The sequence below is a fragment of the Sulfuricurvum sp. genome, from assembly GCF_031427015.1.
Taxonomy (GTDB): domain Bacteria; phylum Campylobacterota; class Campylobacteria; order Campylobacterales; family Sulfurimonadaceae; genus Sulfuricurvum.
Genome location: NZ_JASJOW010000003.1, coordinates 1 through 57,671, shown reverse-complemented (window position 1 = coordinate 57,671; position 57,671 = coordinate 1). Strand labels below are relative to the sequence as shown.

The 57,671-nt window shown below is 42.3% G+C and carries 62 protein-coding genes (1 of these 62 running past the window's edge); 36 read left to right on the top strand and 26 right to left on the bottom strand.

Annotation, left to right across the window (positions count from 1 at the left end; genetic code table 11):
- The 8 genes from acs to RMO68_RS05540 form a co-directional block, all read right to left on the bottom strand.
- On the bottom strand, window positions 1-832 hold the 5' end (the start) of the coding sequence (acs, locus tag RMO68_RS05575) for an acetate--CoA ligase (RefSeq protein WP_310439733.1). Its footprint begins 1,127 nt before the window's first position; 832 of the gene's 1,959 nt are visible here — the first part of the coding sequence; it begins with the start codon at window positions 830-832; its stop codon lies beyond the left edge, outside the window.
- A 12-nt stretch (window positions 833-844) separates the two neighbouring features.
- Window positions 845-1,459, bottom strand: coding sequence for a 3'-5' exonuclease (locus RMO68_RS05570; protein ID WP_310439732.1), 615 nt, complete (start codon window positions 1,457-1,459; stop codon window positions 845-847).
- Window positions 1,459-3,282, bottom strand: a complete 1,824-nt coding sequence (locus RMO68_RS05565) for a putative nucleotidyltransferase substrate binding domain-containing protein (protein ID WP_310439730.1) — start codon at window positions 3,280-3,282, stop codon at window positions 1,459-1,461. The genes RMO68_RS05570 and RMO68_RS05565 overlap by 1 nt, the downstream gene beginning before the upstream one ends.
- A gap of 108 nt (window positions 3,283-3,390) precedes the next feature.
- A complete protein-coding gene (locus RMO68_RS05560) occupies window positions 3,391-5,055 on the bottom strand; it encodes a cation acetate symporter (RefSeq protein WP_310439729.1) in 1,665 nt (554 codons plus the stop codon).
- Entirely contained in the window at window positions 5,055-5,369 is a 315-nt protein-coding gene (locus tag RMO68_RS05555; RefSeq protein ID WP_310439727.1) for a DUF485 domain-containing protein, read from the bottom strand. Before RMO68_RS05555 ends, RMO68_RS05560 begins: the two co-directional genes overlap by 1 nt.
- A 12-nt stretch (window positions 5,370-5,381) precedes the next feature.
- A complete protein-coding gene (locus RMO68_RS05550) occupies window positions 5,382-6,743 on the bottom strand; it encodes an OprD family outer membrane porin (protein ID WP_310439726.1) in 1,362 nt (453 codons plus the stop codon).
- 132 nt (window positions 6,744-6,875) lie between these two features.
- Window positions 6,876-7,541, bottom strand: coding sequence for a response regulator transcription factor (locus RMO68_RS05545; RefSeq protein WP_310439724.1), 666 nt, complete (start codon window positions 7,539-7,541; stop codon window positions 6,876-6,878).
- Window positions 7,522-8,730, bottom strand: coding sequence for a HAMP domain-containing sensor histidine kinase (locus RMO68_RS05540; protein ID WP_310439723.1), 1,209 nt, complete (start codon window positions 8,728-8,730; stop codon window positions 7,522-7,524). The genes RMO68_RS05545 and RMO68_RS05540 overlap by 20 nt, the downstream gene beginning before the upstream one ends.
- 105 nt (window positions 8,731-8,835) lie before the next feature.
- On the opposite strand from RMO68_RS05540, the gene RMO68_RS05535 reads away from it, so the two are divergent.
- The 3 genes from RMO68_RS05535 (at window position 8,836) to RMO68_RS05525 (ending at window position 11,373) form a co-directional block, all read left to right on the top strand.
- A complete protein-coding gene (locus tag RMO68_RS05535) occupies window positions 8,836-9,342 on the top strand; it encodes a peptidylprolyl isomerase (protein ID WP_294896178.1) in 507 nt (168 codons plus the stop codon).
- A 3-nt stretch (window positions 9,343-9,345) separates the two neighbouring features.
- Window positions 9,346-10,428, top strand: a complete 1,083-nt coding sequence (locus RMO68_RS05530; protein ID WP_310439721.1) for an epoxyqueuosine reductase QueH — start codon at window positions 9,346-9,348, stop codon at window positions 10,426-10,428.
- A 183-nt stretch (window positions 10,429-10,611) separates the two neighbouring features.
- A complete protein-coding gene (locus tag RMO68_RS05525; RefSeq protein ID WP_310439719.1) occupies window positions 10,612-11,373 on the top strand; it encodes a hypothetical protein in 762 nt (253 codons plus the stop codon).
- Window positions 11,374-11,525: 152 nt separating this feature from the next.
- Here RMO68_RS05525 and RMO68_RS05520 read toward each other — a convergent pair whose 3' ends face one another.
- Window positions 11,526-12,104: a class I SAM-dependent methyltransferase gene (locus RMO68_RS05520; protein WP_310439718.1), complete on the bottom strand. Its 579-nt coding sequence runs from the start codon at window positions 12,102-12,104 to the stop codon at window positions 11,526-11,528.
- A gap of 140 nt (window positions 12,105-12,244) precedes the next feature.
- On the opposite strand from RMO68_RS05520, the gene RMO68_RS05515 reads away from it, so the two are divergent.
- From RMO68_RS05515 to RMO68_RS05455, 13 genes are all read left to right on the top strand, one after another.
- A complete protein-coding gene (locus tag RMO68_RS05515) occupies window positions 12,245-13,843 on the top strand; it encodes a cation:proton antiporter (RefSeq protein ID WP_310439717.1) in 1,599 nt (532 codons plus the stop codon).
- A gap of 87 nt (window positions 13,844-13,930) precedes the next feature.
- A complete protein-coding gene (gene fabZ, locus RMO68_RS05510) occupies window positions 13,931-14,374 on the top strand; it encodes a 3-hydroxyacyl-ACP dehydratase FabZ (RefSeq protein WP_310439716.1) in 444 nt (147 codons plus the stop codon).
- A gap of 5 nt (window positions 14,375-14,379) precedes the next feature.
- Window positions 14,380-15,165, top strand: a complete 786-nt coding sequence (gene lpxA, locus RMO68_RS05505) for an acyl-ACP--UDP-N-acetylglucosamine O-acyltransferase (protein ID WP_310439715.1) — start codon at window positions 14,380-14,382, stop codon at window positions 15,163-15,165.
- Window positions 15,162-16,394, top strand: a complete 1,233-nt coding sequence (gene clpX / locus RMO68_RS05500) for an ATP-dependent Clp protease ATP-binding subunit ClpX (protein ID WP_310439714.1) — start codon at window positions 15,162-15,164, stop codon at window positions 16,392-16,394. The genes lpxA and clpX overlap by 4 nt, the downstream gene beginning before the upstream one ends.
- A gap of 8 nt (window positions 16,395-16,402) precedes the next feature.
- Entirely contained in the window at window positions 16,403-17,440 is a 1,038-nt protein-coding gene (locus RMO68_RS05495; RefSeq protein ID WP_310439713.1) for a rod shape-determining protein, read from the top strand.
- A complete protein-coding gene (mreC, locus tag RMO68_RS05490; protein WP_310439712.1) occupies window positions 17,433-18,194 on the top strand; it encodes a rod shape-determining protein MreC in 762 nt (253 codons plus the stop codon). The genes RMO68_RS05495 and mreC overlap by 8 nt, the downstream gene beginning before the upstream one ends.
- A gap of 66 nt (window positions 18,195-18,260) precedes the next feature.
- Window positions 18,261-21,518, top strand: coding sequence for a carbamoyl-phosphate synthase large subunit (gene carB, locus RMO68_RS05485; protein ID WP_310439711.1), 3,258 nt, complete (start codon window positions 18,261-18,263; stop codon window positions 21,516-21,518).
- Window positions 21,519-21,521: 3 nt separating this feature from the next.
- Window positions 21,522-21,953, top strand: a complete 432-nt coding sequence (locus RMO68_RS05480; RefSeq protein ID WP_310439710.1) for a hypothetical protein — start codon at window positions 21,522-21,524, stop codon at window positions 21,951-21,953.
- 10 nt (window positions 21,954-21,963) lie between these two features.
- Window positions 21,964-22,551 (top strand): hypothetical protein, encoded by a 588-nt coding sequence (locus RMO68_RS05475; protein ID WP_310439709.1) that lies wholly within the window; start codon window positions 21,964-21,966, stop codon window positions 22,549-22,551.
- A 2-nt stretch (window positions 22,552-22,553) separates the two neighbouring features.
- Window positions 22,554-23,732 (top strand): glutathionylspermidine synthase family protein, encoded by a 1,179-nt coding sequence (locus tag RMO68_RS05470; RefSeq protein WP_310439708.1) that lies wholly within the window; start codon window positions 22,554-22,556, stop codon window positions 23,730-23,732.
- 55 nt (window positions 23,733-23,787) lie between these two features.
- Window positions 23,788-24,534, top strand: coding sequence for an FRG domain-containing protein (locus RMO68_RS05465; RefSeq protein ID WP_310439707.1), 747 nt, complete (start codon window positions 23,788-23,790; stop codon window positions 24,532-24,534).
- A 188-nt stretch (window positions 24,535-24,722) separates the two neighbouring features.
- Window positions 24,723-24,932, top strand: coding sequence for a hypothetical protein (locus RMO68_RS05460; RefSeq protein ID WP_310439706.1), 210 nt, complete (start codon window positions 24,723-24,725; stop codon window positions 24,930-24,932).
- A complete protein-coding gene (locus tag RMO68_RS05455) occupies window positions 24,922-25,230 on the top strand; it encodes a type II toxin-antitoxin system RelE/ParE family toxin (protein ID WP_310439705.1) in 309 nt (102 codons plus the stop codon). Before RMO68_RS05460 ends, RMO68_RS05455 begins: the two co-directional genes overlap by 11 nt.
- Before the next feature lie 3 nt (window positions 25,231-25,233).
- On the opposite strand, the gene RMO68_RS05450 is transcribed toward RMO68_RS05455, so the two are convergent.
- The 8 genes from RMO68_RS05450 to RMO68_RS05415 all read right to left on the bottom strand — a co-directional run bounded on the left by RMO68_RS05450 (window position 25,234) and on the right by RMO68_RS05415 (window position 30,941).
- Window positions 25,234-26,028, bottom strand: coding sequence for an ABC transporter permease (locus RMO68_RS05450; protein WP_310439704.1), 795 nt, complete (start codon window positions 26,026-26,028; stop codon window positions 25,234-25,236).
- Window positions 26,028-27,875 carry a flagellar hook-associated protein FlgK gene (gene flgK, locus RMO68_RS05445; RefSeq protein ID WP_310439703.1) on the bottom strand — a complete coding sequence of 616 codons (1,848 nt, stop codon included), beginning with the start codon at window positions 27,873-27,875 and terminating at the stop codon, window positions 26,028-26,030. Before flgK ends, RMO68_RS05450 begins: the two co-directional genes overlap by 1 nt.
- A gap of 1 nt (window position 27,876) precedes the next feature.
- On the bottom strand, window positions 27,877-28,308 hold the full coding sequence (locus RMO68_RS05440; protein WP_310439702.1) for a hypothetical protein: 432 nt from the start codon (window positions 28,306-28,308) through the stop codon (window positions 27,877-27,879).
- Window positions 28,309-28,322: 14 nt separating this feature from the next.
- Window positions 28,323-28,529, bottom strand: a complete 207-nt coding sequence (locus RMO68_RS05435) for a flagellar biosynthesis anti-sigma factor FlgM (protein ID WP_310439701.1) — start codon at window positions 28,527-28,529, stop codon at window positions 28,323-28,325.
- Between the two features lie 67 nt (window positions 28,530-28,596).
- Window positions 28,597-28,887, bottom strand: a complete 291-nt coding sequence (locus RMO68_RS05430) for a rod-binding protein (RefSeq protein ID WP_310439700.1) — start codon at window positions 28,885-28,887, stop codon at window positions 28,597-28,599.
- Window positions 28,887-29,933 carry a flagellar basal body P-ring protein FlgI gene (locus RMO68_RS05425; protein ID WP_310439699.1) on the bottom strand — a complete coding sequence of 349 codons (1,047 nt, stop codon included), beginning with the start codon at window positions 29,931-29,933 and terminating at the stop codon, window positions 28,887-28,889. The genes RMO68_RS05430 and RMO68_RS05425 overlap by 1 nt, the downstream gene beginning before the upstream one ends.
- Before the next feature lie 50 nt (window positions 29,934-29,983).
- Window positions 29,984-30,571 carry a 16S rRNA (guanine(966)-N(2))-methyltransferase RsmD gene (gene rsmD / locus RMO68_RS05420; RefSeq protein ID WP_310439698.1) on the bottom strand — a complete coding sequence of 196 codons (588 nt, stop codon included), beginning with the start codon at window positions 30,569-30,571 and terminating at the stop codon, window positions 29,984-29,986.
- Window positions 30,561-30,941, bottom strand: coding sequence for a hypothetical protein (locus RMO68_RS05415; protein ID WP_310439697.1), 381 nt, complete (start codon window positions 30,939-30,941; stop codon window positions 30,561-30,563). The genes rsmD and RMO68_RS05415 overlap by 11 nt, the downstream gene beginning before the upstream one ends.
- A gap of 213 nt (window positions 30,942-31,154) precedes the next feature.
- On the opposite strand from RMO68_RS05415, the gene RMO68_RS05410 reads away from it, so the two are divergent.
- The 7 genes from RMO68_RS05410 (at window position 31,155) to RMO68_RS05380 (ending at window position 38,679) form a co-directional block, all read left to right on the top strand.
- Window positions 31,155-32,912: a sensor histidine kinase gene (locus tag RMO68_RS05410; protein ID WP_310439696.1), complete on the top strand. Its 1,758-nt coding sequence runs from the start codon at window positions 31,155-31,157 to the stop codon at window positions 32,910-32,912.
- Window positions 32,913-32,926: 14 nt separating this feature from the next.
- The gene (locus RMO68_RS05405) at window positions 32,927-33,634 is read left to right on the top strand and encodes a response regulator transcription factor (RefSeq protein ID WP_310439695.1); all 708 of its coding nucleotides are present in this window, start codon (window positions 32,927-32,929) and stop codon (window positions 33,632-33,634) included.
- 191 nt (window positions 33,635-33,825) lie between these two features.
- Window positions 33,826-34,206 carry a PAS domain-containing protein gene (locus RMO68_RS05400; protein ID WP_310439694.1) on the top strand — a complete coding sequence of 127 codons (381 nt, stop codon included), beginning with the start codon at window positions 33,826-33,828 and terminating at the stop codon, window positions 34,204-34,206.
- 16 nt (window positions 34,207-34,222) lie between these two features.
- Window positions 34,223-35,329, top strand: a complete 1,107-nt coding sequence (locus RMO68_RS05395; protein ID WP_310439693.1) for a methyl-accepting chemotaxis protein — start codon at window positions 34,223-34,225, stop codon at window positions 35,327-35,329.
- A 10-nt stretch (window positions 35,330-35,339) separates the two neighbouring features.
- Window positions 35,340-36,191, top strand: coding sequence for a diguanylate cyclase (locus RMO68_RS05390; RefSeq protein ID WP_310439692.1), 852 nt, complete (start codon window positions 35,340-35,342; stop codon window positions 36,189-36,191).
- 57 nt (window positions 36,192-36,248) lie between these two features.
- Window positions 36,249-37,379, top strand: coding sequence for an FIST signal transduction protein (locus RMO68_RS05385; RefSeq protein WP_310439691.1), 1,131 nt, complete (start codon window positions 36,249-36,251; stop codon window positions 37,377-37,379).
- A gap of 1 nt (window position 37,380) precedes the next feature.
- On the top strand, window positions 37,381-38,679 hold the full coding sequence (locus tag RMO68_RS05380; RefSeq protein WP_310439690.1) for an ATP-binding protein: 1,299 nt from the start codon (window positions 37,381-37,383) through the stop codon (window positions 38,677-38,679).
- Here the strand turns inward: RMO68_RS05380 and RMO68_RS05375 are convergent.
- Both RMO68_RS05375 and RMO68_RS05370 read right to left on the bottom strand, forming a co-directional pair.
- Window positions 38,674-39,363: an exonuclease domain-containing protein gene (locus RMO68_RS05375; protein ID WP_310439689.1), complete on the bottom strand. Its 690-nt coding sequence runs from the start codon at window positions 39,361-39,363 to the stop codon at window positions 38,674-38,676. The genes RMO68_RS05380 and RMO68_RS05375 overlap by 6 nt on opposite strands.
- Window positions 39,364-39,366: 3 nt before the next feature.
- Entirely contained in the window at window positions 39,367-39,801 is a 435-nt protein-coding gene (locus tag RMO68_RS05370; RefSeq protein ID WP_310439688.1) for a hypothetical protein, read from the bottom strand.
- Between the two features lie 86 nt (window positions 39,802-39,887).
- On the opposite strand from RMO68_RS05370, the gene murA reads away from it, so the two are divergent.
- Window positions 39,888-41,150 (top strand): UDP-N-acetylglucosamine 1-carboxyvinyltransferase, encoded by a 1,263-nt coding sequence (gene murA, locus RMO68_RS05365; protein WP_310439687.1) that lies wholly within the window; start codon window positions 39,888-39,890, stop codon window positions 41,148-41,150.
- 117 nt (window positions 41,151-41,267) lie between these two features.
- Here the strand turns inward: murA and purL are convergent, their stop codons facing one another.
- Together purL and greA are read right to left on the bottom strand one after the other, a co-directional pair.
- Window positions 41,268-43,481, bottom strand: coding sequence for a phosphoribosylformylglycinamidine synthase subunit PurL (gene purL / locus RMO68_RS05360; protein WP_310439686.1), 2,214 nt, complete (start codon window positions 43,479-43,481; stop codon window positions 41,268-41,270).
- Between the two features lie 72 nt (window positions 43,482-43,553).
- Window positions 43,554-44,084 carry a transcription elongation factor GreA gene (greA, locus tag RMO68_RS05355; protein ID WP_310439685.1) on the bottom strand — a complete coding sequence of 177 codons (531 nt, stop codon included), beginning with the start codon at window positions 44,082-44,084 and terminating at the stop codon, window positions 43,554-43,556.
- Window positions 44,085-44,189: 105 nt separating this feature from the next.
- Between greA and RMO68_RS05350 the strand changes: the two genes are divergently transcribed.
- From RMO68_RS05350 to RMO68_RS05340, 3 genes are all read left to right on the top strand, one after another.
- Window positions 44,190-44,780, top strand: coding sequence for a TetR/AcrR family transcriptional regulator (locus tag RMO68_RS05350; RefSeq protein WP_310439684.1), 591 nt, complete (start codon window positions 44,190-44,192; stop codon window positions 44,778-44,780).
- A 150-nt stretch (window positions 44,781-44,930) separates the two neighbouring features.
- Window positions 44,931-45,458: a hypothetical protein gene (locus RMO68_RS05345; protein WP_310439683.1), complete on the top strand. Its 528-nt coding sequence runs from the start codon at window positions 44,931-44,933 to the stop codon at window positions 45,456-45,458.
- Window positions 45,459-45,468: 10 nt separating this feature from the next.
- Window positions 45,469-46,212, top strand: coding sequence for an SDR family oxidoreductase (locus tag RMO68_RS05340; protein WP_310439682.1), 744 nt, complete (start codon window positions 45,469-45,471; stop codon window positions 46,210-46,212).
- 21 nt (window positions 46,213-46,233) lie between these two features.
- On the opposite strand, the gene RMO68_RS05335 is transcribed toward RMO68_RS05340, so the two are convergent.
- Window positions 46,234-47,148 carry an AraC family transcriptional regulator gene (locus RMO68_RS05335; RefSeq protein WP_310439681.1) on the bottom strand — a complete coding sequence of 305 codons (915 nt, stop codon included), beginning with the start codon at window positions 47,146-47,148 and terminating at the stop codon, window positions 46,234-46,236.
- A gap of 164 nt (window positions 47,149-47,312) precedes the next feature.
- On the opposite strand from RMO68_RS05335, the gene RMO68_RS05330 reads away from it, so the two are divergent.
- Both RMO68_RS05330 and RMO68_RS05325 read left to right on the top strand, forming a co-directional pair.
- On the top strand, window positions 47,313-48,356 hold the full coding sequence (locus tag RMO68_RS05330) for an alpha/beta hydrolase (RefSeq protein ID WP_310439680.1): 1,044 nt from the start codon (window positions 47,313-47,315) through the stop codon (window positions 48,354-48,356).
- Between the two features lie 12 nt (window positions 48,357-48,368).
- Window positions 48,369-49,517 (top strand): iron-containing alcohol dehydrogenase, encoded by a 1,149-nt coding sequence (locus RMO68_RS05325; RefSeq protein ID WP_310439679.1) that lies wholly within the window; start codon window positions 48,369-48,371, stop codon window positions 49,515-49,517.
- A gap of 101 nt (window positions 49,518-49,618) precedes the next feature.
- Here RMO68_RS05325 and RMO68_RS05320 read toward each other — a convergent pair whose 3' ends face one another.
- Together RMO68_RS05320 and RMO68_RS05315 are read right to left on the bottom strand one after the other, a co-directional pair.
- On the bottom strand, window positions 49,619-50,023 hold the full coding sequence (locus tag RMO68_RS05320) for a type II toxin-antitoxin system tRNA(fMet)-specific endonuclease VapC (RefSeq protein WP_310439678.1): 405 nt from the start codon (window positions 50,021-50,023) through the stop codon (window positions 49,619-49,621).
- Window positions 50,023-50,259 (bottom strand): type II toxin-antitoxin system VapB family antitoxin, encoded by a 237-nt coding sequence (locus tag RMO68_RS05315; protein ID WP_310439677.1) that lies wholly within the window; start codon window positions 50,257-50,259, stop codon window positions 50,023-50,025. The genes RMO68_RS05320 and RMO68_RS05315 overlap by 1 nt, the downstream gene beginning before the upstream one ends.
- Before the next feature lie 366 nt (window positions 50,260-50,625).
- Here RMO68_RS05315 and RMO68_RS05310 point away from each other — a divergent pair, with 366 nt between their 5' ends.
- A complete protein-coding gene (locus RMO68_RS05310) occupies window positions 50,626-51,657 on the top strand; it encodes a toll/interleukin-1 receptor domain-containing protein (RefSeq protein WP_310439676.1) in 1,032 nt (343 codons plus the stop codon).
- A gap of 107 nt (window positions 51,658-51,764) precedes the next feature.
- On the opposite strand, the gene RMO68_RS05305 is transcribed toward RMO68_RS05310, so the two are convergent.
- Window positions 51,765-52,091: a hypothetical protein gene (locus RMO68_RS05305; protein WP_310439675.1), complete on the bottom strand. Its 327-nt coding sequence runs from the start codon at window positions 52,089-52,091 to the stop codon at window positions 51,765-51,767.
- Window positions 52,092-52,160: 69 nt separating this feature from the next.
- Between RMO68_RS05305 and RMO68_RS05300 the strand changes: the two genes are divergently transcribed.
- The 6 genes from RMO68_RS05300 to RMO68_RS05275 all read left to right on the top strand — a co-directional run bounded on the left by RMO68_RS05300 (window position 52,161) and on the right by RMO68_RS05275 (window position 56,959).
- Entirely contained in the window at window positions 52,161-54,110 is a 1,950-nt protein-coding gene (locus tag RMO68_RS05300) for a ribonuclease R (protein WP_310439674.1), read from the top strand.
- Entirely contained in the window at window positions 54,103-55,068 is a 966-nt protein-coding gene (holA, locus tag RMO68_RS05295; protein WP_310439673.1) for a DNA polymerase III subunit delta, read from the top strand. Before RMO68_RS05300 ends, holA begins: the two co-directional genes overlap by 8 nt.
- A gap of 117 nt (window positions 55,069-55,185) precedes the next feature.
- Window positions 55,186-55,569: a 30S ribosomal protein S6 gene (gene rpsF, locus RMO68_RS05290; RefSeq protein ID WP_295013249.1), complete on the top strand. Its 384-nt coding sequence runs from the start codon at window positions 55,186-55,188 to the stop codon at window positions 55,567-55,569.
- Between the two features lie 19 nt (window positions 55,570-55,588).
- Entirely contained in the window at window positions 55,589-56,101 is a 513-nt protein-coding gene (locus RMO68_RS05285) for a single-stranded DNA-binding protein (RefSeq protein WP_310439672.1), read from the top strand.
- Between the two features lie 21 nt (window positions 56,102-56,122).
- Complete coding sequence (rpsR, locus tag RMO68_RS05280) at window positions 56,123-56,380, top strand: 30S ribosomal protein S18 (RefSeq protein ID WP_310439671.1); 258 nt, start codon at window positions 56,123-56,125, stop codon at window positions 56,378-56,380.
- A 114-nt stretch (window positions 56,381-56,494) separates the two neighbouring features.
- Window positions 56,495-56,959 carry a DUF420 domain-containing protein gene (locus RMO68_RS05275; RefSeq protein ID WP_310439670.1) on the top strand — a complete coding sequence of 155 codons (465 nt, stop codon included), beginning with the start codon at window positions 56,495-56,497 and terminating at the stop codon, window positions 56,957-56,959.
- Here RMO68_RS05275 and RMO68_RS05270 read toward each other — a convergent pair whose 3' ends face one another.
- On the bottom strand, window positions 56,960-57,514 hold the full coding sequence (locus RMO68_RS05270) for a GNAT family N-acetyltransferase (RefSeq protein WP_310439669.1): 555 nt from the start codon (window positions 57,512-57,514) through the stop codon (window positions 56,960-56,962).
- Between the last annotated feature and the right edge of the window lie 157 nt (window positions 57,515-57,671).

Here is a 57,671-nt window from a genome sequence, read left to right as displayed (position 1 = left end):
CAGAATTATGTTGAACCCCTTTTGGTTTTCCGGTAGAGCCGGAGGTGTAGAGGAGGAAAAGAGGGTCTTCCGCATCCATCTCTTCCGCTTCACAAATACTTGATTGGCTTTTGATGAGTTCATTATACGAATAGTCACGTCCCGCTACCCATGTGATATCTTCGTTGTTACGCTCAACCACGAGGACTTTTTCAACCGGAGAATTCGCATCAATAGCTTGATCCACGACCGGTTTAAGCATATACGGTTTGTCTTTACGGAATGCTCCATCAGCCGTGATGACGACTTTCGCTTCCGCATCTTCGATACGATCTTTCAACGCTTCGGAAGAGAACCCGCCGAATACGATGGAGTGAATCGCACCGATACGAGCACATGCGAGCATTGCATACGCCGCTTCAGGGATCATCGGCATATAGATAACGACACGATCCCCTTTTTTGACATGGAATTCGTTTTTAAGCAAGTTTGCAAATTTATTGACGTTGTAATAAAGCTCAAGATAGGTAATGATTTGTTTATCACCGCGATCCCCTTCAAAGATGATTGCCGCTTTATTTTTGCGTGAGCTGAGATGACGATCAATACATTGATGAGCAACGTTGAGTTTCCCGTTCACGAACCATTTGTAAAACGGTGCATTGCTCTCATCCAAAACTTTAGTGTAAGGAGAAAACCAGTCGATTTTTTCATCTGCGAAATGTCCCCAGAATCCTTCATAATCTTCTTGAGCCCATGTTTGTAGGTCATGGTATTCACACATATTTTTAATTCGGGCATTTTTAGCAAACTCGCGGTTCGGCTGAAAAGTTGGTTTTACGATATCACTCATTGTAAAGGCTCCTTAGTGTAGTTTAAGTGTATTTTTTAATTTAATGTAGACCATAGCGGTCATGATTGCGTCATTCAACGCATTGTGCTGTCCCATCCTCGGGATATTTAAATCTCGGAGGATTGTATCAAAGCGTAAATCAATGTTTCCTTGAGGAATCAGCTCTATTTTTTTATCAAAATAGAGACCTGAAACTTCAATCTGTTTATTGGGAAGAGTTATCCCTAACCATGGCTTGATGAGACGATTCATCATTGCCATATCAAACTCCAAATAATACCCAACCAATGGGCGGTTTCCTATAAAATCAAGAAACTTTTTCGCCCCTTCTAACGGTACAAGGGCATTTTCCAAATCACACGGCCTAATATGGTGAATTTTAATGCTTTCAACACTGATTTCGTTAGAAGGCTTTAAAAAAATCTCGAAGCTCTCCGAGGTTAAAATCCGATCCCCTTTGACCTTCACCGCACCGATGCTAAGTACCGCATCTTTTTTGGTATTCAACCCTGTTGTTTCGGTATCAAATACAACCACTTCATCCCCGACGTAAGGGTCAAACATCCATGCGTAATTTTCATCGTTTAATCCTCTTCTGTTCCATGAACGTTGGAGTGACGCGAACATTACACCACCATTCCCAAATGAAAATGATAGGTCAGGAACTTTTTAAAGGTATTGACGATTTTGAACGCATCTTTGAGTAAATCCCGCTCTGCCTTGCTCAACAATTTCGGATTGACGTAATTTTGCTCATCATTTCCCTGCTTTTGTGCGAGGATAAAACGGAGCCGAATACTCAGTAGCGTATCATACGCTTCAATCAGTTCACTCGCGAATCGTTTATCGAATAATCCGATATTATTGAGTTCTTTGATCCGTTCCGTCGTATTGGTGTGGGTAATTTTATGCTCCAAAGAGAGGATACGGATACCGTGTACCATCGCAAATATCCCCCCCTTTTTAATATCAAATTCGCTTCCGTGTTCGGCACGCCCCAAAACAAATCCCGAAAATAGACTCAAAGGGGTTTCAAATGCCAAAGCGGCTTTTGCCAAATGCGCCAGCATATCGCTTCGCCCTTCAAATTGGCTAAAGAGCGAATCACGACACACATTTAAAAGTTTCTCATCCCCCGCGACACACTGAGCGTCCAGAAAAATCGATAATCCCATCAACGACTCTTCGTTAAGGGTGTCAATCCACTCCTCTATCAGCTTTTGATAACCCGATACGCTTCTGCGCCAGTAAGGGTTTGAAACCATCACGTTGCCGTTGCATTTTGGAAATCCTAATTGCAAAAGATGAGCGTTTAATTCCATCATATAGGACTCGAATTGCGCTTCATCTTCACCGTCTCGAATAATGAGAGCATTATCTTGATCGGTGCGGAGAATTTGCTCTCCGCGCCCTTCGCTCCCCATAATAATTAAGGCGCATTTCTCTTGAAGCGACACGGGTACGACCATCTCGAATACTTTACGATACACTTTAGCATTGAGTTCGCTGACGAGTTTGGAAACGTACCGAACCCGTACCCCTTTGGAAGTCAGAGAGCGAACCAAATGGCTAAGGGAACGCCCGGCATTTTGAAGTTCATCAATACTCACCGCTCGATCGATCGATGCGGCGATCAGATGGGTATGATTAGCAAAATGGCTTAATAAATCAAGCTGTTCCAAAATTCCGACTATCGTTTCACCCTCAGTCACCACCAGTCGTTTTACTCCATGCTTTGTAAACAGCAGCAATGCGTTAAAGAGAAAATCGCTTCGCTCGATACTAATCAAACCGTATGTCGTAATCTCACCGATGGGATCATTACGACTTTTATCACTCAACAAGAGTTTTTCCCGTAAGTTCGTATCGGTTACGATCCCCATTTTCGCGTGATCTTTTACCAAAATAACATTGGCATGCTGATCTGCCATTTTTTGTAATGCTTCACGAATCGGAGTATTGACGTCAACGATGCAAGGGGCATGGAGATAAATTTCATCAACACGGGAAACCATAAACGGAGTCAGCTCGTTTTGATGCTGCCGTTCTTTAAGGTTTTGGTGTTTAGTAATGAAATCTTGCATGAAATAGTTTTGAAACGGTTCGACATCTTGAAGGAGGTTGAGGAAAGATTCTTTGGGAAGTTCGTAGCAGATGAGATCTTCGGCGACACTAAAGGTGCTTTGGGTATTTCCGTATATAAGGGAGTTCGCGTCAAAGCTGTCGCGCTCCCCATACACATTTTGGAGTTCACCCTCGATGGTTTCGTTGACAATACCTTTGATAATGATGTAAAGCGATTCCGCCCGTACCCTCGGAGCGATCAATACCGTCTCTTTGGGGTAATAAGCAATATCCATCTGGGTCATCAATTTTTCAATCATCCTCTCGCCCAATAGGTCAAAAGGATGGATCGATATCAATAGTGCTTTTTGGTCAAACAGACTCAAAGCTAACTCCTAATTAATTCATAGAAAGAAATCTGCCTCGACAGAGGCAAGCTTCAATGCCTTAGCGGCAAGCGTAGTCCAAGGGATTTTATTCCTTGGACGTTCCAATTAATGTTCTACCGCACCTTCTGCACCGATACCCGTTTGACTTCGGATGTATTGTGCTTCATATGCCTCTTTCTCTTTTTCAGAGTTTTCACTTCTGTCGGTAATCGAGAAGAACCAGATTCCGATAAACGCTGCACTCACAGAGAAAAGAGCCGGATATTTGTAAGGGAAAATTGCTTCCGCATTTTTCAATACGTCCACCCACACGGTCGGCCCAAGTACCACAAGAACTGCCGCCGTCAATAGACCCAACGATCCACCGAGCAACGCACCGCGAGTAGTGAGTTTTGACCAATACATAGAGAGGAACAAAATCGGGAAGTTTGCAGATGCTGCGATAGCAAACGCCAATCCGACCATGAACGCAATATTTTGATCTTCAAACGCAATACCGAGATAAATTGCTACGATACCCAAAATAACCGTTGAAATTTTAGAAACTTTCATCTCCATCATTCCATCCGCTTTACCTTTACGGATAACACTCGCATACAAGTCATGTGAAATCGCTGATGCACCGGCCAACGTAAGACCGGAAACAACCGCAAGGATGGTTGCAAACGCAACGGCTGAGATAAACCCGAGGAAGAAGTCTCCACCCACCGCATGGCTCAAGTGAATTGCCGCCATGTTATCACCGCCGAGGATCGGAGCACCGCCGTCAACCGCTTGTTTAGCTAAATCAAGATATTGCGGGTTTTGGAATACCATAACGATCGCACCGAAACCGATGATAAACGTCAAGATATAGAAATACCCGATAAAACCTGTCGCATAGAAAACCGATTTACGTGCCTCTTTTGCATCGCTAACGGTGAAAAAGCGCATAAGGATATGCGGAAGACCTGCAGTACCGAACATCAACGCTATTCCGAGTGAAATCGCTGAAATCGGATCACTGACCAAACCGCCCGGAGCCATGATTGAGGTTGTCTCTTTCATTTGTACCGCAGTCGCAAACAATGATTCAAAGTTAAAGTCATAATGCGCCATAACCGCAATCGCCATAAACGTTGCACCTGAGAGGAGCAAGAACGCTTTGATGATTTGAACCCACGTTGTCGCCAACATTCCACCGAATGTTACGTAGAGAATCATCAATACACCGACAAGGATAACCGCGATCTCATAATCCAAACCGAAAAGAAGTTGGATAAGTTTTCCCGCTCCAACCATTTGAGCGATCAAATACAATACAACCGTTAAAATCGAACCAAACGCCGCCAAAGTACGGATAGGGGTTTGACGCAAACGGTACGACGCAACGTCCGCAAAGGTATATTTACCGAGATTACGGAGCTGTTCAGCCACCATAAACAAGATAATCGGCCAACCGACCAAGAATCCGATTGAGTAGATGAGTCCATCATACCCTTTCGCATAAACGAGGGCAGAAATCCCCAAAAATGATGCCGCTGACATATAGTCACCCGCAATCGCCATACCGTTTTGGAATCCTGTGATCCCTCCGCCGGCAGTATAGAAATCTTTTGCCGTTTTGGTACGTTTTGCCGCCCAATACGTAATCCCGAGAGTTGCCCCGACAAAGATCAAGAACATGATAATCGCAGACATGTTCAATGCTTGTTTTTCCACTTCTCCACTCAGTGCGTCACCTGCGAACGCAGCAAAGCTAGTAAGAAGTACTAATAATAACGTTTTCATTATTCTCCCTTTGCTTTAGCTTTGATTTTAGCGGTGAGTTCATCAAACTCTGTATTCGCACGACGGACATAAATCCCCGTCAAAATAAACGCACTAATAATAACGCCGACTCCCACCGGAATCCCGACCGTGGTCACTGAACCCGCAGAGAGCGGAGTCCCTAAAATAGAGGGATCAAATGCGATCACCAATACAAATCCGAAGTAAATGACCAACATGATAATTGTTAAAGTCCAAGCGAATTTGCTTCGTACCTTTACAAGGTGTAAAAAATCAGGATCGTTCTTAATACGATCAACCATCTCTTGTTTCATAGTTAAACCTCCTTAAAAGTTATAGTTTGCGATAACGCGGTATTCATCCCAGCTAACATCACCCGCAGTTGTCTCTTGAAAATCACGTGCGTAGTTTGCACGAAGACGTAACTGTAGATTTTTAACGGCTTGCGGGTTGTAAATAATGTCAAAACCGGATTCACTTGACTCATCCGATGCAGCAGCATTTGAATATCCATTCAATGGATCCATATCGTACTCAACATAGTATACACCGGTATTGAGATTAACGCCGTAATCTTTCCAATCATACGAAGCCGCAGCTTTCCATGTATCGGTTCCCGCCATAAACTGATGACGCGTTACCATCCCTTGCGTATATGCCGGCATACCGCCCCAAGGAGAAATCGTCCCTCCGTTGATAGCGGCATCTGAATTTTTAGTGTTGTGTGAAGCTGCAACCGAAAGATCGAAATTCGCAACTTTGACCCCTACTTTGGCACCGATAAAATCACTGTCAATATTCGCCAGTTTATTTGTTGAGTTTGCAACACCGTTAGAACCGATATCCCGCTCATTAATCCATTGTACCCCAACGTACGGTGCTACACCGCTCGCATACGACCAACCATAATTTGCCTCGGCATAGAGTGCATTGAGAATATCTTGTGCATAATAATCCCAAAGCTGTAATTTTAATCCAGGAATACCTGAATAGATAGCGGCTGCAACACTCACGCCTCCGGTATTCTCACCGATAGCATACGTTCCCATATCAACAAATTCACCGACATGAGTTTTTGAATCTACGAGAGAATATCCAGATGTGACACTCAAAACACCGCCATTATAAACACGGCCAAACGTCCCTTGAGCGAATTTCGTCACATGTGCCGCGATCAAAGTAGTATCTTTAATGTCCGTATTACTCAGTACATACGCTTCAAAAAGGTTCGGAAGCATACGAGCATCATCACTTCCCGCCATCGGAGTATCAAGCTTTTGACGACCCCCTTTAAACGTAGTGTTCCCGTTTTTATATTGAAGATACGCTTCACCCAAATACGTGAGAGATTCATTATCTTTACCCAACAGTGTCGGATCCACTTCCGGATTATCAGCAGTACCCACTTTTTTACTTTTTAGGAATAACCCGTTTGAGGTATAAAAAGCTGCACCGAGATTCAACCCGTTCCATGCACCCGTTTCATATTTCAAATACCCGCCGATAGCTGTCGCGTTACGATGGACTGACGTGGCATCCGAATATCCCGAATAATCACGATCGATATAGAAAGCACGGATTTGTCCGCTTGCTTTCCCCTCTTTAAACATTCCGGCCAAATCATCGGCCGCCGAAGCACTCAGAACCATTACTGAGGCTAAAAGCGAAAGACGTACTGTATGTCTCATTCTCACTCCTTGAAGTTTTTCGTCAGTGTTATTATGAAAACGAAACGTAGCATGAACGTAGCAATCGTTAAATTAGAAAAATTTATCGTCAAAAAGAGGTAACGGTAAGAAATAGTGTGTAAAAAAGTAACTCTAGTGAGAACGGGGGATATCGATCATGTAACCTAATGCGCGGATGTTTTGGATGAAATCTTCTTTGAGCGATTTTTTTAAACGGCTTACTTCAGCCCGTATCGTGGCATTATCCACGTATTCTTCGTCCCACACGTAGTTACGAAACTGGTCAAAATCAACTACGCGCCCTCGATTGCGTGCGAGAAGATCAATAATCTGTAATTGACGTTTCGAAAGTGGCTGTGTTACGTTATCACACATCAATGTTGAAGTTGAAGCATCGTATCCGTAGCTCTTGGAAAGACGCAAATGATTTTGCGGAGTGGCACAATTTTGCATCACTTTATCAATCCGTAACGATAGCTCTTTAAGATGAAACGGCTTTTTCAAATAATCGTAGCATCCCAAATCATATGCCCGTGATATCCCCTCGATATCAACCAGAGCACTGATATAAATGGCAGGAGGACGGATTTTAAGTTCATGCAGTTGTTCAAGTAGTTCAAGCCCGTCAATTCCGGGAACATTTATATCCAGTATCAGTAAATCAAACGTCTCTTTTTGAAGAGCTTCGAGTGCATCAGCGCCGTCATAGCAGGAGACGACACGATGTCCCGATGAAAGCAAATATTCATTAATGGCTTCACTGAGCATCTGTTCATCTTCAAGAAGAAATATTTTCAACGCCGCCCTTTTTAAAATAATATTCAAAACGGGTCAATTCACTGTCTGAGCGAATCGTAATCTCGACACCGTCTTCATCGCAAATCGATTTTACCAAACTTAACCCTAATCCAAATCCATCGGTTTTTTTACGTTCTCTATAGTAGGCTTCAAAAATCTTTTGCGGGTCATGAATTTTTTGAGAGCGGCTCTCGATCCAAAATCGGCACCCTTGTGTATCAGACACTACACCGACCCGAATCTCTTCCCCATTTTTCGTGTATTTGATCGCGTTGGTGATATTATTATCGATGACCCGCTGGAGCTTGGTTTCATTAAACTGTATCCATGATGGAAATTCCAACGCTATATAGTTGAAAGTAAGATTTGAGAAATGGGCAACCTCATCGAAAAACTCAAGCCGCTTTTCAACATATTCCCCCAAATCGATCGCTTTTTTAGGGTATTCAATCTGATCTTTTTTTACCAGATAGCTCAAATCATCGTAAATACTAAAAATATTTTTGACCGCCGCCTCAATCTTTGCCAAATACCGATTACGCCCCTCATTCATAGTAAACAACTCGATATTCGCCATAATAACCGATAAAGGGGTATGGGTTTCATGGATCGCATAGCGGATAAACTGTTTGTGCGATTCGAGCAATCCTTGCGAAAACTCACGCTCTTCTTCAAGGGCATTGTTTTTGATTTGCAATGCCTGTGTTTTAAATCGCACTCTCTCTTCCAACCCGGCATTGAGAGTTTGCAAGGACTCTTTTTGCTCTTGAATCGTCTGCGCCATTTCGTTGGCATATCCCGACATACGTTTGAATTCATTGAAATAAAGTTCATCGGATTGAATCAGCTCCGTTTTTTCATGAGCCGATTCAAAAAAAGTCATAAATCGTTCCATATCACGGGCAATCATACTGTTCAGTATTTTAGAGATCCCGATGATAAATCCGAATAAGATCAGGGCTAGTGTCGCGATTTCGACAATAATTTTGATCAGCCGCCCTTTAAGCGCATGGGGGTCACCTCGGATACCTACTAACGTATCGCCTGCCGCCATCGCAAATTGACGATATTCGTCATAGATAAGTAAAGAAGAGAAAATAACGGTAAAAAAGAGGATAAATACAATGGTGTAGAAATTGAGATCCCGTAAGGAGATGTTGTTCAACCGACGCTGTAACCAAGATTCCACTGCTCACCATTACCCAAATTAATTTCGTTCATTATAACGGATTCCCTTTTGATAGTTAAGATTGTTCCACTATAATTTCAAAAAATTCCTCCAAGGATCAAATACATGTTCGGACGAAAAGAACTCAAAACTTATACCGTTACTCCCGAGGAGATGGCAAGCTACCAATGGGCTAAAATGACCACGGCTAAAGGGGTTATGTGGATCAAACTCTATAACGACGAAACGCCTAACACCGTTGCTAACTTCGCGGCACTCGTGAATGACGGCTATTACAACGGTCTTAACTTCCACCGCGTAATCCCGGGCTTTATGGCTCAGGGCGGTTGTCCTCACGGCACAGGAACCGGTGGACCGGGTTGGGCGATTCCGTGTGAAACAGCTCTTAACAAACACAAACACGTCAAAGGCTCTCTCTCTATGGCGCATGCGGGACCGAACACCGGCGGAAGCCAGTTTTTCATCTGTTTCGTCAGCACCCCTCATCTTGACGGTGTACACACGGTCTTCGGCGGTATCGAAGCGGATGATAAAGAATCTATGGCAGTTCTTGATAGCATCCAAATGCGTGATACCATTGAGTCGGTTGAAATTCTCGCAGAGAAAAACTAAACCGTGCTCGTCCACATCTGCTGTAGCGTCGATTCTCACTTTTTTATCGAGAAGCTGCAGCAGGAATTCCCCGATGAAAAACTCGTCGGGTTCTTCTATGATCCCAATATCCACCCTTACAGCGAATACCGACTCCGACTTCTCGATGTTGAGCGAAGCTGTCAAAAGCTGGGTATTGAGCTGATAGAAGGTGAATACGATTATGAGAACTGGATGGACGCCGTCCGCGGTTTGGAAAAAGAGCCCGAAAAAGGGGCGCGTTGTGAGGTGTGCTTTGATCGTCGTTTCGAAGTAAGCGCGCACAAAGCGATCGAATTGGGTGAGCAGACAATGACCACCACCCTCCTCGTCAGTCCGAAAAAATCCCAAGAACAACTCATTCGTAGCGGTGAAACATTTGAAGCCTCTCACGGCGTCAAATTCATCCCGTTTGATTACCGTAAAAATAACGGAACCGCCGATCAGGGACGTGTTAGCCGTGAACAACAACTCTACCGTCAGGACTATTGCGGCTGTCTCTATGGTCTAAGTATGCAACGAGATCAACAGCATCGACTAATGGATGAGATGTTCTCTCCCCTAAATCGCCAAATCCTCCCCGCCTCAATCGAAGAGCGTTTGGAACTCTATACCCGTCGCAATGAGTTGGAAGATACAGGGACCCCGTACCGCATACTCAAAGAGCGATTTTTAAACTATCGCCTCCTCCGTGCATCGGTAAAAGTCGGTACAGAGTTCATCCCTGCTTATCCCCTCTTCTACTCCACCATCAACCGCACCTCTACTGAGGGGAAAATCGACTTTGAGATTGAGGGGCAGTTTTTTCTTAACCGCGAAGAGGTACGGTTTATTGCCCTCGATACGTTTAATACCCTCACCTCATCATCGTATAAAAATACCCGTGAATTGATGTTTAACGCACCATCTGTTGAAAGCGAGACGGCTTTGCGCACACAACTTACGAATAGCCCTTTCAACACTTCGGCGATCATTGTCGTAGATGAGATACCGACGGCTAAAATCACCCTCCTTTTAGAGACAAAAACATATCAGGATACTAAAGAGCAACTTATTACACTACACTAAAATATTCGTCATTTCCAACACTTTCCTCATTTTCTATTCGATATAAGCCTTACAAACAAAATAAAAACTTTTTAACAATATTCAATCTGTGAATTAAATATCTTATTCCTATCTTAGTTTAGAAAAAATGTAAGTAAGAATTATTTATAATGTTCAATTATTAAATAAAAAGGTTTTTTATATATGAAAAAAAATAATTTATGGAAATACATACAAATTGGTACTGATCTTAGATTTCTACAAGATACAGATGAAAATCATGCAGTTTTTGGTGAAGCAGGAATAGTAGGCAATATTGAGCGAATTTTAAAAGAAATGGATGATCTAGGGCTTAGTGTAACTATAACATCTTCTTATAAATTAAAAGAATTTCAAAAAAAATTACTTTCAGAAAAAGTTAAAACAGGAAGACAACTCTCTTCTGAAGAATGTAAAGAGCTAAGAGATATCCTAAGCTATATTCGCCACACAATGACTGCTGAAGCACAAGGAAAATTTGCATTTGTTACTACCGACAAGAGATATGATGTTATAAAATTATTAGATGATATGGCAGGAGTTTTTGCACCTAATATTTATGAAAGTTTGCCAGAAATGGCCAAATTTGACTTTTCTGAGTCAGGTAAGTGTATCGTCTTTGAAAGGCCAACAGCAGCTGCCTTTCATATACTTAGAGGAACAGAAGTAGTAGTTAGAATATACTATAAAAAGTTTTTACGCAGAAAATCTGAAGGAAAAACATGGGGTCAATTACTTGGAGAATTAAAAAATAAGAATACTGGGAAAAAACCTAATATCATTACATTAAATCATTTAGTTAATATAAAAGATTCATTTAGAAATCCAACTCAACATCCAGATAAAACCTATGATATACAAGAAGTACAAGATTTATTAAGTGTATGCTTAGACGTTGTAAATAGAATGATAAGTGAAATGAAATAATAATTTAATGCTTTCCCACTCTCATAAAATTAGAATACATATTATCACCGCAATCTTTTGATTTCAATATCTCTTCATAACCAATAGGGATTAAATATTTAATTTTGACTTTTCTTCATCACATTCCCCAAATAAAAATATTGCTAATGATATTATATTTTTTTATAAAACGCTACCGTGCAGTCTCTCTCATAATAGTGTCGTTTAAAAACAAGACGTGCATTGAGCTTTTTCCCTAACTTCTCGATTTGTGCAACGCTTAAATAATTAAAGATGCGAGAATACTCTTCCCCTTCTAAAAAGTTAAAAATAAACCCACGTGATGAAGCATGGAAACACCGTTCAATAAAACGAAACGATTCTTTTTTATCAAGAATATTTAATGCCCCGCTACACACATAAAACTCCCCCTCTAATAACGGGTCGGTTAGAATATCACATTGATAAATCCCCTGAGAGGTTCTATTGCGCGCCTCGGTCACCATCAGTTCCAAAGCATCCAACCCACTATAGCGGATTGATCTACGCCCGTGTTGTTGGAGATAGTGGTACAGATCACCAAATCCGCATCCCGCATCAACTATCGAAGCAGTATTAGAGGGCAATAAAGAGAGGATTTGATGAAAGCGCACCTTTTGTGACGTTTTAGAGTGCCATCTAAGCCCCTGCGGAGTGTACCCGTGTTTGGCTATGGCTTGATGGTAAAATTTTGTATTCGTTATGTGAGACATTGTTCTGCTGATTCTTTATAAAGAGATTGTTTCCTATATTGTACAATTCTGCTACCTTAAACAGATAAGAAATCCAATTAAGATCGAAATCGTCTACTTTTTAATCACCTTATGGAAAAGATAATCTACTATAATTTTATATGGAAAATCTATTACTCTCAATCTTTTTGACCGTTGCCGTAGCGACCGTTCTCAACATCATCCTAAAACGTTTCGGGATATCGCATATCATCGGCTATATCGCGACGGGTACGATCATCAGTACCCTTTTCGGTTTCAACGGATCTGCAAACGATTCTCTAAATCTCATCGGAGAGTTCGGAATCGTCTTTTTGATGTTTACCATCGGATTAGAGCTGAGTTTAGAAAAAATCAAAAAGATGAAGGATATCCTCCTTACCAACGGTCTGTTACAAGTCGTATTCAGCGTTGTAGTGATCTTTTTGCTCTCCTACACTCTTTTTCACCTCGATTTTAATACATCCCTGATCATCTCATTGGCATTTTCCCTCTCTTCCACCGCTATCGTCCTCACCTATCTCAAAGAGTCGAAAGACATCCATACCCCCTACGGGCAAAAATCGATGGGGATTTTAATCTTTCAAGATCTCGCCGTCATCCCTATTTTGCTCCTTATTACCTTTTTATCCAACGATACCCTCTCACTCGGCGAAGTCATAGGGAAGACCCTACTCTCCGCCCTCTTTGTCGTTGTATTTATGTTTACCATCGGGGAAAAAATCGTTAATGCCCTGTTGCAATTTTCAGCCAAAACTGAACTCGAAGAGCTCTTTTTAGGCTCGGTTTTTTCCATCCTTATCGGTGCGTCACTTCTTGCTCACAGTATGGGGTTTACCTACTCTTTGGGGGCGTTTATCGCGGGGATGATTATCGCCGATACCCGTTACAACGTCAAAGTCGAATCCGATATCGCCACCTATAAAGACCTCCTATTGGGTGCCTTTTTCTTCGGGGTGGGGACAAAAATCGACATCCTCTACTTTGCTGAAAATATCCACATTATCACGTTTGTTTTTATATTTGCGATGCTTTTCAAAGCGGTCGTTATTTATGCCATCATAAGACGCAACTCCGATAAAAATACTTCCGCGAAAACAGCACTTTCTCTGGCACAGATCGGGGAATTCTCCTTTGCTGTTTTTGCTTTGGCAGGCTCTCAAAAACTGATCAGCGAAGAGACGGCAAGCTTCTTGATTTTAGTGAGTGTTATTTCGATGATCCTCACCCCCTTTATCATCGGAAATATCTATAAACTCTCCTCCTATTTTGAAAAAGAGTTTTACGAGTCCGACGTCATCACCCCTATCGAGCGCCAAGATCATATTATCGTCGCCGGCTTTGCGATGTTGGGAAAAATTGTTGCCGCCAACCTCCAAAGCAAAGGGGCAAACTTCATCATTATCTCCGATAATCTCAAGCACGTTTTACATGCTCGGAAATTGGGATATATGGCCTATTTCGGGCACTTAAACAAACTCCCCGTTTTAGAATCGTTGCGAGTTAAAGAGGCCAAAGCAATCGTCATCACTATGAGCAGTGAACAAAACCGACGCCTCATCAGCGAAGCTATCTTAAACTACGATAAAGAGTCCAATATCATTGTCAAAATAGACAGTGCCGAAGAGCGAAAAAGTATGCGGGATTTACCGGAGTTAGAATTTGTCGATGCCAGTTTTGAAGTGGCGGATTTATTAGTAAAACATGCCCTAAAAAATTAGTATCTAACGAAAGAGTAACTTATTATCATTGATTAACAATTTTTGCGGTAAAATTGGGGGATTTTTTTACCCAAGGTGTCCCTTAATATGATAGATGTTGTTCAAATTCAAAAAATTTTACCCCACAGATTCCCCTTTTTACTGGTCGACCGTGTTACTTCTCTCACACCGAACGAGTCTCTGATCGGTTACAAAAATGTTACGATCGGCGAACAGATTTTCGAAGGACATTTTCCGGGTCATCCGATCTATCCGGGTGTTATGATTTTAGAAGGTATGGCACAAGCCGGAGGAATCCTCGCTTTCCAAAGTATGGATATGACCGAAGAAGAGGCAGCAAATAAAGTGGTTTATTTTATGAGTATCGACGGTGCAAAATTTCGTGCTCCCGTACGTCCGGGAGATCGACTTGAATATCGTATGAATGTGGTAAAGCACAAAGGATCGATTTGGGTATTAGAGGGGAAAGCGTATGTTGACGACGCGCTTGTCTCTGAAGCTGAACTCAAAGCTATGATCGTGGATAAGTAGGTCGCATGAGTCTAATCTCTCCACACGCCATTATCGAAGAGGGAGCCGTTATCGGGCCTGATGTCGAAATCGGAGCTTTTTGTTTCGTTTCCGCCAAATCAAAAATCGGTAAAGGGACAAAGATTGCTCAGGGGACTTGCATCTACGGCAATACCACCATCGGTGAATACAACGAAATTTTTTCCCATGCGGTTCTCGGTTCCGTCCCCCAAGATTTAAAGTACGCAGGTGAAGAGGTTGAACTCATCATCGGCGATTACAATAAAATCCGAGAGTTCACCTTGTTTAACCCCGGTACTGCGGGAGGCGGCGGGAAAACCGTTGTCGGAAACCATAATCTCTTTATGGGATATGTCCACTTAGGCCATGACGTCATTATCGGAGACCATTGTATCCTTGCCAATGCCGCCACATTAGCAGGGCACGTCGAGATGGGGAATTATGCAGTTATCGGCGGGATGACTCCGGTACACCAGTTTGTCAAAATCGGTGACTATGCGATGATCGCAGGGGCATCTGCCCTCTCACAAGATGTACCGCCGTATTGTTTGGCAGAGGGGAATCGTGCAATATTGCGCGGTCTAAATCTCAACGGCTTACGTCGTCATCTTGAACGTGCCGATATCGATGCGCTTCGCAGTGCCTACAAAGAGCTGTTTGAATCAGGAAAACCGCTCCAAGAACAAGCGAGCGTTTTACTTCAAGATGCAACAAGCGAGTTTGTTAAAAACCTGTGTACGTTTGTTGTCAATACCAAACGGGGTATCCCGTATGAAAGGAATCAATCATGATTCATCGCCATTGCAGTTTCTGTGACGCGGCAGAGAGCGATCACAATCCGCTCATTGCCGGAACAAATGTTTATATTTGTAAAAATTGTGTTTTCTCTGCTTATAAAATCATGTTCGGTGATTCAGAAGCAGAAACCGCTTCTACCCATGAGCATAAAAATACTGAACTATTAACGCCGAAAGAGCTTAATGCCTTTTTAGGAGAGTATATTATCGGTCAACAGCGAGCGCGTAAACTCCTCTCTGTAGCCGTATATAATCATTACAAACGTATTTTTAAACATACTCATGTTGAAGACGAGACCGAAATCGCCAAATCAAATGTCCTCTTGATCGGACCGACCGGAAGCGGTAAAACGCTCATGGCACAAACCATAGCCCGTGTTCTCAACGTCCCGATCGCCATTGCCGATGCCACCAGCCTTACCGAAGCGGGATACGTCGGAGAAGACGTTGAAAATATCCTCACTAAACTTCTTCAAGCGGCGGACGGTGATGTTGAACGGGCGCAACAAGGGATCGTCTTTATCGATGAAATCGATAAAATTTCCCGAATGAGCGAAAACCGCTCAATCACCCGCGACGTATCGGGTGAGGGGGTACAGCAAGCCCTGCTTAAAATTATCGAAGGTGCCGTAGTCAACATCCCTCCAAAGGGGGGGCGAAAGCACCCCAATCAAGATTTTATCCAAATCGATACTTCCGGCATCCTTTTCATCTGCGGCGGAGCATTTGACGGGCTGGGTCAAATTTTAGAACGCAAACGCGGTAACAACGTAATGGGTTTCGGCCACGAAAAACGTTCAACTACCGATATCGATGACAGTTTTGAAAACGTTGAGCCGGATGATTTGGTAAGCTACGGGCTCATTCCTGAACTGATCGGACGCTTACCGATTATTGCATCCCTAAACAAAATAACCGAAGAGGAGATGGTTCGTATCTTAACGGAACCGAAAAACTCTCTGGTTAAACAATACACCAAGCTTTTTGCTATCGATGACGTCGAGCTCTCTTTTGAAAAAGAGGCGCTTAACGCTATCGCGGCTAAAGCTTTGGCACGTAAAACGGGAGCCCGCGGACTTCGTGCCATTATGGAAGAGACGATGGGAGATACGATGTATGAACTTCCTGAGTACAGCGGTTATGAGGTGCTCATCACCAAAGATGTCGTAGAAGAAAAGACCCAACCTGTATACATTAAAAAATCAACTCAAAAAAGCGCATAGGAGAGTCAATGCTATTTAATAAACTTATCGGAATGTTCTCAAACGATCTCTCTATCGATTTAGGGACAGCAAATACCCTAGTGATTTCCAAAGGGCGAGGGATCATTATTAATGAACCTTCTGTCGTTGCGGTAAAAACTGAAAAATACGGTCAACAACGTGTTCTTGCCGTAGGGCGTGAAGCCAAAGAGATGGTCGGTAAAACTCCGGGCAATATCAAAGCGATTCGTCCGATGAGAGACGGTGTTATCGCCGATTTTGATATGACCGAAAAAATGATCCGAAAATTTATCGAAAAAGCACACGGTCGTACATCACTTATCAGCCCGCGTATTATTATCTGTATCCCTTACGGATTGACGCAAGTAGAGCGTAAAGCGGTTCGTGAATCGGCTATGAGTGCGGGAGCGCGTGAAGTGTACCTAATCGATGAACCTATGGCTGCCGCTATCGGTGCAGGGATCGATATTCGTGAACCAAGAGGGAACATTATTGTCGATATCGGAGGAGGAACCACTGAAATCGGTGTTATCTCACTCGGAGGACTCGTTCTTTGCCGTTCTATCCGTGTTGCAGGGGATAAAATTGACCGTGCGATCATGGATTACATTAAACGCAAATACAATCTCTTGATCGGTGAGCGTATCGCGGAAGATATCAAAATTAATATCGGTACCGCTATGCCGTTGGCGCAAGAGCTTAAAATGATCATCAACGGACGCGATCAGGTCGAAGGGCTTCTTACTTCGATTGAACTTACCAGTGAAGATGCGCGTGAAGCGATGCGTGAACCGCTTAAAGAGATTCTTGAAGCGTTGCGTGACGTATTAGAGAATATGCCGCCGGATTTGGCAGGTGATATCGTTAACAACGGTGTTATCCTCACCGGTGGCGGAGCACTTATCCGTCAACTGGACAAATATCTCTCTGAAATTATCAAAATTCCGGTTTACGTTGCCGATGAGCCCCTTTTGTGTGTTGCACGCGGAACCGGTCGCGCATTAGAAGAGATCGATCAACTCCACGAACTCTTCGATAATGAATAAACAATCGTTAACTATCGCTGCACTCCTTTCCATTTTGGTAGGCAGTGCACTCTATTTTACTAATTTTTTGCAATCTCCCATTCTTCGGATAACCCATACTATAAAGTCATCGTATCTTGATGGAGTCGAAACCATTCAGCACGCCGTCGACGAACATTTCAACCAACAAGCTACCATCCTCGAATTACGGAAAAAAAATCGTTACTATGAACAAGAGCTGTTAAATCTGCATCAAGTAGCCGATGAATACCAAAAAGTGCTTCAAGAGCATAACAGTAGCTTCAAAACAACACCGGATACCAGCTTAGTACGTGCCCTCTCTTATGTCCGTTTCGGAGATCCTCACCGCATATGGATTGAAATGGAAAAGTTTAACCCCAAACGTGTCTACGGACTTCTCTACCGCGGTTATGCGGCAGGTATTGTCGTATCCAAAAATGGACGCCCCCTAGCCCTCTTAAACGGCGACGTTAAAAGCTCATATGCCGTAAATGTCGGGACTTCACTGGCACCGGGAATTGTTCGGGGAAATAATGCGCGCCGTTTGATCGTTGAATTTATCCCGACATGGATTCCGATTGCGGTAGGAGATGAAGTTCTTACTTCAGGATTGGATCGTATTTTTATGGCAGGTTTAAAAGTGGGAAAAGTGATCTCAATTACAAGAGCAAGCGGCTACCAAAGTGCCGTCATCGAACCTTATTTTTACGGCAAAAATCCCGCCTATTTCCATGTTATAACACAAGTAAGATAGGGACTGTAATCGGATTTTAAGTGCTTCTCGTCTATAATAATAAAATTTTTATGACGAGGGGTCTCAATGCCAAAACGCGACGACATCAAAACGATATTACTCATCGGATCAGGCCCGATCGTCATCGGTCAAGCCTGTGAATTTGACTATTCAGGAACACAAGCGGTCAAGACGCTCAAAGAACTTGGCTACCGCGTAGTTTTGATCAACTCGAATCCGGCAACGATTATGACCGACCCTGAATTTGCCGATCGTACCTACATCGAACCGATTAAACCTGAAATCATCGCCGAAATCATCAAAAAAGAGAAAGTTGACGCAATCCTTCCTACTATGGGCGGGCAAACGGCTCTTAACGCCGCGATGAAAATGCATGAACTTGGAATGTTAGAGGGGATTGAATTCCTCGGTGCCAACCCAAGTGCTATCAAAAAAGGGGAAGACCGCCAAGCATTTAAAGAGTGTATGGTGAAAATCGGTATGGACTTGCCGATCTCCCGTTACGCTTACAATATGGATGAAGCCTTAGCGGCTGCCGAAGCGATCGGTTTCCCGATCATTATCCGCGCGTCGTATACCCTAGCAGGGGGTGGAAGCGGTGTCGCGTACAACATCGATGAATTTAAGCTTCTCGCTCAACGCGGTCTTGATGAATCCCCGATTACCGAAATCTTAATCGAAGAGTCATTGCTCGGATGGAAAGAGTACGAGATGGAAGTTATCCGTGATCGTAACGATAACTGTATCATCGTCTGTTCTATCGAAAACTTCGATCCGATGGGGGTTCATACGGGAGACTCTATCACCATTGCCCCTGCCCTCACCCTCACCGATAAAGAGTATCAACGTATGCGCGACGCATCGTTCGCTATTTTGCGTGAAATCGGTGTTGACACCGGAGGATCAAACGTACAATTCTCGGTCAATCCGGAAACAGGACGTATGATTGTTATCGAGATGAATCCGCGAGTATCGCGCTCATCCGCACTCGCATCCAAAGCAACCGGTTATCCGATTGCCAAAGTTGCAACCTTGCTTGCAGTCGGCTTTACCCTCGATGAGATCACCAATGACATCACAGGGACTCCTGCAGCGTTTGAACCGGTTATCGACTATATTGTGACCAAAGTACCGCGCTTCACGTTCGAGAAATTCCCCGAAGCGGAATCTACCCTCACCACCAGTATGAAATCGGTCGGTGAAGCGATGGCAATCGGACGTACCTTCAAAGAGTCAGTACAAAAAGCACTCTGCTCTCTTGAGACGGGGTTAAGCGGCTTCGACCCTATCGAGGGTGATCTCGAATTTGTGAAACATGAAATCCGCCGCCCGAATGCGGAACGTATCCTCTATGTGGGACAAGGTTTCCGTATGGGACTCTCTAAAGAGGAGATTTTCGAACTCTCTAAAATCGATCCGTGGTTCTTGACCCAAATCGAAGAGATCATCGCACAAGAAAAACGGATCACAACGGCAACCCTCACGGATGAGCTGCAACTTCGCCGTCTTAAAACCGAAGGATTTTCCGATAAAAATATTGCCCGCCTCATTACCCTCAATGGCGGAAGTGCAAAAGAGAATGATGTCTATGACGCCCGAAAAGCACTGGCAATCGCATTTGAATATAACGAAGTCGATACCTGTGCGGCAGAGTTCGGTGCATTAACCCCATATCTTTATTCAACGACCAATATTACCCGCCTCGGACTTCAAACACCGCGTCAAAGCGACAAGAAAAAAGTGATGATTTTAGGAGGCGGGCCAAACCGTATCGGTCAGGGGATCGAGTTTGACTACTGCTGCGTACACGCCTCATTTGCCCTCAAAGAGATGGGGATAGAGACGATCATGGTCAACTGTAACCCTGAAACCGTCTCTACCGACTACGATACCTCCGATGTTCTCTATTTCGAACCGATCGATTTCGAACATGTCCGCTCTATCGTCGAAGCGGAACAGCCTGATGGGATCATCGTCCATTTCGGAGGACAAACACCTCTTAAACTGGCAAACTCTCTCCACGCTATCGGAGCTAAAATTGCCGGAACTTCGGCAGAAGTGATCGATTTGGCGGAAAACCGTGAGAAATTCTCTGCCTTCGTGGTAGAACAAGGTCTCAAACAACCGGAAAACGGCATCGCCATGACAAAAGAACAGGCATTCGCCGTCGCTGAAGAGCTCGGTTATCCGGTTCTCGTACGTCCTTCGTATGTTTTGGGAGGACGTGCTATGCGTATCGTCTACAACGAAGACGAACTTCGTACCTATATGGATGTTGCCGTATCGGTGAGCAACGATTCTCCGGTTTTGGTCGATAAATTCCTCGATCAAGCGGTTGAGCTTGACGTCGATGCGATCAGTGACGGTAATGAAGTCTATATCGGTTCGGTTATGCAGCATATCGAAGAGGCAGGGATTCACTCAGGAGACAGTGCGTGTTCACTCCCTCCGGTAAGTCTTAGTGCTGAGTTGCAGGCACAAGTGGAGCAACAAACGAAAAAAATCGCATTGGGTCTCGGTGTTATCGGGCTTTTAAATATCCAATACGCGATCTATCAAAACGAGGTTTACCTCATCGAAGTAAACCCTCGTGCATCACGTACCGTACCGTTTGTCTCTAAAGCAACCGGAATGCCGCTTGCGAAAGTTGCAACCCGTGTCATGCTTGGAGATACGTTACGTAACGCACTCAAATTCTACGATAACTATAATGTTGTTATGGAAGCCGATGGGCTACTTAAACCGCGTCTCAAAGGACACGTTGCGATCAAAGAGGCGGTGTTCCCGTTCAACAAACTCTACGGTGCCGATTTGGTTCTCTCTCCTGAGATGAAATCAACCGGTGAAGTTATGGGGATCAGTCAAAACTTCGGTGTCAGCTTCGCAAAAAGCCAGCTTGCCGCAGGCAATAAAATCCCGACTTCAGGAACGTGTTTCCTCTCCTTTATAGAGATGGATAAAGCCCACGCCCCTGAAATCGCACGTGGATTGCATAAGCAAGGGTTTAAACTTGTGGCAACACGCGGTACCCAAAAGGTGATCGAGGCGGCTGGAATCCCATGTGAAGCCGTCCTTAAAATCTCTGAGGGGCGTCCGAATATCGAGGATGTCATGAAAAACGGAGAGATCTCTCTTGCTATCAATACCTCCGATAATAAAACATCGAAAAAAGATGCCGAGCAGATTCGTCAAATCGTCTTACGTATGGGAACCCCTTATTTTACCACTCTTAGTGCCGCCCGTGCCGCAATCGAAGCAATGACTCATATGCAAGATGACAGCTGGATGGAGCCTCATGCCCTCCAAGACTACCTTATCCCTTAAGTTATGAAAAAAATCCTCCTCGCTCAAACCGACACCACTGTCGGTTTTCTCTCTCAAGATGTTACTCGGCTTGAAGAGATTAAAATGCGTACAGGAGGAAAACCCTTTCTTAAAGTCTATTCCGAATTTAAAAACTTACGCCAAGACATTCGTATTCCGTCACTTCATAAACGTCGTGTTCGTCATGCGCACAAAACAACCTTCGTCGTTAAAAATCAAGCGTTTCGATACGTAAACGATCCGGAACATTCACGTCTCATTCACCCTTATAAATGGCTCTATTCCACCTCCGCAAACGAGAGTGGAAAGTCTTACGATCCCCTCTTTTGCCATGCCGCATGTGATGTCATCATCGAAGATTCTCGCGGTCTTCATGAACAAAGTGCATCTGAAATATTTTTACTCAACACAACGCATTTAAAACAATTACGATAGGAGATTTAAAATGAAACATATTACCTCAGCAAAACACATAATGATGGGGACAATGGGAGTTATTGTCCTAAGTGCCTTAAGCGGATGTCAAAGTGCACCGGAAGAGCAAGCCGGTAGTGAAGAGAGTGTTACCCAAAATAAATTTCTCGTGGTTGAACAACAACCAAACGGAAAATATGTCATTATCGAAGAGATGCCGACTACAGGGCCAAGCCGTGCTATCATCAAGGAGACGGATGAAAACGGCACCGTAAGCGAGAGGGTCATGAGTGAAGCGGAGATGAAAGAGCTCGCCGACCAAGAGTACAAAAAAATGGAAGCGGGACAATCAGAGCTAAACGCCGAACCTCAAGGTGAGGGGATGGGGCTTGCCGGAACCATTCTCGCCGCTGCCGGAGGTGCACTACTGGGTAACATGATCGGAAATGCCCTCATGAATAATAAAAATGTCCAAAGACATCAAGATGCTTCTAATCGTTCAGCCTATCACCGTTCATCTGCAAACGGTTCATCAACAGCATCCAATTCTCAGAAAAAAAGTTTCTTCGGTAATTCTGCTTCGAGAAGTACCTCTTCTAGCAGCAGCTTCGGAGGATGAATATGGTCTCTCTCCAGAACATCACGCCGATTGATGATCGTACCTTAGAGCAATTTGGATTCGGCTGGCATACCGACAGTGACGAAAGCAAATACGTTGCCAATGAACTGGTTGTGGTCTCGGATCGTGAAGCTGAAGCCTACTATGAAGCGGTTAATGAACTCTATGATATGTACGCTACTGCCGCTCAGCATGTCATCGACAATAATCTTTTTTTTGATCTCGGTATTCCCTTTAATCTTGTCGATTTGATCAAAAAAAGTTGGGAAAATGATGTTCATTGGCATTTATACGGACGATTTGACCTCGCAGGCGGAATAGGCGGGGTACCGATAAAACTGATCGAATTTAATGCCGACACCCCTACTTCTCTTTTCGAAACGGCTATTTTACAATGGGCCTTGCTTAAACATAACAACATGGACGAAGAGCGACAATTCAACAACGTCTATGAAGCGATCAGCAATAATTTTCGCCGTCTCGTCACCCTTTTCGATGATCCCGAAACATTTGAAAAACATTACGACGGATGGAAAATTCTTTTCAGCTCAATCAGCGGCAATATCGAAGAGGAACAAACAACTCGACTCCTACAGCAAATGGCGATTGATGCGGGATTTGAGAGCGGATTCGAACCTCTCGGCGGAGTGAAGTTTGATGATGAGGGAATCTATGATAGTACTGAAGAGCCGTATGAGTATTGGTTCAAACTCTACCCATGGGAAGATATCGCTATCGAAGAGCCGGAACTGGCTACACAGCTTAATACCATTATGCAAAACCAAAAAGCAATTATCCTCAATCCTGCCTACACCCTCCTCTTTCAATCCAAAGGGATGATGAAAATTTTATGTGATCTTTTTCCAGATTCTCCGTATCTCCTTAAAACCTCTTTTGAGCCTCTTAAAGGGGTACAACAGGTCGAGAAACGGATGTTCGGTCGTGAAGGTGCCAATGTACGAATCATGGATGCGTCTGGCTCAACTATTGAGTCTAATGATGGACCGTACGGCAACTTCAAACCGATTTACCAAGAGTACGTCGAGTTCCCGAAAGACAGTAACGGAAACAGCTATCAAGCAGGAGTCTTTTTTGCCTACGAAGCGTGCGGATTAGGTTTCCGTCGCGGTGGAAAAATTCTAGGCAATATGTCAAAATTTGTAGGACATGTCCTGCGTTAAAATATATCAATTTATTTTATTATGTATAATAGTTATCACTTATTAAGGTTTTAAAATGAATACTAAGCATATAGGTTCTTCTTTATTAGATTATTTAAAAATTATACGAGATGATTTTACGCCCCTAAATGGGATTGGTTGGATATATAGAGGACAATCAAATATTGATTGGGAATTAAAACCGAAAGCTGGAAGAAATGAATTTTTTGACCACAAATGGTCAAAAGAATATCCAGATAATCCACACCATGATTTATTAAGATTTAATGCGTGGAAAGATCAGGCTTTTGCATTTTTAGATAATATTCCTGAGCATGAATTAGAATTTTTAGCATTAGCACAACACCATGGACTTGCTACAAGATTGCTTGATTGGACGTCTAATCCTTTAGTTGCTTTATTTTTTGCTGTAAACGATAATAGGGATAAAGACGGTATTGTTTATTGTTACTTAGAGAATTATACTATCACTTATGATAATCAATATTTTAGAGAAATCAATCATATAGTTAGCTTTAAACCTAGGCCAATTAGTCCAAGAATACTCAATCAAAGAGGACTTTTCACTTATCACCCCAATCCAAGTATTGAATTAACGGGAAGTGAACCAATTGATAGAAAAGAAATAGCTTATAATAATTCAAATTTAGCAAAAATCACTATTCCAAAAGACATGAAAAATATGATAATGCGAGAATTATATGAAGTAGGAATAGATGAATCCTTTCTCTTTCCAGGACTAGATGGTTTGTCTGCTATGATAAATGAAGAAACCTCTCGTATTCTCAGATACGTGGAATGACCCAAAAATACTAGATACTTTTTAATTCGTTAATTTCGTCGATAATGAATAAACCAAATCTCTATAAAATCCTCATGCAGGGCTTCGCGGTCGAAAGCTATTAAGAGAGAGTGTTGAGAAGTTAGAAAGTGCGGGGGAAGAAGCTAGAAAAAAATAAGGTATAATTTTTCATAAAAAAAGGAGACTCGATGACAGCTTACCATCTCGATATCCGCGACGAATCAGTCACTGAAAAAATTATTGCATTTTTAAAATCATTGCCTGAAAATAGTGTTCAGCTCTCAAAAGAAGAGTATGATGAAGAACTCGAGTCGATGATTGACGAAGGGTTTCAATCTGATGTTATAGGGACACACGAAGAGGTTTTTGCCAAACTAGGCAAAAAATATGCCCTATAAAATCCTCTATCTCGAACACGCTTACACTGATCTTGAAACCATTTTAGATCATATCGCCGAAGATTCCCCCTCTCATGCCATCGAATACCTCAAATTTCTCAAAAACAGTATTTCAAAATTATCCAATTTCCCATACTTAGGTGTTACGTGCAAACGTAAACATATTCGTAGAGAGTGCCGTGTTCTCATCATCGAAAATTATCTCGTTTTTTACAAAACCAACGAATCTTCAAAAATTATTATCATTGGCAGGGTTTTGCATCGTAGTGTTAATTACAAAACAAAAAAGCTTTTTTAGCTTTTACCTTACCTCTTTTTGATTCATTTTCGCTTGAAGCGCGTTGGAAATATTCATGAGGGAAAAGGTAACGATAAAAATCATCAAACCTGGGAAAAAACTCACCCACCACGCGATGTCTATAACCTCTTTACCTCCGCTGAGGATACTTCCCCAGCTCATCTGCGGGGCAACGATTCCAAGTCCTAAAAATGAGAGACCCGATTCTGCTAAAATCGCCCCTCCTACGCCGAACGTAAAGCTTACCAACACAATCGGTGCCAGTAAAGGGGCATAATACTTGAGCATTATTTTCATAGGGTGTACTTTAGCAATATGTAAAATACGAATAAACGGCTTAGATGCGATGGCAAAACTCTCTGAGCGGATCATACGTGCTGTTCCCATCCACCCTGTAATCGAGATGATTAACACAAGAACCCAAAGGGAAGCATTCACGTAGCTCACCAGCGTTAACAATAAAAAGAGGGTTGGAAAGGTTAAAAAAAGATCAACGACCACGATAAAAACTTTATCAAAGCCACCGCGTAAAAGTGCAGCACTTACTCCATACAGCAATCCGATTAGAGTCGAAATAAGGGCACTGGCAAATCCAATTAACAGAGAAACTTGCCCACCCTCCATCAGTCGTGCTAATAAATCACGTCCTAATCTATCCGTACCGAACCAATGGTTTAGCGAGGGCTTGAGTAAAATAGCTTGAGAGTCTAAAAAAAGAGGATCTACCGTATAAAGAAACGGTCCGATAAAAGAGAAGAAAATCACCGTAACAAGTACGGTAATGCTAAAAAAAGGCATTATGCCTTAATACCCAATAGTGTTGTCATCATTTGATCGACAGTGGTAATAACTTTAGCGGCAGCACCGTATGAGGTTTGATACCGAATTAGATTTGCCAACTCTTCATCAATACTCACTTTACTGACCGTATCGTACTCTTGCTTGATTGCGTTATATTGTGCCGTCAGGGCATCATTGGTCAATATGACCGAATTAGTTTTTGTACCCACTTGCGTCACTAAATTGTCAAAATAACCATACAGGGTATCTGTAGATTTATTCAAACCACTTCCAAACGTAACTGAAGCAAATTGCAACTCAACCATCTTTAATGCCGTTTGATTATCACCGTTTGCAGGAGATTTAAATCCTTTGATCTTACTCGAATCCTCTTTTAATGCACTGTTGAGTGAAATATTCTTGGCATCCGAGCCGTCATAAAATCGATTAATACCGGTTACACCGGCGAAATTTGTCCCATTATCTTCAATCGCAAAAGTATACCCTTGCGCCAGTAATGATGCTTTTAAATCAACCTGAAATACTTTTTGATTTGTATTAAACGTCGCCAGTAACATATCATCAATATCATTCAGTGCATTTCCGTCTTTATTATCGTCGTTTGACAAATTGATCTGACCGACAATACTGTTCGTTGTCATCGGTAGATCATCGATCATAGTCCCCTGATCCATTGAAATAGTACGCCGACCGACTTCATTCCCGGCAATGTCATACACGATAATATCAAAAGTCCCCGTATTAAAGTTCTCGTCCGTACTCAGTAGTGACTGATTATTTGAAAAACTAAGCGGATTTGACTGCATCGAAGTAGTGGCGGTTTCAGCATACACATTATTGGTCGCTTCAATCATCCCTTTGGCAAAAGCATCAAGGTTATTAATGGTCTCTTGCAAAAATCCGTCTTCAAATTCACCGTTTGTCCCGATTGTTGAGCCTCTTAATTCGAGTAAAGCACCGATTTTACCACCGGTGATACTATCGGTATAAGGAACTTTAACCCCGTCTTGACGTTCATAATATAAATCATTGTATCCGTTTTGATTGCTGGCACTGTCCATCCCTATCGGATGGAATGAACCGCCGTCAACAATGTTGAAACCGCCGATTTGAATCGTATAGCTCCCCTGTTTTAAGGCGATATTACTATCAATGACATTATTGGTCTCAATCTGTCCCACAATCACTTTCGCACCGATAAGTTTTGACATAGTTAATTCTAATTGGGTTCGCTGATCACGTAAATCGTTAGCATTATTCGCGCTGCCGGACTCGGCTTTATTGATCTCTATATTTAATTCTGAAATTTGTTTTGCGATGCGGTTAACTTCGTCAATATTGACTTTTACTTGATCATTCAAAGAGCTTTGAAGAGTTGTAATTTGAGACCGTGTCTCTTGAATATGCTGTGTAAGGGTTTGTGTTTGCTGAGCCAATGCCACTTTTAAAGAAGTATTACTCGGATTAGCCGCAAGCGACTGCCACGTATCAAAATAGTTTTGCATATCATTTTTTATACCGACATCATCAATTTCCGGGAAATAGGAGGAGAGTTCTTCAAGATTTTTTTTCAAAGTATCTGAATTTTCTTTGTTTTGGGCGGCATTTGCTAAACGTCCGAATACAAACTCATCGAATACACGCACTATTTCCGTAATTTGAGTTCCGCCGCCGCGTTGTCCCGGGTCTACGCTAAGAGGAGTTGATGCTGCCGTAACGACACGTTGACGGGAATACCCTTCTGTCTCGGCATTGGCAATATTGTGTCCGGTAGTATCAATACCGATTTGAGCTGCGTTTAATCCGCTATAGCCAATATGTAACGCATTAAATATAGATGCCATGTTATGCTCGTATTTCCAAAAACGAGGCTTCGGAGGTTGCCACTTTTTGATACCCTTGCATTTGTGTCGGAACCAAACGCTCTAAGAGGGTATTATAAAATGAGCCTACACTTAAAACCATTTTTGCATATTGTTGATTTACATCTCTAAGCAGTGAAAGATGCTCTTTAAGGGAGTCGAGTTGCTGATGTTGTTCATTATCTAAAAGTTCAGAGAGAGGTGCTGTCGGATGTTGTGTCATCAGTTTTGATATTTCACGATCGATCATCGCTTTTTTTTGTTCAAAACTTTTTATTTTCTCTTCTTTAATCGCTAAACGATCAAATTGCGGGTTATGCTTCGCTTCTCGGATATCGGCGATATCTTCTTGCGACAAAGAGATGAGAGTCTCAAGATCTTTGATAGCACTCTGTAACTGATAAGACAACATCATAAACTCCTCTGAATTTAAGTCAGCTCTTGCGCAATACGCTTGGCTAACGCTTCGATATCGACACGGTATTCACCTTTTTCGATAGAAGCTTTCAGCTCTTCGATTCGGCTTGTGTCACCTTGTTTTGTAATAGATTGCGTGGATTTCTCCTGCTCTTTGGTTTTTAACGATGATTCTTGATATGTCGCTTTAAGTAGCGATCCGTTCACACTTGAGATCATGGTGAATCCTTGTTATCCGTTTATGATGTATACATACCATATCGGCAAAAACCATTAATAATTTAGTCTATTTCTCTATTTTTTCACCCTTTTGACTAAGGTGTTCAAAAAGCATTTGAGAAAACCCAAATCCTCCTGCACTGGCGTTGGACAACTCTTCACGATACATTGATTTAAAAATCTTTTCTCCCGGATCGTTCGCACTGAAAAGATTTTTTTCTTCTTTCATCGCTTCATCCAACATCATTTTCACAATGATTGCTTCAAACTGATCCGTTTTTTCACGTAAAGCGGCATCCCCTTCTTTGGTTCCGATAGTCGGAATCGCTCTTTGGTGCTGAACTGCGGTTATATCCATTAGATAATCTCCAAATCAACAGAGATGGCTCCGGCACTTTTCATCGCTTGAAGAATGGAGATCATCTCTTTAGGGGTAGCACCCATTTTTTGAAGCGAACGGGCGATATTCGCAACCGTCGTTGTCCCTCTTTCGGTATAAACTTCATTCTCGTTCAAGCCGATGACAAGACTTTTATCCATTGCTACACTACCTGCAGGTTTAGAGACTTCGTTTTGGGAAAGAATTTTTACGGTCATATCCCCTTGAGTAATGACAACCGGTTTTACTTCGACATCCACACCTGCCACGATTGTTCCGGTACGTTCGTTGATGATAATCTTCTGCTCTTGAGCATAATGGATCTCAAGGTTTTGCACTTCGGCTAAAAATTCAACCATCGATTTATTTTTTGGAAGCTGTAAGTTGATTGTTCTCGGATCGATAGCAGCGGCAACATTTGCACGGTATTTGGCGTTAATCGCATTTTGTATCGCAATGGAGTTTGCAAAATTAGATGTTTTCAAAGAAAGCGTCGCATTGTTTTGGTGATACAGATCTTGTTGGATTTCTCGCTCCACCAAGCCTCCGCCATAAACTAATCCAACGGTTGGATGTGATTCCGCGCCGGCACCTTTTTCATTTTTTCCGCCGATACTTATAGAACCTTGTGCAAGTGCATATATCTTACCGTCAACCCCTTTGAGAGGGGTCATCAACAGTGTCCCTCCTTCGAGTGATTTTGCATCACCGATAGAAGAGACGGTAACATCAAAAGCATCCCCTTGTCGTGCAAAGGGGGCAAATTTTGCCGTAACAACAACGGCGGCAACGTTTTTAGATTTAATGTCAACCGGATTCATATCGATATTCATAGCTTTGAGCATGTTCGCGATAGATTGGAGGGTAAATTTAGAAGTCGTACCGTCACCCGTTTTTTTCAAACCGACCACGAGAGAATAACCGATAATTTGGTTATCACGCACACCGACGATATTAGCTACTTCACTAATACGTGTTGCTTGTGCTAGGGTTAGTAAGCAAAAAAGTAATACGAAAATTCTCATGCCCGTCCTTTATGATAAAAGGATTAAGCAAAGGGCATTCCAAAAATGGGTTATGCGTAATAAGTAAGTGAAGTTTTTCCGAAGCGCTTGGATTTAAGGCGGTTAAAATGACCGATCGCATCAGGGAGTTCGAGGGTACTCATATGCTCAATGATAATTAAAGTCGCCATTTCAAGAGGGAGTGAAGCGATCATATCGATAGTTTTATCATAAATCTCTTCCATCCCCTCGCGGATTGAAAAAGGGGGATCAACATAGATAAAGGCACTCTCTCCGAGAGAAGCCAGACGCTTTTTTACCTGAATAATGTTACTAAAACTGTCCCCTTCGATAATCTCACAAGCTTTTGGATCGGTTTGGGCAATATTTTCACGTAGCGTACGGATCGCATCGCGGTCCCTCTCCATAAAAATGATTTTTTTAGCACCCCGACTGAGAGCTTCAAGCCCGATCGAGCCGCTTCCTGAAAAAACCTCTACCAACACCGAATCCATAACATCAAACTGTAACGTATTGAAAAAAGATTCCAAAACAATTCCCTTTGAACTACGGGTGGTCTCTTTAGAGGGGAGTTTTAACGTTTTGCCTTTATATTTTCCGGCAATGATTTTTTTGGTTATTGTTGAATTACTTTTCATAAAATGCCCGTATCGCTTTGAGTATATTGGATTGATACTCACGCGTCAATTTGTCGATATGCCGTTCTAAAATATCAAAACTAACCCCTTCTTCATACGAAAGAGGTTTCTCCTCTTCGATTGCAACAGGTAAATCTTTTTGAGACTCAAACTTTTGGTTTAATGAATGCATCAGCTGCGCTTTGGAAAACGGTTTGATCAGATCGGATGCTTCCCCTAATCCTATAACGAAAGTCAGATATTGATCGTCATAGATTTCCTTGTCACGAATCAAAATATCGCATTGACGAAGAGAGCTCAGATGTCCGTCCAGAAAAAGTTCCAAGGAACGTTGCAGTAATGGAGAATCACATTGGATAGCTACTTTCACGACGTTTGCCTTGTAAAAAATATTCTATATTAGTATGTTATTTTAGCATACTAAGTTCAAGCCGAAGATAAAATCCTTTAGAAAAAAAATGCGTTACAATAGTGTTTATAAGTAATGTACGGATTCGAGCCGATTTTTCAACTCGCCCCTACTCACAATTTCACTATAGATTGAGTTTATACAGCAAATGACACTAACCTTTAAAGCAATAGTATGAGTAGCACATGGCGTAATCTGGTAATCGGGATTTTTCTTTCAACTCTTATTATGGTATTCGGAGTTTGGCTGATTCACAGTGATATAAAATCTCAAAATCTCAAAATGCTACACCAGCAACACATTATCAATCGTAACTATATTCAAGAGTTTAAAAATACCCAAACTCAAGTTCTAATGACATTGGCACATAATCCTGATGTTTGCCGCTTTAATGCACAAAAAAGTTCGAATGTATCTTCTCTTTTTTATTCTTTTCTGAAGTCCGATAAAAAGATAATGCAGCTGCGATTTATCGATACCGATGGAAATGAAAAGATTAGAATAGACCGTCTTCCCGACGGAACAATCCGACACACTCCGAAGACTGAGTTACAAAACAAAGCCGACCGCTACTATTTTCAGGAATTTATGACACTAAATCAAAATACTGTCGGATTTTCAGAATTTGATCTCAATATCGAGAACGGTAAGGTTGATATCCCGTTTAACCCAACCCTTCGAGCGGGAATACCGGTTTATCACAACGGAATAAAAAATGGAATTATCGTCATCAACTACTATATGGACGACTGGATTAGACAACTAAAACGCTCTAACGCTTCAGCTTTTTTTATTGTTGATTCTGAGGGGTATTTTTTAGTACATACCGATCCTCTTTGGTCATGGTCAAAATATCATACGGTTCCCAAAAAAGCAACAGAGTTTTTTCATCTCTCCCCCTCTTTATTTGTCCCACTGCAAGAAACGGATTACCGCTGGATTAATGATAATACGGTCGCATTCTCTTTGGATTTGTACGGCCAAAAGCTTTTAGCTCTGTATCAGCCGAAAGTTTCCCCTAATGAGCTGCTACTTCGCAGACTCGTTCAATTCGGCTTTATCATTCTTTTGTCCTTGATGTTTATAGTGATTCCGTTAATAGGAATCATACGAGATAATTTTCGCCGTATTGAAGAAGAGAAAAATAAAAACGAAGCGATCTTGATTCATCAATCCAAATTGGATGCGATGGGAGATATGCTCGGGGCAATCGCACATCAATGGCGTCAACCGCTCAACTCGATCGGCCTTATTATTCAAGATATTGTAAGTGCTTTCAAATACGGTGAACTAAATCATGAATATTTGAAAACTTCGGAAAAAGGGGTGATGGAACAGTTACAGTTCATGTCACAAACTATTGATGCTTTTCGCAATTTTTTTACCGATGATAAAAAAGAAGAACCTTGTAATTTGATTGAAATAGTCAATAATATCCATACCCTTTACCAAAAACAACTCAATGAATATGAAATCACTTTAGAGATACTATGTGAAAATACTTTCGAAGAAATACATCCTTGCCAAAATGAAGAGGAGCCACAAAAGTTTAATCTAAACAGCCATCCGGCTCTCATTAAACAGATCCTTCTCAGCCTGATTACCAATGCTAAAGAGGCAATAATATCAGCAGAACACACCCTACAGAACCGTACCATCTCCCTCACCCTTTATACTGATAGCGATATATTTCGTATCGATGTAAGCGATCGGGCCGGAGGGATGGATCCTCTCATCACGGAGCGAATTTTTGAACCTTATTTCACCACGAAAGAGATAGGAACAGGCTTAGGTCTTACGATCGCGCATACCCTAACTAAACGCCATTTAAAAGGAAACCTCATAGTCCGATCTGATATGGAAAAAGGGATCACTACTTTTACCCTTACACTCCCTCGCTATCACGCCGATACAGAAAAACATACATTATAAAAAGGAAAAACATCTTGGATAACTATGCTGATTTTAATAAATACTCTATTTTAATTGCTGAAGATGACCCTATCGCGTTAAGTTCACTCGCAAATATTTTAAGACGCTATTTTAACCATGTCCTTACCGCGTCAAACGGCTATGATGCCTACGAACAAGTCTTATCACATAAGATTGACATCATCCTTACCGACATGCGTATGCCGTATCAAGACGGTGCTGATTTCATCAAGCAAGTAAGAGACTTAGATCAAAATCTGCCGGTTATTTTTATGTCGGCACACACCGATTCAAAAACACTTCTTAGAGTTATCCCGTTGAATATCACCGATTATCTAATAAAACCGATTCAAATTGACCAAGTTTTGCGCCTTTGCAAAGAACTATTCAAAAAAAAGAGTGAACTCAATGTACCATCTAAAACTACCAAGTCGCTCTATACACTCAAAAGCGGGGTCGATGTTGATTTAGACAATAAAATCGTAAGTAAAAAAGGAGAGATGCTTCTGCTCACAAAAAAAGAGTTTGAGTTACTCTCATTGCTAATCAAAAATAAACAATCCGTTCTCAGTAAAACAGAGATTGAATACCTTTTATGGGATGGTGAGATTGTCTCTGAGAGCAGTGTTAAAACCCTTGTCAAAAAACTGCGTGCAAAAATTGGTGAAGAGTCGATTACTACCGCTAAAAACATCGGGTATAAAATATCTATTATTCCCTAACTCCTTTTCTTACTTAAAATAACCAAAAAATAACTCTGCACCGCTACCATATTATCTATTCAAAGATTTAAGATATTTATCCTAATCAGTTGCCAAAAAAACTCTACGAAATGGGACTCCCGTTTTTTATAATAGATTTTGGGTTACAGAGTATAGATTAATACCAGTTTGTAAAACACGAAGGAAAGAAAATGGAATATACATTAAGTGATACCGATTTTTTAGTATCACAAACCGATTCAAAAGGGAAAATCCTTTTTGCTAATGAAGATTTTTGCAAAATTGCCGGCTATACACTCGAAGAATTGATCGGGCAACCGCATAACATCGTCCGTCATCGTGATATGCCAAAAGCGGCGTTTAAAGATTTATGGGACACCGTAAAAAGCGGAAAAGTTTGGAAAGGATATGTCAAAAATGCCACTAAAAACGGCGGTTTTTACTGGGTTTTTGCTACCGTCTATCCAAATATAGCCTGTGGTGACGGTGAAGGCGGATATATGTCTTGTCGTCGTAAAGCTTCCCCTGCTGAGATTCAAAAAGCGGAAACGCTTTATAAAACAATGCGATAAAAAAGGCAATTAAAGAATGAAAAACAACATCAAAATAATTATTTTATCCCTGTTAGGTATTGTAGGTTTGGTATTAGCCATAAGCGTTAACTCTATATGGATAACATCCGGAGTAATCGTTGTGCTTATGGGAACGGCAATCGTACTTAATCTCACCTCCTCCGGGTCAGATATTTTTTCTAATCAGTTGGAAGATTTCGAAGAATTATTGAAATTTAAACGTAATCAAATGGATATGATTCCTGCTGAAACAAACAGTATTGAAGAGAAGCTCAATCATCTTGCACAAACACATGAATTGATTTTGGAGCAAGATACCAAAGTAGCCGGTGAAATGGTGCTACTCGCGGATAAAGTACGCCGCGGTCATTTTATGTGCCGTGTTGCAAGTGATTCTACAACACCGCATGTTCACCTCCTCAAAAAAACGATGAACGCAATGCTCGATGCGACTGAAAAAAATCTTGATCAAGCCATCAGTGTTTTAGAATCTTTAAGCGAAGGGAAATTTTCTACTCGCGCTCACGTCAATGTTGAGGGGAAAATGGCTCAGATGTTGGAAAAAATCAACGATTTGGGTACAGCACTTCAATCGATGGAACACCAAAACAATGAAGCTAAAGAGGTGCTCAACAATAATACCCAACAGCTTAAAAGTACCCTTGAAAGTCTTCGTGCAAATCAGTTTGTCGAACTTAACGGAATGATTAACACCACAGTGGATCGGATCCAAAGAGTGGCAAACAAAGAGCATGAACTCTCCGACAATCTTCAAATACTAGCAAGTAACGCACAAGAAACCAAACAAATCTTAACTACTATCGGGGATATCGCTGATCAGACCAATCTTTTAGCGCTCAATGCAGCGATCGAAGCGGCACGTGCCGGAGAACACGGACGCGGATTCGCCGTAGTTGCCGATGAAGTACGAAAACTTGCCGAACGTACCCAAAAAAGTTTGGCGGAAACTGCCGCAACAATCAATATCCTTATTCAGGCAATAAATGACAACAGCGACTCTCTCAATAAAAACATGGATGAAATGATGGATCTTACTACGTACGTTGGAAGTGTTGATAACAAAATGGAAGAGCTCCTCTATTCAATGGATCGATTAAGCTAAAGGAGTTTATTTGGGGATTAAAAGCACACATTTTCATCAATATATTTCTTTACTGGAAAAATATGTTTCAACTTCCATTACAGACGTGGAAGGAGTGATTGTATATGCAAGTAAAGCATTTTGTGAAATGACAGGCTATACACAAGAAGAGTTAATCGGTAAAAAACATACAATTCTTCGCCATCCTGATATGCCAAATGAAATCTATACTGAATTATGGACAACCATAACACAAGGAAAACCTTGGCATGGACGTATCAAAAACCGTACAAAGTATAAGGAATCGTACTGGGTAGATGCGCACATTGAACCAATCTTTGATAATGGTAAAATCATTGGATATCAGGCAATACGACAGAATATTACCGAAGAAGCCCTATTCGAAACTCTTGCAAAAATTGATATATTAACAGGTTTATACAATCGTAAGACAATTGGGGAGTTTGCTCAAGTGTCTATAGATGAAGCACAGCGATATCAAACACCGCTTTCTGTAATCATGGTAGATTTAGACGATTTCAAACAAATCAATGATACGTATGGCCATCCAGCAGGTGATGAAGTTTTAAAAAAAATATCTGTAATATTTCAAAACTTAGTTCGTTCTAGCGACCGTGTCGGGCGTTGGGGTGGAGAAGAATTTCTTATCCTTCTCCCTCAAACAACTTACGGACAAGCAAAAGAATTAGCTGAACGGCTGTGTGTTGAATTTTCCTCTCATAAGTTTGAAAAAATCGGTTATAAAACCGCTAGCTTCGGAGTTGCTTTATTGGAAGCAGAGGATACCCTTGAGCGTTTAATAGAAAAAGCAGATAAAGCATTATACACTGCCAAAAAGTTAGGAAAAAATCGGATAAGTTGATCCGGATAAAATAGTCTATACTGTCAATTATCAATTCGCAATCAGAAAGAGTATACAATGAATATACAAGAACTCGTCTGGACTAAAACCGAATGGATTTCTACAAAGGTTTTACAGATTGAGCCTTTATCCGCACAACTCATTTTTGTTTTTGGGGATGTTGATGCGATAGCCGAAGCATTACCGATCACATTATTACAAACTTCCTATCCTAACGCTAAAATTGTCGGTGCATCAACGGCAGGGACAATCGAGTCAGGAAAATTGAGCGAGTATTCTCTTGTTGCAACTATTATTGCTTTTGAACAAGGGTGGGTTGAAGTCGCTACGATGGATGCCCTCGATAACTCTACGCTCGAGGAGCGTTCTCAAGAACTGATCCGACAGCTCCCACAAGAAAATCTTCAACATCTCTTTGTTTTGTTCGAGGGGCTGAAACTCAACGGTTCCTCATTTGTAAAAGGGATAAACAGTGTCGATCATGCATTACCTATAACCGGTGCACTAGCAGGAGATAATTTGGCATTCGACCATACCCTGATCCTCGCTCAGAAAGAAGCGAAAGAGTGCCGAGCAGTTGCAGTAGGATTTTATGGAGATTCGTTACACATACGTATCAAATGTGAATCAGGGTGGGAAGAGTTCGGGGCAGAAAGGGTCGTAACGAGGGCGGAAAGAAATCGTGTCTATGAGATTGATAATAAACCGGCGCTAAAGCTCTATCAAGATTATCTGGGAGATTATGTTAAAGATCTGCCGCTAAGCGGTTTACGCTTTCCGTTGAATGTCCGTGAACCCGGAAATGAAAAAGAGTTAGTGCGGGTAATGATGGGAGCCAATGACGATCAGTCGATCCTTTTCGGTGTCGATATACCCCAAGGCTCAATCGTACGGCTCATGAAAACCAACGTCAATAATCTCATCGAAGGGGCTGAAGCGGTAGCGAATCGAATTGATGACCATAACAATAAACCCGCACTTGCAATCGCCATCAGTTGCAGCGCTCGACGAAGCGTTTTAAAACAGCTTGTAGGGGAAGAGCTGGAAGCATTAAGCGAAAATGTAAGTGAAAATATCCACATATGCGGATTTTATTCTTACGGTGAAATTGCCCCTTTTTCAGATAATTTACTTGAGTGTCACCTTCATAATCAAACCATGACACTCACCGTAATTTACGAGGATTAAAATGCATAAGCTCCTCGAAATACAACTCAAAAAATGTTTTGGAAAAGAGTGGGGAAACAGTTCTACTGATCCTCAGTTTCAAAAATTTCTTAATCTAATTAATGAAAGTTACCAAGATTTTGATGATCACAGTGCAATCCTTCACCGTTTTCTTGAAGTAAATTCAAAAGAGTTGACAGAGGCAATCAAAGAGATTAAAAAAGGGCACGATCTTCTTCACAGTGTAACCGAATCCATTCATGATCTGATTTTTTATAAAGATCTAAATTTCAAATATATCGGATGTAATCAAAGCTGTGCAAAATTTTTCGATAAGAGCGAAGCCGAATTTCTTGGAAAAGACGATTTTGAACTCTTTCCAATGGAATACGCCTTAGGATTTCGTCAACGAGATACCTTGATCTTTAGCAAAGTTGAATCGACAACGAATGAAGAGTGGGTTAAAAACTCTAAAGGAGACGATGTCTTATTGCTAACAACCAAACATCCCTTATTCAACTCTCGTGGAGAACTAATGGGACTAGTCGGGATTGCACGTGACATTACAAAAGAATACTGGCTAGAGCAAGAGATTAAAGAGCAGCAAGCTATTTTAACCCAACAATCTCGTTTAGCAGCGCTGGGAGAGATGATCGGAAATATAGCCCATCAATGGCGTCAGCCGATTAATTCGCTCGGGTTGATTATTCAGGATTTGAATGAAGCCTACCGATTCGGAGAACTAAACCAGAGTTACATCGAAACAGTCTCTTCCAAAGCCATGGAACAAATTCATTATATGTCGAACACTATCGATGATTTTCGTAATTTTTTCAATCCTGATAAAGATAAAAAAATGTTTTCCCTCAATAAAAGTATTGAAAATACCAAAAATATTCTGAAACAGGGGATAAGAAACAGCTCCATTGAGTGTGAAATTTTAATTCCTAAAGATATTTTCATTTATGGCTATAAAAATGAATTTTCGCAAGTCATTTTTAATTTGCTCAGTAATGCGCGAGATGCAATTATGAGTAATAAACCCAAAATTCCTAAAATCAAGATTCATGTAAAAAATAAAAAAAATAGTGCTGAAATTTCAGTTTCAGACAATGGAGGGGGTATACCGCCGGATATTCTCCCCAGTATTTTTGACCCCTATTTTACAACTAAACCGGAGGGAAAAGGGACAGGTATAGGGCTGTATATGGCTAAAAAAATTATTGAAAATCATATGGACGGTTTATTGCTGGTTCACAACACAAAGGATGGTGTATGTTTTACCATCGTATTACCTATAGAGAAAAAATCAGCCTCATAAATAGTGCTCGATACTGTAGCGAAGATCCTCATCCATATCCATCAGACTCTCTACCATCCACTTCAGATAGGCGGGGTCTTTGAGGGCGATCTCTTCGATCCTTTTTTTGGCGTATTTCCCAAACGGCAGACGGCTCAGGAGAACATGGCTTTTGGATATCTCTATCAGCTTCTCAACATCCGCCAAATCGAGAAGATACTCTAATACCATTTTCGTATGGAGCGCATCACTCAGGGCATGATGAGGAACGAGTGATACCCCATGTTCTTGAAACACCCTCCCCTCCTCACGATAAAGTCTCAGCTCATACCGTAAAAACTGCAAGCTATACCCCTCCAAATCATCCATCAGCGATTTGGAACATTTGAGGGTATCGATAACGCTCCCCTGCCATGTCACCCCCTCTTTTTCCAACATTGCAAGTTCAAACGGGGCATTATGCGACACCAAAATATTCTCAGGAGTATTGAGGCTTTTGAGTTTCTCGGCACTAAAGGATTGGGAAAATGAGGGAGCATCACTCACCATCTCATTCGTGATCTGATGGATTGCCGAAGCGGCGGGAGGGATTTTTTTTCCGGGATTGATCAACTCGAAATGGGTTGACTCCCCCTCAATAATCCCCAAAGCGCAGATTCTGTCTTTGACCTCTAACCCTGTCGTTTCCGTATCCAGAAAAATCACGTTCTACTCGCTCGGGTAAGATTTAAGTGTTGCCATTAGATTATGATAGTGTTCTAACGTACGGAAGCTTTTCTCAAAACGCCACCCCAATACAAACGTGATTATATCTCTCTTCAAGGGTGCACTCAGTTTTTCGGCACGTCCGTAATAGGCCAGTGAGATATTTTTATTTTTGACTTTAGCCTCTTTATCGTAAATAATAGCGATAACTTGAGCGTATTTTCCCTCTTTAACGGTGCCTAAATCCTCATCGCCTAGCGATAATCCCGAGAGGTTAATCGCTTTAAACTCAAACAGCGCATCAAACTCTCCGACTTTGGTATCAATCCCCAATTTTCGGTACAGTTCTTCGAGTGATTTGAGGTTGCTTTTGCGTTCTAACTCGTAGCTGGAGATCTGTGCCGTCAGGTTTTTCAGACGATCGAGTGCCGAACTCACATTTTCTCCTTCGAGTATCGCTATATTTTGATAATTTTAACCTATGTTGACTTATAATATCAAACTTTTATACTTGTGGGAATTTAATGGACTATTTACGAATTCAAGGGCCGACTAAACTTAGCGGTACCGTCACCATCTCCGGCGCAAAAAATGCCGCATTACCACTTATTACCTTGGCACTCTTAGCTCATAATCCGCTAAAAGTCACCAACATGCCTGAAGTTGCCGATATCAAAACCCTGCTAAAACTTCTCCAAAACCTTGGAGCAAGCTGCTCATTGGAAAACCACACTCTCAATGTTGATACCTCTACCGTCAGTCATACGATGGCAAACTACGATATCGTTAAAACGATGCGCGCCTCTATTCTCGTCCTTGGACCGCTCCTTGCCCGTTTTGGACATTGTGAAGTCTCTCTTCCTGGCGGATGCGCTATCGGTCAGCGCCCAATCGACCTTCATCTTAAAGCACTAGAGCAAATGGGTGCACAGATTACCATCCATGCCGGATACGTCCACGCGGTAGCACCGGAAGGTCTCAAAGGTGCCCATATCATCTTCGATAAAATCACCGTTACCGGAACCGCTAACATCGTTATGGCGGCAGCACTGGCTCACGGTAAAACCGTTCTCGTCAACTGCGCAAAAGAGCCTGAAGTGGTACAACTGTGCGAAATCCTTCGCGATAGCGGTATTGATATTACCGGAATCGGTACATCAGAACTTACTATCATCGGAACGGGCGGAAAAACCATCGATATGGTTGATTTTGAAGTTATCCCTGATCGTATCGAAGCAGGAACCTATCTCTGTGCCGGTGCTATCACCAATTCTACCATTACACTAGAGCGCGTACGTCCCGATCACCTCGATGCCGTTACGGCAAAATTAGAGCAGATGGGATGCCGCGTCGAATGCACTGATAATACGATGACGATTCATCCCGCAACCGAGCTCAAACATGTCGATATTATCACCCAAGAGTATCCGGCATTCCCAACCGATATGCAGGCACAATTCTTGGCTCTTGCTACGATTGCCAAGGGAGCCAGCACCATCGAAGAGCGCTTATTCGAAAACCGCTTTATGCACGTCAGTGAATTACAACGTTTGGGTGCCGAGATCAAACTCAGCGGTCATACCGCCACCGTAATCGGGCCGTGCAGCCTTGCAGGTGCCGATGTCATGGCAACTGATCTACGTGCTTCAAGCGCACTCGTACTTGCCGCTATGGCAGCAGAGGGAACCACGAATGTCCACCGTATCTACCATCTCGATCGCGGATATGAAGACTTAGAAGGAAAATTACGCGCATTGGGCGCAAAAATTGAGAGATTAAAAGAGTAACAAAATCTTAATGGAGAAAAATAGCGCGGAATACTGCGCGTGAGCTCTCTGCTGAAGAGAACTCAGCGTTAGCGTAGCCAAGCGGGGCTTTTGCTCCGTTGGCGTTCAAAAAAGATCTTAAAGATCCCCCTCGATCACTTTTTGGAACGTACCGTAATAGACATTTTGCATCTCGGCAAGATCCATTTTCACATCATTTACCGCAAACTCTTTTCCACCTACGCTACCGATTTTCATACATGCTAACGCACCAACCATTGCTTCAAATGCAGCGCAGTTTTCAGGTGCGACTTCGATAATGGCGCGAGACATACTCTCAGCAAAAATATCACGAGAATCGGTTACAGAAATTGTCGCTTGTACCCCTTTATCACTTACACACGCCATTTTTGCCAATGCTATCGCAACACCGCCCGAGCTACAATCTTTTGCCGCTGAGAGAAGCCCTTTTTTATTCGCTTCAATAACGAGGTTCCATAATGCACGCTCTTTATCGTAATCGATAGCAGGAATAGTTCCCGCTACGACGTTGTAAAGCTCTTTCATGTAGAGTGATCCGCCGAATTCCGAGCGGCTTTCACCGACAAGGTACAATGCATTTCCCTCTTTTTGGAACGCAGACATCAATACTTTATTTTGATCTTCATTCACCCCTACCATCGCGATCGATGGGGTTGGGAATACCGATTTACCGTTGGTTTCATTATAAAGCGATACATTCCCACCGATAACCGGTGTGTTCAATTCGGCACACGCCTCTTTAATCCCCAAACACCCTTGGCCGAACTGCCACATTACTTCAGGATTCTCAGGGTTTCCGTAGTTGAGACAGTCGGTGATCGCTTTCGGGGTTGCACCGCTCATCGCGACGTTACGACCGCTCTCGATAACCGCCGCCGCCGCTCCCGCTTTCGGATCGATGTAGCAGTAACGAACGTTACAGTCGGCACTCATCGCCAAGGCTACGCCGTTTTCTTTGATACGGATAACAGAAGCATCGAGTTCACCCCCTTTTTTGACCGTATTGGTTTGTACCATTGAATCGTATTGCTGATAAATCCAATGCTTATCGACCACTTCCATTGAGCTAATCAATTTTTCAAATGCCGCTTGATTTTCTACCGCATCAAAATCGTTCAAAGAAACTTTTGCGATGTCATCGAGGTACGAAGGTCGTGACATAGGGCGATCCAAGATCGGAGCCTCTTCGCTTACAGGATCGACAGGAACTTCCGCACATTTTTCACCGTGCCAGAAAAGCTCCATATTCCCCGTCGCCGTTACTTCACCGATAACCGCACAATCAAGATCCCATTTTTCGAAAATATCGATAATCGCTTGTTCTGTCCCTTTACGCGCACAAATAAGCATACGCTCTTGCGATTCGGAGAGCATAAACTCATAGGGCATCATCCCCTCTTCGCGAGCAGGAACTTTATCGAGGTGCATAATCATTCCGCTGCCTGAGCGTCCTGCCATCTCGAATGAGCTCGACGTTAGTCCTGCCGCTCCCATATCCTGAATCCCGACGACATAATCGGTTTTGAAAAGTTCTAAACACGCTTCGAGAAGGAGTTTTTCGGTAAACGGGTCACCTACTTGTACCGTAGGACGAAGCCCTTTGGACGCTTCGGTAAAGCTATCCGAACTCATCACCGCACCGCCGAGACCGTCGCGCCCTGTTTTAGATCCGACATAGATAACCGGATTGCCGATCCCCTCCGCTTTTCCGTAGAAAATCTCATCGCTTTTAGCGAGTCCGAGAGTAAACGCATTAACAAGAATATTTCCGTTATAACACTCATCGAAACTCGTCTCACCGCCGATCGTCGGAACCCCCATACAGTTACCGTATCCGCCGATACCCGATACGACACCGCGCACCAAATAGCGCTGATGAGCACTGATGTCGTCTTTGTTTAATACATTTCCGAAGCGGAGTGCATTGAGGTTGGCGATAGGACGCGCTCCCATGGTGAATACGTCACGCATGATCCCGCCGACTCCCGTCGCCGCCCCTTGATACGGTTCGATAAAACTCGGATGGTTATGGCTCTCCATTTTGAAAACTGCCGCATATCCGCCGCCGATATCGATAACCCCCGCATTTTCACCCGGCCCTTGGATAACCCATGGTGCTTTCGTCGGGAACCCACTCAAATGTTTTTTAGAGGATTTGTAACTACAGTGCTCACTCCACATTGCCGAAAAAATTCCGATTTCAACGAGATTTGGTTCACGTCCGAGGATTTTTTTGATGTGATCATAATCTCCGAGTGAAAGTTTATGCTGTTTTAGAACTTTTTCGATATCTGGAAGGGGAGTGCTCACGGCAAATTCCTTAAAATAGTAATAGTAACGCGATTATATCAAAGGGGAATATTCATCCATCTTAAAGCAGTGTTATTTAAACCCGAAATCTTTTTCACTGCGGATATTTTTTTTGAGGGAAAAGATATCAATATAGGTAATTGCACTCACTTCGTAGCTCTTTTTTCCGCTGGGGAGATGAACACTAAACTCATCCCCCTCCTCTTTCCCCAGCATTGCACGTGCGAGCGGTGAATGAACGGAAATCAATCCGTTTTCAGGCTCACTTTCTAACGTTCCGCAAATACTATAGGAAAATTCCTCATCCGTGTTCACATCCAGTATCGTGATCGTAGCACCGAAATGGGCGCGGGAGTGATCGAGTAATGAGGGATCGATCATTTGAGCTTTTTGAATCATCGAGTTGAGATAAAAAAGGCGTTTATCTATATGGCGAAGTTTCTCCTTCGCCGCATGATATTCGGCATTTTCGCTTCGATCCCCAAGCTCTGCCGCACGCTGTTTTTCAACATTGACACGAGGTTTTTCGACATCTTTGAGGTATTTAAACTCCCGTAAAAGTTCATCATACCCTCGCGGGGTCATGGGTTCGTTTTGGCTCATTCAATCATCCTTATTCATACGCATATCGAATAATATCCTAGAAACTCCAAGATGATTTATAACATAGCACTTGACATTATGTACTAACTAGTCTACAATTACATCATGAGAACAACAGTAGGCAGACCGAAATCATTTGATGAAGATGAAGTATTAGCACTAGCTATGAACTATTTTTGGGAACATGGGTATGAAAACTCCAGTCTCGATGAGCTTCTCATAACGATGGGAATCAAAAAAAGTAGTTTTTACCACACTTTTAAAAACAAAGAGGATCTTTTTTCTCGTTGCTTGGATCTTTATGGAAAAACACTGTTAACCTATTTTGAAACCCTTAAAAATGAAGTTGGACCTAAAGCGGCACTTTTAGCACTGAGCGAGGGGATGATTAACGAACTCAAAGAGACCGGAAAGATAAAAGGGTGTTTGCTTATGAACTCCGGTAAAGAGTGCTATAACCGTCACAGTGCTCTGAGTCATCAGATAGGGGTTGGTCTTCATTTCTTACTTGAAGAGTGTGAGCGATTTGTCAAAGAAGCGCAAGAGAGGGGAGAAATATCTCAACAAAAAGAGGCAAAGATTATTGCGGGAAGATATATAAATGCTTTGAACGGAATGGTCGTCACAATCCAAGCAGGAGCCTCGCAAGAGTTGATCGATGATTTGAGAGAAAATTTAAGAGAGTTATTAGAGTAGCTCTAAAATCCAAAAAATGGGTTTTTGAGGTGCTCTTTTTATTTCACTATTTTTGTACTGATTAGTACATTAATATGACAATGAAAGTGCTCGCGTAAATTTGAGGTGTACATTTTTGTACTGATTAGTCTAATAATAAAAGGATACCCAATGTGTTTATTGAATATTGTAGAAGAAAATGATGCTACAGGTGTAGTCAAAGCAACGTATGATGAGATTAAAGGAATGTTTGGTGCTGTTCCTGCGGGCTTGAAAATGTGGAGTTTATTACCTGATGGGTTACAACACCATTGGGAAGGGATTAAAACAAGTTTTGCGAAAGATATGGAAACACAAAAGTTTGAAACGGTTTTGCGTTATTTGGTCTCTGAAGCCAAAGAGTGTGAGTACTGTTTAGGATTTAACGCCGGAATGCTTATCAACAATTTCGGTATGACACACGATGAACTCATCACAATGGTAAAAGACCCATCAACCGCCCCTTTGGATGAAAAATATAAAGCGCTTTTGCTCTTCGCTCTGAAAGTTGCCAATAAACCGACGGCAGTAAACAGCACTGATATTGACGAATTAAGAGCTCTAAATATGTCCGATAAAGCAATATTTGAGCTGTCGTATATGACATCCTATTTAGTTATGTCAGACGCATTATTGACCGCTTTCAAAGTCCAAGATTAAAGGAACTACTATGCATATGACAAACAATACGATTCTCATCACAGGCGGCACAAGCGGTATCGGCTATGAACTAGCACGACAACTTTGTGAAAAAAATACTGTCATTATTACGGGACGTAATAGTGAAAAACTAGAAAAAGTAAAAAAAGAGTTAAAAAACATTCATATCTTTAAAAGCGATGTTGCCGATCCGCAGGAGATAACGGCACTGTATGAGATGGTTTCAAAGTCATTTCCTCATCTAAATATCCTGATTAACAATGCGGGTATTTCGAAAAAAATCAATATGCATGATGAAAACGATTTCATCCATCTGACCCAAGAGATCAACACCAATCTCAGCGGTGTTATCTATATGTGCAACCAGTTTTTACCCCTTTTAAAGCGACAAAAAACTGCCGCCATCGTTAATGTCAGTTCTGCGTTGGCGTTTGTACCGTTTTCCAGTATTCCTGTATATTCTGCCACCAAGGCGGCATTGCATTCGTTTACAAAATCATTGCGTATTCAGCTAAAAAATAGCCATGTAAAAGTTATTGAATTAATGCCTGCAATTACTGAAACGCCTTTATTAGACGAGTTTGAACAAAGCGAAAAAGATAAGATGGTAGTTATGCCTGTGTCTCAACTCGCCAAAATAGCAATCAAAAAAATGGGTAGCGGTACGCTAGAGATCAGGCCTGGACAGAGTAATGCGCTTAAAATGATGAGCCGCATTGCTCCAAATTTTGCCCTTAATATGATCAATAAATAAAGAATATATCATGAAATTCAATCATCCTTTATTGTGTGTCACGATGCGCATACGCTTTGCATCGGCTTTCGGGGAAATTCCGTACATTCGCGAGTACTCCCTGCTAAACTGGGATGGGCTTTCGTAGCCTACCTCAAAAGCAATCTGAGAAACTTCCCTATCCCATATCATCAATCTACGGCGGGCTTCCTGCAATCGTAGCGTTTTTTGAAATTGCAAAGGGCTCAGAGCCGTAATCTTCTTAAAACTCGAATAGAGTGACGATTCGCTCATTCCGATTGATTTAGCAAGCTCTGAAATATTTAGCATTTCAGAAAAATTTTCTTTTATGTGGGCAATCGCTTTAACGACTTGTTGCGCCGAACTGCCATCCATAACATACTGCCGTATAAAATCTCCCCCCTCAGTGCGCATGATCAAATACAAAATCTCTTTGATAATCAAAGGCGAAAGTACCGCAATGTCTTCGGGTGTATCCAGTAACCGAACCAGTCTTAGAATAGGATTGAGCAATTTATCTTCCATCGTACCGAAATAGAGTCTCCGTTCTGTCCGCACAAGCCGTTTCTCCGTTTGATCAATCTCTTTCAGGACATCGAAAATCTGCTCCATCGAAAAAGTAATCGTCAGCCCCATATAGGGACGTTCACTCGATGCCTCCGTAATGCAAATACGTGCCGGAGTATGCACCGAAGCAAGGAGATAGGTATCAGGATCATAGCTGAAAAGATCATTATCGACACCAACCGCTTTTGAGCCTTGGACGATCACGCACAATGAAGGTTCATAAAGGATCGATAGCATATCCGTCGGCTCGGTATGAACAAAAAAACTTAACGGCTTCATGTTAGTTTGAATGTAGCTCTCACCGTCGTATCGGGAGGAGATATGGCGTTTCAGTTCTTGATGGCTATGGTTCAACGATTCCGGATTCATTTCTCCCCCTTTTTTTGCTATTTTATCTCTATTTGTAGAATTAGGCAAGAAGCAGCAACGAATGTGCTAGTGATGATTACACAATCCATTTATAATGACCTCAGAAAATATAGACAAGGAGGCATAAAATGCACCCCTCAAAAGATCCATCAAGAAGAGTATTTATGAAAACCGGGGCCTTGGCAGGTATTGGATTGGCATTGGCTAGCGGTTCAAATGTTTTTGCATCGAGCAACAAAACACCCAGTATGACAACAAAATGGGATAAAGTTTTCCCTAAAAGTGATAAAGTCGATCATAAAAAAGTAACGTTCAAAAATCGTTACGGGATCACATTGCTTGGAGATTTGTATTTACCGAAGAATCGGGCAAATAAGCCTTTGCCAGCACTCGCTATAAGCGGCCCGTTTGGTGCGGTCAAAGAACAATCTTCGGGATTGTATGCACAAACGATGGCGGAGAGAGGATTTGTAGCGATAGCGTTTGATCCCTCGTACATCGGTGAAAGTGGCGGTGAACCACGAAACATAGCTTCACCGGAAATCAATACGGAAGATTTTAGTGCGGCGGTGGATTACTTGAGCATTCAACACTTTATAGACCAAAATCGGATCGGTATTATCGGTGTATGCGGTTTCGGAGGGATGGGACTAAACGCTACTGCGGTGGACAAACGTATTAAAGCGGTTGCGGTTGCCAGTATGTACGATATGTCGAGAGTTATGGCAAAAGGGTACTATGACAAACTCCCCCTTGAAGAGCGGACACAGATATTGGAGAAAATGAGCCTGCAACGCACCGAAGATGCCAAAAAAGGAAGCCCTACGCTAGGCTCTCGCATTTTGCCGGAAAAACTCCAAGGAAACGAACCTCAATTTGTTGTGGATTATTTCAATTACTACCGCACTCCGCGAGGTTTTCATCCTCGTTCACTTAACTCAAACGGTGCATGGACGGCAACCAATGCATTCTCATTTATGAATATGCCATTACTAACCTACATCAAAGAAATATCGCCGCGTCCGGTTTTGATTATCGCAGGTGAAAACGCGCACTCTCGTTATTTTAGCGAGGATGCCTATAAAGCGGCAAACGAACCGAAGGAGCTTATGATTATCCCGAATACGTATCATGTAGATTTATACGATAAAATCGACAAAATTCCTTTTGACAAGCTCGCATCATTTTTTACAAAAAATCTAAAATAGGAGAATACAAATATGGTTAATTTTACCTTTCACAATCCAACAAAAATCGAATTTGGCAACGATAAAGAGAAACAAATCGGAGAGCACATTGCCGCGGAGGGGATAAACAAAGTCCTTCTTGTTTACGGTAGCGAACGGATCAAAAAAGAGGGGCTGTTCGACACGGTAACGGCAAGCCTTTTAGAAAACGGAATCGAATACGTCGAACTCGGCGGAATTGTCAGCAACCCCCTCCTCTCAAAAGTTTATGAGGGGATCGCATCTGCAAAAGCGCACAGCGTTGAAGCCATCCTCAGTGTCGGGGGCGGTTCGGTACTGGACAGTTCCAAAGCCATCGCGGCAGGAGCACTCTATGCGGGGGATGTATGGGATTTTTTTACGTTTAAAAGCCAAATTGAAAAAGCGCTCCCTATTTTCGACATCATTACCCTCGCGGCAACCGGAAGCGAGATGAACTCAACGGCTGTTGTAACCAACGAAACAACCCAACAAAAGCTCTTTATCGCCTCACCGCACGTCTATCCGAAAGTATCAATCATCAATCCCGAACTTCAAAAGTCGGTTTCCAAAGAGTATCTGGTTTATTCGGCGGCGGATGTTATTGCGCACTCGATCGAGGGATATTTCACCGCTTCATATCATCCCGATATTATCGCCGCCTACATCGAAGCCAATATCAATACCGTGATCAAAACGACCGAAATCCTGTTGGCTGATCCTGATGATTACAACGCCCGTTCCGAGTTTGCATGGGCGGCGACACAAGCGCTCAACGGCACGACCTATCTGGGTGTTGAGGGATATAGCTATCCTAACCACATGATTGAACACTCTCTCTCCGCACTCTATAACGTCGCACACGGTGCAGGACTCTCCGTCATAATGCCCGCGTGGATGAAATGGTACGTATCGCACAACGAAAAGCAGTTTATCCGTTTTGCCAACACTATTTTCGCTAAATCATCTGCTATGGAGGGGATCAACACATTGGAAAGTTGGTTTGAGAAGATCGGAACCCCTATCCGTCTGTCACAATGTGGTATCCATGAGTCGGAAATAGGGACAATCGTTGAAAACGCTTATGAAAATGCAAAACATTTCGGAATTGCTGATACGTATACGAAAGAGGTTTTAGCTGAGATTTTAGTGCTAGCACTTTGATCGCGGCAAAAGCCCCCTTCTTTTGTGCCAAAAGCACGTATAAATTCAACTCGATTGTGAAGCTAATTTATCCATCTTCTCAAGCCTTATTCATTAAAAAATCAGTTACTTACCCAATTCTCCAACCGTAACCCCTCAACCCGTTCAAACTCTTTGGTGTTATTAGTGACCAATATCGCATCGCACCCTTTGGCATGGGCGGCAATGAACAGATCATTTGAACCGATAATATTTCCGGTAGTTTCCAACTCGACCCGTATAGTAGCATAGGACAATGCACTGTTTTTATCAAAATCCATGATCTGAAAATTCTCAATAAAGGAAAGGACGAGATCAAAGAGCTTTTCAGCCCCCTTTTTCTTTGCGCCATAGATCAGTTCAGACACGACAACAGTCGAAAGAGCTATCGTATGATCTTTTTCCACGGATTTGAGTTTTTCTTTGATATTCTGGGGCTTATTGCGGATAATATAGCTGCAAATGTTGGTATCGAGCATATAGAGCATTAAAATATCTCTCTCGTTTGAAGAGGCAGTTGCTCTCGATCCTCAAGAAATCCCTCAGTATCAATATCCTCTAAAGCATCAAAAAATATGTCCCACTTTTTTTCTATTTTCGGTTTAATAATCAGTGTATCGCCTATTTTATCAATGCACACTTCATTCGTATCGACGCGGAACTCTTTTGGGATACGAATAGCCTGTGAACGACCATTTTGAAACACTTTTGCCATAACTGTCATCTCAGATCCTTTCCGTAAGATATATACTACAAGTATATACCAAACTATAGCTCGTGTCAATAGATATAAAATAGACTTCTTGCATAACCTACTTTTCCGTTCGTGGTGAGCCTGTCGAACCATGAACTACATACCCTTCGACTGGCTCATAGCGAACGGGATCATATAATTAGCCGTTTCGCTTTTCTATGTTTTTCTAAGAATATCGTACCGCTCTATCGGTAAATTTTGACCCACTATATTCATATGCAGAGGAAGCGGTATACAGAAATGATTTTAAGAAAAACGGTGTAAAATGTTTGAAAATATGTAACCCGTGGACGGCTTTTTGATTGCTCACATTAAACTAAAGCTGAAAAGAGAAAAATGTCACTAAGAAAAAAAAGTACCGAAATAAAAAGACTAATTGATGCTTTTGACTTTGAAGCAAAGAAATTTCACGATATTACATTTAGTACCTATACGATAACACAATCTACTACTAGTAACATGAAATTTAAAAGTCCTAATCATGCAATTAATCTTTGGCAATATTATGGAAAAATCAATGAAGAGCACACATCAGAAGATTTTATAGAAAATTTGAAAGAAAGTAATCCTCAATGGGGAATCCGTGGTGCCCAAATCTCTGCGTTCGGCTTAATTGAAGGCGATACATGTGACTTATTTTTAAAAATGGCAAGAAGAGCCTCTCATCTTTTCAGTAAAAGAGAAGCTGAAATTATTAATTCAAAAGTTGTTAATGAAATACGAGAAAGTGAAGCGGATGGAGTTTCTAAAACCATAGTTAGTACAAATAGTAATGCATTGGCTGTTTGGCTAAATTACCTTTTGTATTATTTGTCTATGACCTCACACAAAAAAGAAGGAATTAGAGTTATAGATATTGATCCTTTTGCATTATCATTACTTGCTTTAGAGCAACTACTAATTGAACCAACTATTCAAAAAATAGATAAATCTTTATCAAAAGTAGAAAATATAAAATTTGATGTAGCTTTATCTTTCCCCGGAGAAAAAAGGGATTATGTATCTGAAGTAGCAAATATATTGCGAGAAAATCTAGATAATGATCGTTTATTTTATGACTTCGACTATCAGTCACAACTTGCTCGTCCAAATGTTGATACACTACTACAAAACATTTATAGAAACAATGCCAAGCTAATTGTTGTTTTCCTTTCGAAAGAATATGCACAAAAAGAGTGGTGCGGACTTGAATGGAGAGCTGTAAGAGATATAATTAAATCAAAAGGTGACGAGCAAATTATGTTTGTTAGATTTGATAATACACTAATAGAGGGCTTATTTTCTATTGACGGCTACATAGATGCAAATATCTTTGAATCTAAACAAGTTGCTGAATTTATTTTGGAACGAGTAAAATTGCTTGCTTAACTATTCAGTGGAAACCAATCTAACACACGCAACATACGGGTCAAGTGTTAAATGTTAACTTATTTTGAAGATATAGAACACCTCAATAGGTGTTCTATTACACAAATTTACGCCGCAAATCCGAGGATATAGTAGGTCGGTTTTCCGTCTACTTTTTGGAGACTTACTTTGTATTTATCCGCGAAATGGTTGATTTTTTCCATTGCGTCACTTGAGCTGATCTCACTTGTCGCATCGATCTTGATTTTAAAGTAGTCGTTACTGTTCGACATCGCCACATACGATTCATCCGTTTTCAACGCTTCGTGCAAATCCAAAATATGTTTGATAATTTTCTCATACCCCTCAGTATTCTCTTCGATTCGACTGAGTTGGAGGCTTAATGCTTCATTCGGGGCATATCCGAGTTGGTTTAAAATCGCTTCATGTGTCATTAGTATGTTCCTTTGTAAAATTAGAGGAGTTATTCTATCATAGAAGTATTTATTGACTATAATAACTCTATGAAATCACTCCTAATTCGTCTTACCCACGGTCTGTATGACCAAGATATTGCACCCGAAGAACGTGAGCACATTAATGAGTGGCTTACACGAAAACTTCTAACGCATGAAGAGAACAAATATCAGCTCGCGTCTCAATACCGCGCCGGTATCGTCTCTTTGGCTTCTGAGAGCGGTGCATATCTTCAGACATTGGGAGAGAGTATCCGAGACCACTTTATCGAAACCAATAACCTTATGGGGGCGAAAAGCGGCGATTTAGTCATTGCCCAACGCTTACTCGGAAAACGGGGCGGTCCACAGGCAAAAGTCGTCGTCATCGCAGGGCGAAGCGAAACGTTCAGCGTCGCCGTCGTCACGATGAAAAACGGCTATTTGAGCCTCCAAGACATCCGCACCGATCATCCCGCAGGATTTGCTCTGAGCGATTTACCCGAAACAGCCGAGGGATCGCTCTATCAAATCAACAACCAAAGCGGAACCATAGCCGCCTATCTGGGCAACCTAAGTGATCCTAAAGTGGATGAGAAAATCGTCCTCGCCCTCTACAACAAACACGATGCGTTTGAAGATGACGTGTTAGCCATGGCACGCGAATTTCCCAAAGAGGTCGATGCCTCGCTCTATCCCCACCGCCGTGATCTGCGCCATTTACCGTTTTGCACCATCGACCCCGTCACTGCCAAAGATTTCGATGACGCGATCTGCTACATCCCCGAAACCTCCACCCTCTACGTCGCCATCGCCGATGTGAGCGAATACGTCCACCCGTTCGGTGCGATCGATGCCGAAGCGATTTACCGCAGTTTCTCCATCTATCTTCCGCATCGCTCCATCCCGATGCTCCCGCGTGAACTGAGCGAAACCCTCTGCTCGCTCCAGCCTCTCGTTGATCGCCTCGCCTATACGTTTGAGATGCACATTGACCCCGTAACCTATGAGATGGATTCCCATACCTTGTATGAATCGATCATCCACTCTCACCGACGCTTCAGCTATGAAGAGATCGATGCCTTTTTTGAAGGAAATCTCGAAGCCAAAACCGAAAAAGAGACCAAGGTTTTAGCCTACATCCCTCTACTCAACGAGCTAACCTATAAACTCCGTGAAGAACGGATGAAAAAAGGGTACAACTTCCGCTCCAGCGAGTTAGAAATGCGGATTGACGAGGAGCAAAATATCGTCTCCACCGAATTTGCCGTTGAGACCCCGTCGCACGCTCTGATCGAAGATTGTATGCTCCTCGCCAACAAAGCGGCGGCATCATTGTACGAGCGTGGAGTGTTTCGTATCCACGAATCCCCTAGCCCGATGAAGCTCCAAAGCCTCTACACCGAGTTGGCGAGTATCGGCATTTTCGTCGAGTCCCAAGGTTCGATCAAAGAGACGATCATGGCGATCCAAGCCGAAGCGGAGCGACGCGATCTCATCAGCGAGGTCGATACCCTCATCATCCGCGCTCAGATGCAAGCACGCTACGCGCCGTACAATATGGGGCACTTTGGTCTCGGGTTCGATCGCTACACCCACTTTACCTCTCCGATCCGCCGTTACAGCGATCTGATCGTCCACCGCCTCCTCAAAGCGATTGCCGCAGGAGATACCGAAGAGGGATCGTATGTATTGCGCAACATCGAGTCTCTTTGTACCTCGATCAGTGAAAAAGAGCGCGAAGCGAGCGACATCGAGATCCGATTCCAAGAGCGCAAATTCGCCCGCTGGGCGGCCACCGTGATCGGACAAGAGTTCAAAGCCCGTATCATGCGCGCCGAAGAGCCGTTCATCGCCGAAATTCACGACACCATCACGGGGGCAAAAGTACAGATTTCCTCACAATTTGGTCTGATGCTCTTCGATGACATCATCGTCAAAATCGAAACCGCCAACCTCGCCACCGCCAAAATTACCGCCTCGTTTGTGAGTCGGATAGAGAAGGAAACGGATGAATAGACAAGAGCTAGACCGTCACCTCCAAAATAATTCAGCACCACGAGCAATGGCACTCTTCGGCGAGAGCCATTTTCTGATCGACCGCTACGCCCACCGACTTTCCCAAATCGAGGGAGCATCAGTTCTAAGCCTCTATCATGACGAATACGATTTTAACACCGCCAAAGCCCACCTCTCCCAAGGCTCACTTTTCGGTGATCAAAACCTCCTTATCGTCAAACACGAAAAAAAGCTCCCCAAAGCCGAACTCGACACCCTCGTCGAACTCGTCGGGAAAAACAGTGATAACACCTTTATCTACTGTTACTACGGTGAGGATGTCAAAGGAGCCGATACCGCGTTCAAAGGCTCTCATACGGGTTCCGTTCGTTTCTTTCACCCCTTTGCCGCCGAAGCACGCGCCATCGTGATGCAAGAAGCGCAAAACGCAGGGGTTCAACTCGATAATCAAGCGGCATTTCACCTCCTCGACATCCACAACAACGACCTCGCCCTCGCCTGCAACGAACTCTCCAAACTCTCCATCTTAGGAAAACCGATCGGGATGAAAGAGATCGACGAGCACGTCTTCGGTCTCAGTGAAATCAAACTCGACCATTTCATCGCTCGTGTTATCGAGAAAAAAGAGTTCCTCCCCTCGCTGCGCCACCTCCTCGAATCGGGAGAAAACGAGATCCAGCTCCTCACCGCTATCAGCGGATTTTTGACACAGTTGTATCTTTTTAACAGCGCCATCAAAATTCACGGTGTCGCCGATTCGGCTCTGGTACTGGGGTACAAACTTCCGGGATTTGTCGAAAAAGAGCGTGCCGCCCTCTCGATCAAAATATCCCCAGAGGGGTATAAACGGGGGATAAATCTCCTCCTCGATACCGAGCTAAAGATGAAATCAACAGGAAGTCCCGATCAAGAATCATTACTTCTTTCCGCACTTCTTAAACTCCAGTCTATACTATAACCAAAACTTAAATTAAGCGGATTTTTAGTATAATCCGCGCGTTCCTTGCTCTTTGCAACACGACTGTCGTGCTGTATAACAACCATAAGGGGCGAACACCATAAGGAGACATACGCTATGAGACATTACGAAAACTTAGTAATCGTAAAACCTACTCTTACAGAAGAAGAGATTAAAAACACCATCGCTCTCGTTGAAGAAGTGATCACTGCAAACGGCGGTGAGATCGTTGCTCGCGACGCAATGGGAATGAAAAAATTAGCTTACCCGATCGAGAAAAACGCTCGCGGTTATTTCTACGTTATGTATTACAAATCTGCACCTGCTGCGATTGCTGAAATTGAACGTCGTTTTCGTATCAACGAAGAAATTTTGCGTTTCGTAACAATGAAATACGATAGTAAACGTGAAATTGCAGCTTGGAACGGTATGGTTGAAAAAACCAAAAAACCTGCTCCGACTGCTGCTGTTGCTGAGAAAAAAGAAGAAGTAGCTTCTTAAGTCATTACAAGGAAAACCTATGTATAACAAAGTCATTTTGGTTGGAAATCTTACCCGAGATATCGAACTTCGATATTCACAAAACGGTTCGGCAATTGCCAAAACCGCTATTGCAACCAGCCGTAAATTTACGGTAAACGGCGAGAAAAAAGAGGAGACATGTTTTGTCGACATTACTTTTTTCGGCCGCTCGGGTGAAGTAGCCAACCAATACCTTCGCAAGGGTTCTAAAATCCTTGTAGAAGGACGACTTAGTTTTGAACAATGGGTTGACCAAACCAGTGGCCAAAAGCGCTCTAAACACTCCGTTATCGTCGAAACGATGCAAATGCTCGATTCACGTGGTGAGGGTGGTTCTCAGGGCGGTTATAACGAAGATAGCGATGGCGGAAGCAATTACGGCGGGGGCTATGAAGCTCCTGCTCAAAAAGCTTATACACCGCCACCGTCGTATTCTAAACCCGCACCGGCAAGAATGCCGGAAAACAATCTCCCAGAGATTGATATAAACGAAGACGAAATTCCGTTTTAGAATAAGCACAAGGATAGAACCATGTCAGAAAAAAGAAAATACAAAAAACGTTATTGCAAATACTGCGAACAAAAAGTTGATTTCATTGACTACAAAGATGTAGCTTCATTGAAATATTCACTCTCTGAGCGTTACAAAATCATGCCACGTCGTTTGACAGGAAACTGCAAACGTCACCAAGATATGGTAACAATCGCTATCAAACAATCACGCGCAGCTGCGTTGATTCCATACACTGTATCACGTAAAGTGATCGCTGGTGCTCCTTTCGAAAATTAAGTAGCGCATGTCGGCATTTTTTGCCGACATACTGTTTCTCCCTTTTCTACTTTCCCTTTATGACAATCACTCCTCCACTTGCTATAATGTCGCATATAAACACGAAGGGCGATAATGTTTTTTGAACCGGGTATTTTGGGTACTAGAGCGCTAATGTACATGGATATTGTTACCCTTTACTTTGCAATACTTCCATTTTTATTAGGATTTTCCATTTACCAAGCCATCCGAAACAACATCAAGCTCCACTATCAAAGTCAGTTTTTTATACTAGCTATGACTATCGGGATGGTACTTATTTTTGAAATCGGTGTACGGCTTAGCGGAGGATTTGTAGAATACGCGAAACAAAGCCCACTATCGTATGATTTCCTTCTTCTATTTCTCGTCATTCATATTTTGATTGCACTCATGGCTGTGGGAGGATGGATCTATTTGATTATTTCTACCTATAAATCGTATCAAAACGGTACTATTGAAAACAGCACTAAGCACCGAAAAATAGGTAAATGGATATTTGGAGCATTAACCCTTACTTCACTTATGGGATGTTCCATTTACCTATTTTTATTTGTATAATTAATCCATCCAGCGTCTTGGATCATATCCATCAGATGGGCGTACAATTTCCGCTTTTTGAAGTTTTTTGATCAATGTAATAACACTCTTGCCATCAACAAAACTTTGTTCAGCTGTGCCGTTATCGTGACGTACAAACCCCTGACGCTCATAAAAATGAACTGCGGGTGAATCATCTACAACACTGAGACTAATTTGATCATAGAGAGCACCTGCTTCTATAAACAACTGTTCAATCATCAGAGAACCTATCCCATTCCCTCGAAACTCAGGAAGTACTGCAATATTCAAAATAGGGGTATTCTCATCAATGTAGCCGTTTGAGCCGTGATCAGCATTTAAACGGCGTATCCATACGGCACCTGCGAGTTGATTATCAACAAGAGCATACAAACCTAAGTCTTTACTGGTATAGCCATAAAATTCGCTGTAGATAGTCAGTTTAGGAATATCAGAGAGTGATTTATTGACGTCGTCTAAGCGCATCGCATAATGGAGCATATCGGTAAGTATTTTTTGTTCAGAAGATCTGAGAAAATAAAGTGTTGGTTTCATAAATGGAAGTATACAGTAACAATGCTAAGGGGTTAATTTTGAGTAGTTGTAAAAGGTTGTTATTTTAGTTAAAAAAGGGGATTTGTATTAGTAAAGAAGGTATAAATCTGAGGCCAGGCGGCGACCTACGTTTCCACACCTGAAAGATGCAGTATTA

Excerpts from the sequence above, each read along its gene's own strand:
- RMO68_RS05570 (WP_310439732.1), bottom strand. The coding sequence starts at position 1,459 with ATGTTCGCGTCACTCCAACGTTCATGGAACAGAAGAGGATTAAACGAT.
- RMO68_RS05560 (WP_310439729.1), bottom strand. The coding sequence starts at position 5,055 with ATGAAAACGTTATTATTAGTACTTCTTACTAGCTTTGCTGCGTTCGCA.
- RMO68_RS05555 (WP_310439727.1), bottom strand. The coding sequence starts at position 5,369 with ATGAAACAAGAGATGGTTGATCGTATTAAGAACGATCCTGATTTTTTA.
- RMO68_RS05550 (WP_310439726.1), bottom strand. The coding sequence starts at position 6,743 with ATGAGACATACAGTACGTCTTTCGCTTTTAGCCTCAGTAATGGTTCTG.
- RMO68_RS05535 (WP_294896178.1), top strand. The coding sequence starts at position 8,836 with ATGTTCGGACGAAAAGAACTCAAAACTTATACCGTTACTCCCGAGGAG.
- RMO68_RS05525 (WP_310439719.1), top strand. The coding sequence starts at position 10,612 with ATGAAAAAAAATAATTTATGGAAATACATACAAATTGGTACTGATCTT.
- RMO68_RS05520 (WP_310439718.1), bottom strand. The coding sequence starts at position 12,104 with ATGTCTCACATAACGAATACAAAATTTTACCATCAAGCCATAGCCAAA.
- RMO68_RS05515 (WP_310439717.1), top strand. The coding sequence starts at position 12,245 with ATGGAAAATCTATTACTCTCAATCTTTTTGACCGTTGCCGTAGCGACC.
- fabZ (WP_310439716.1), top strand. The coding sequence starts at position 13,931 with ATGATAGATGTTGTTCAAATTCAAAAAATTTTACCCCACAGATTCCCC.
- lpxA (WP_310439715.1), top strand. The coding sequence starts at position 14,380 with ATGAGTCTAATCTCTCCACACGCCATTATCGAAGAGGGAGCCGTTATC.
- clpX (WP_310439714.1), top strand. The coding sequence starts at position 15,162 with ATGATTCATCGCCATTGCAGTTTCTGTGACGCGGCAGAGAGCGATCAC.
- RMO68_RS05495 (WP_310439713.1), top strand. The coding sequence starts at position 16,403 with ATGCTATTTAATAAACTTATCGGAATGTTCTCAAACGATCTCTCTATC.
- mreC (WP_310439712.1), top strand. The coding sequence starts at position 17,433 with ATGAATAAACAATCGTTAACTATCGCTGCACTCCTTTCCATTTTGGTA.
- carB (WP_310439711.1), top strand. The coding sequence starts at position 18,261 with ATGCCAAAACGCGACGACATCAAAACGATATTACTCATCGGATCAGGC.
- RMO68_RS05480 (WP_310439710.1), top strand. The coding sequence starts at position 21,522 with ATGAAAAAAATCCTCCTCGCTCAAACCGACACCACTGTCGGTTTTCTC.
- RMO68_RS05475 (WP_310439709.1), top strand. The coding sequence starts at position 21,964 with ATGAAACATATTACCTCAGCAAAACACATAATGATGGGGACAATGGGA.
- RMO68_RS05470 (WP_310439708.1), top strand. The coding sequence starts at position 22,554 with ATGGTCTCTCTCCAGAACATCACGCCGATTGATGATCGTACCTTAGAG.
- RMO68_RS05465 (WP_310439707.1), top strand. The coding sequence starts at position 23,788 with ATGAATACTAAGCATATAGGTTCTTCTTTATTAGATTATTTAAAAATT.
- RMO68_RS05460 (WP_310439706.1), top strand. The coding sequence starts at position 24,723 with ATGACAGCTTACCATCTCGATATCCGCGACGAATCAGTCACTGAAAAA.
- RMO68_RS05455 (WP_310439705.1), top strand. The coding sequence starts at position 24,922 with ATGCCCTATAAAATCCTCTATCTCGAACACGCTTACACTGATCTTGAA.
- RMO68_RS05450 (WP_310439704.1), bottom strand. The coding sequence starts at position 26,028 with ATGCCTTTTTTTAGCATTACCGTACTTGTTACGGTGATTTTCTTCTCT.
- flgK (WP_310439703.1), bottom strand. The coding sequence starts at position 27,875 with ATGGCATCTATATTTAATGCGTTACATATTGGCTATAGCGGATTAAAC.
- RMO68_RS05440 (WP_310439702.1), bottom strand. The coding sequence starts at position 28,308 with ATGATGTTGTCTTATCAGTTACAGAGTGCTATCAAAGATCTTGAGACT.
- RMO68_RS05435 (WP_310439701.1), bottom strand. The coding sequence starts at position 28,529 with ATGATCTCAAGTGTGAACGGATCGCTACTTAAAGCGACATATCAAGAA.
- RMO68_RS05430 (WP_310439700.1), bottom strand. The coding sequence starts at position 28,887 with ATGGATATAACCGCAGTTCAGCACCAAAGAGCGATTCCGACTATCGGA.
- RMO68_RS05425 (WP_310439699.1), bottom strand. The coding sequence starts at position 29,933 with ATGAGAATTTTCGTATTACTTTTTTGCTTACTAACCCTAGCACAAGCA.
- rsmD (WP_310439698.1), bottom strand. The coding sequence starts at position 30,571 with ATGAAAAGTAATTCAACAATAACCAAAAAAATCATTGCCGGAAAATAT.
- RMO68_RS05410 (WP_310439696.1), top strand. The coding sequence starts at position 31,155 with ATGAGTAGCACATGGCGTAATCTGGTAATCGGGATTTTTCTTTCAACT.
- RMO68_RS05400 (WP_310439694.1), top strand. The coding sequence starts at position 33,826 with ATGGAATATACATTAAGTGATACCGATTTTTTAGTATCACAAACCGAT.
- RMO68_RS05395 (WP_310439693.1), top strand. The coding sequence starts at position 34,223 with ATGAAAAACAACATCAAAATAATTATTTTATCCCTGTTAGGTATTGTA.
- RMO68_RS05385 (WP_310439691.1), top strand. The coding sequence starts at position 36,249 with ATGAATATACAAGAACTCGTCTGGACTAAAACCGAATGGATTTCTACA.
- RMO68_RS05380 (WP_310439690.1), top strand. The coding sequence starts at position 37,381 with ATGCATAAGCTCCTCGAAATACAACTCAAAAAATGTTTTGGAAAAGAG.
- murA (WP_310439687.1), top strand. The coding sequence starts at position 39,888 with ATGGACTATTTACGAATTCAAGGGCCGACTAAACTTAGCGGTACCGTC.
- greA (WP_310439685.1), bottom strand. The coding sequence starts at position 44,084 with ATGAGCCAAAACGAACCCATGACCCCGCGAGGGTATGATGAACTTTTA.
- RMO68_RS05350 (WP_310439684.1), top strand. The coding sequence starts at position 44,190 with ATGAGAACAACAGTAGGCAGACCGAAATCATTTGATGAAGATGAAGTA.
- RMO68_RS05345 (WP_310439683.1), top strand. The coding sequence starts at position 44,931 with ATGTGTTTATTGAATATTGTAGAAGAAAATGATGCTACAGGTGTAGTC.
- RMO68_RS05340 (WP_310439682.1), top strand. The coding sequence starts at position 45,469 with ATGCATATGACAAACAATACGATTCTCATCACAGGCGGCACAAGCGGT.
- RMO68_RS05335 (WP_310439681.1), bottom strand. The coding sequence starts at position 47,148 with ATGAATCCGGAATCGTTGAACCATAGCCATCAAGAACTGAAACGCCAT.
- RMO68_RS05330 (WP_310439680.1), top strand. The coding sequence starts at position 47,313 with ATGAAAACCGGGGCCTTGGCAGGTATTGGATTGGCATTGGCTAGCGGT.
- RMO68_RS05325 (WP_310439679.1), top strand. The coding sequence starts at position 48,369 with ATGGTTAATTTTACCTTTCACAATCCAACAAAAATCGAATTTGGCAAC.
- RMO68_RS05320 (WP_310439678.1), bottom strand. The coding sequence starts at position 50,023 with ATGCTCTATATGCTCGATACCAACATTTGCAGCTATATTATCCGCAAT.
- RMO68_RS05315 (WP_310439677.1), bottom strand. The coding sequence starts at position 50,259 with ATGACAGTTATGGCAAAAGTGTTTCAAAATGGTCGTTCACAGGCTATT.
- RMO68_RS05310 (WP_310439676.1), top strand. The coding sequence starts at position 50,626 with ATGTCACTAAGAAAAAAAAGTACCGAAATAAAAAGACTAATTGATGCT.
- RMO68_RS05305 (WP_310439675.1), bottom strand. The coding sequence starts at position 52,091 with ATGACACATGAAGCGATTTTAAACCAACTCGGATATGCCCCGAATGAA.
- RMO68_RS05300 (WP_310439674.1), top strand. The coding sequence starts at position 52,161 with ATGAAATCACTCCTAATTCGTCTTACCCACGGTCTGTATGACCAAGAT.
- holA (WP_310439673.1), top strand. The coding sequence starts at position 54,103 with ATGAATAGACAAGAGCTAGACCGTCACCTCCAAAATAATTCAGCACCA.
- rpsF (WP_295013249.1), top strand. The coding sequence starts at position 55,186 with ATGAGACATTACGAAAACTTAGTAATCGTAAAACCTACTCTTACAGAA.
- RMO68_RS05285 (WP_310439672.1), top strand. The coding sequence starts at position 55,589 with ATGTATAACAAAGTCATTTTGGTTGGAAATCTTACCCGAGATATCGAA.
- rpsR (WP_310439671.1), top strand. The coding sequence starts at position 56,123 with ATGTCAGAAAAAAGAAAATACAAAAAACGTTATTGCAAATACTGCGAA.
- RMO68_RS05275 (WP_310439670.1), top strand. The coding sequence starts at position 56,495 with ATGTTTTTTGAACCGGGTATTTTGGGTACTAGAGCGCTAATGTACATG.
- RMO68_RS05270 (WP_310439669.1), bottom strand. The coding sequence starts at position 57,514 with ATGAAACCAACACTTTATTTTCTCAGATCTTCTGAACAAAAAATACTT.